The sequence below is a fragment of the Pseudomonas sp. LF020 genome (assembly GCF_053456425.1).
The window spans coordinates 1-53,780 of sequence record NZ_JBRFIX010000013.1 but is presented as its reverse complement, the minus strand read 5'-3'; the positions used below and the strand labels follow the sequence as shown (position 1 = coordinate 53,780).

At 59.3% G+C, this 53,780-nt stretch carries 64 protein-coding genes (1 of these 64 running past the window's edge); 29 read left to right on the top strand and 35 right to left on the bottom strand.

The annotated features are described in order from the left end of the window. On the top strand, positions 1–626 hold the 3' portion of the coding sequence (locus ACU680_RS24680) for a paraquat-inducible protein A (protein WP_448180763.1). The gene continues 64 nt to the left of window position 1, outside the view; only the last 626 of its 690 coding nucleotides appear in the window; its start codon lies off the left edge, out of view; the stop codon is at positions 624–626. On the opposite strand, the gene ydiJ is transcribed toward ACU680_RS24680, so the two are convergent. Continuing rightward, entirely contained in the window at positions 559–3,585 is a 3,027-nt protein-coding gene (gene ydiJ, locus ACU680_RS24675) for a D-2-hydroxyglutarate dehydrogenase YdiJ (RefSeq protein WP_448180817.1), read from the bottom strand. The two genes, ACU680_RS24680 and ydiJ, sit on opposite strands and share 68 nt — an antisense overlap. Positions 3,586–3,744: 159 nt before the next feature. Between ydiJ and ACU680_RS24670 the strand changes: the two genes are divergently transcribed. Further along, a complete protein-coding gene (locus ACU680_RS24670) occupies positions 3,745–4,629 on the top strand; it encodes a LysR substrate-binding domain-containing protein (RefSeq protein ID WP_448180762.1) in 885 nt (294 codons plus the stop codon). Between the two features lie 137 nt (positions 4,630–4,766). Here the strand turns inward: ACU680_RS24670 and ACU680_RS24665 are convergent, their stop codons facing one another. Together ACU680_RS24665 and ACU680_RS24660 are read right to left on the bottom strand one after the other, a co-directional pair. Further along, on the bottom strand, positions 4,767–5,366 hold the full coding sequence (locus tag ACU680_RS24665; RefSeq protein ID WP_448180761.1) for a DUF6338 family protein: 600 nt from the start codon (positions 5,364–5,366) through the stop codon (positions 4,767–4,769). Between the two features lie 183 nt (positions 5,367–5,549). Further along, a complete protein-coding gene (locus ACU680_RS24660) occupies positions 5,550–5,885 on the bottom strand; it encodes a hypothetical protein (RefSeq protein ID WP_003225912.1) in 336 nt (111 codons plus the stop codon). Positions 5,886–6,068: 183 nt separating this feature from the next. Between ACU680_RS24660 and ACU680_RS24655 the strand changes: the two genes are divergently transcribed. Continuing rightward, positions 6,069–6,308, top strand: a complete 240-nt coding sequence (locus ACU680_RS24655) for a hypothetical protein (RefSeq protein ID WP_007966805.1) — start codon at positions 6,069–6,071, stop codon at positions 6,306–6,308. Between the two features lie 61 nt (positions 6,309–6,369). Here the strand turns inward: ACU680_RS24655 and ACU680_RS24650 are convergent, their stop codons facing one another. Beyond that, a complete protein-coding gene (locus tag ACU680_RS24650; RefSeq protein ID WP_367084187.1) occupies positions 6,370–6,567 on the bottom strand; it encodes a DUF2188 domain-containing protein in 198 nt (65 codons plus the stop codon). A gap of 224 nt (positions 6,568–6,791) precedes the next feature. Between ACU680_RS24650 and ACU680_RS24645 the strand changes: the two genes are divergently transcribed. Next, positions 6,792–7,154 (top strand): NUDIX hydrolase, encoded by a 363-nt coding sequence (locus ACU680_RS24645; RefSeq protein WP_007966809.1) that lies wholly within the window; start codon positions 6,792–6,794, stop codon positions 7,152–7,154. Positions 7,155–7,158: 4 nt separating this feature from the next. Here the strand turns inward: ACU680_RS24645 and ACU680_RS24640 are convergent, their stop codons facing one another. The 3 genes from ACU680_RS24640 to ACU680_RS24630 form a co-directional block, all read right to left on the bottom strand. Beyond that, complete coding sequence (locus ACU680_RS24640; protein WP_003225919.1) at positions 7,159–7,401, bottom strand: DUF1652 domain-containing protein; 243 nt, start codon at positions 7,399–7,401, stop codon at positions 7,159–7,161. 109 nt (positions 7,402–7,510) lie between these two features. Then, positions 7,511–8,410, bottom strand: coding sequence for a polysaccharide deacetylase family protein (locus ACU680_RS24635; RefSeq protein WP_448180760.1), 900 nt, complete (start codon positions 8,408–8,410; stop codon positions 7,511–7,513). 131 nt (positions 8,411–8,541) lie between these two features. Further along, positions 8,542–9,489 carry an ABC transporter substrate-binding protein gene (locus ACU680_RS24630; RefSeq protein ID WP_448180759.1) on the bottom strand — a complete coding sequence of 316 codons (948 nt, stop codon included), beginning with the start codon at positions 9,487–9,489 and terminating at the stop codon, positions 8,542–8,544. A gap of 293 nt (positions 9,490–9,782) precedes the next feature. Here ACU680_RS24630 and ACU680_RS24625 point away from each other — a divergent pair, with 293 nt between their 5' ends. From ACU680_RS24625 to ACU680_RS24610, 4 genes are all read left to right on the top strand, one after another. After that, positions 9,783–10,769 carry an aliphatic sulfonate ABC transporter substrate-binding protein gene (locus ACU680_RS24625; RefSeq protein WP_448180758.1) on the top strand — a complete coding sequence of 329 codons (987 nt, stop codon included), beginning with the start codon at positions 9,783–9,785 and terminating at the stop codon, positions 10,767–10,769. A 60-nt stretch (positions 10,770–10,829) separates the two neighbouring features. Beyond that, entirely contained in the window at positions 10,830–11,675 is an 846-nt protein-coding gene (locus ACU680_RS24620) for an ABC transporter permease (RefSeq protein ID WP_448180757.1), read from the top strand. Positions 11,676–11,723: 48 nt separating this feature from the next. Next, the gene (locus tag ACU680_RS24615) at positions 11,724–12,404 is read left to right on the top strand and encodes an SOS response-associated peptidase (RefSeq protein ID WP_448180756.1); all 681 of its coding nucleotides are present in this window, start codon (positions 11,724–11,726) and stop codon (positions 12,402–12,404) included. Positions 12,405–12,765: 361 nt separating this feature from the next. Then, positions 12,766–13,038 carry a hypothetical protein gene (locus ACU680_RS24610; RefSeq protein ID WP_047294946.1) on the top strand — a complete coding sequence of 91 codons (273 nt, stop codon included), beginning with the start codon at positions 12,766–12,768 and terminating at the stop codon, positions 13,036–13,038. A 45-nt stretch (positions 13,039–13,083) separates the two neighbouring features. Here the strand turns inward: ACU680_RS24610 and ACU680_RS24605 are convergent, their stop codons facing one another. The 3 genes from ACU680_RS24605 to ACU680_RS24595 form a co-directional block, all read right to left on the bottom strand. Beyond that, positions 13,084–13,227, bottom strand: a complete 144-nt coding sequence (locus ACU680_RS24605; RefSeq protein WP_448180755.1) for a hypothetical protein — start codon at positions 13,225–13,227, stop codon at positions 13,084–13,086. A 62-nt stretch (positions 13,228–13,289) separates the two neighbouring features. Then, on the bottom strand, positions 13,290–13,601 hold the full coding sequence (locus ACU680_RS24600; protein ID WP_177325723.1) for an AzlD domain-containing protein: 312 nt from the start codon (positions 13,599–13,601) through the stop codon (positions 13,290–13,292). Continuing rightward, entirely contained in the window at positions 13,601–14,299 is a 699-nt protein-coding gene (locus ACU680_RS24595) for an AzlC family ABC transporter permease (RefSeq protein WP_448180754.1), read from the bottom strand. The genes ACU680_RS24600 and ACU680_RS24595 overlap by 1 nt, the downstream gene beginning before the upstream one ends. Positions 14,300–14,451: 152 nt before the next feature. Between ACU680_RS24595 and ACU680_RS24590 the strand changes: the two genes are divergently transcribed. Further along, positions 14,452–14,838: a DUF2784 domain-containing protein gene (locus tag ACU680_RS24590; protein ID WP_448180753.1), complete on the top strand. Its 387-nt coding sequence runs from the start codon at positions 14,452–14,454 to the stop codon at positions 14,836–14,838. On the opposite strand, the gene ACU680_RS24585 is transcribed toward ACU680_RS24590, so the two are convergent. After that, a complete protein-coding gene (locus tag ACU680_RS24585; RefSeq protein ID WP_448180752.1) occupies positions 14,835–15,362 on the bottom strand; it encodes a DUF3087 domain-containing protein in 528 nt (175 codons plus the stop codon). The genes ACU680_RS24590 and ACU680_RS24585 overlap by 4 nt on opposite strands. A 223-nt stretch (positions 15,363–15,585) precedes the next feature. Here ACU680_RS24585 and ppnN point away from each other — a divergent pair, with 223 nt between their 5' ends. Then, positions 15,586–16,959 (top strand): nucleotide 5'-monophosphate nucleosidase PpnN, encoded by a 1,374-nt coding sequence (gene ppnN, locus ACU680_RS24580; RefSeq protein WP_108591941.1) that lies wholly within the window; start codon positions 15,586–15,588, stop codon positions 16,957–16,959. A 251-nt stretch (positions 16,960–17,210) separates the two neighbouring features. Then, entirely contained in the window at positions 17,211–17,945 is a 735-nt protein-coding gene (locus tag ACU680_RS24575) for a substrate-binding periplasmic protein (protein ID WP_400758984.1), read from the top strand. 272 nt (positions 17,946–18,217) lie between these two features. On the opposite strand, the gene ACU680_RS24570 is transcribed toward ACU680_RS24575, so the two are convergent. Further along, complete coding sequence (locus ACU680_RS24570) at positions 18,218–19,612, bottom strand: FAD/NAD(P)-binding protein (protein WP_448180751.1); 1,395 nt, start codon at positions 19,610–19,612, stop codon at positions 18,218–18,220. Between the two features lies 1 nt (position 19,613). Further along, positions 19,614–20,177 carry a helix-turn-helix domain-containing protein gene (locus tag ACU680_RS24565; RefSeq protein ID WP_367084175.1) on the bottom strand — a complete coding sequence of 188 codons (564 nt, stop codon included), beginning with the start codon at positions 20,175–20,177 and terminating at the stop codon, positions 19,614–19,616. Between the two features lie 85 nt (positions 20,178–20,262). Between ACU680_RS24565 and ACU680_RS24560 the strand changes: the two genes are divergently transcribed. From ACU680_RS24560 to ACU680_RS24530, 7 genes are all read left to right on the top strand, one after another. Next, on the top strand, positions 20,263–21,201 hold the full coding sequence (locus ACU680_RS24560; RefSeq protein WP_367084174.1) for a DMT family transporter: 939 nt from the start codon (positions 20,263–20,265) through the stop codon (positions 21,199–21,201). A gap of 214 nt (positions 21,202–21,415) precedes the next feature. Continuing rightward, positions 21,416–24,334 (top strand): monovalent cation/H+ antiporter subunit A, encoded by a 2,919-nt coding sequence (locus tag ACU680_RS24555; RefSeq protein WP_448180750.1) that lies wholly within the window; start codon positions 21,416–21,418, stop codon positions 24,332–24,334. Next, positions 24,334–24,678 (top strand): Na+/H+ antiporter subunit C, encoded by a 345-nt coding sequence (locus tag ACU680_RS24550; protein WP_003225953.1) that lies wholly within the window; start codon positions 24,334–24,336, stop codon positions 24,676–24,678. The genes ACU680_RS24555 and ACU680_RS24550 overlap by 1 nt, the downstream gene beginning before the upstream one ends. Next, entirely contained in the window at positions 24,675–26,354 is a 1,680-nt protein-coding gene (locus ACU680_RS24545; RefSeq protein WP_448180749.1) for a monovalent cation/H+ antiporter subunit D, read from the top strand. Before ACU680_RS24550 ends, ACU680_RS24545 begins: the two co-directional genes overlap by 4 nt. Next, positions 26,351–26,839 carry a Na+/H+ antiporter subunit E gene (locus tag ACU680_RS24540; RefSeq protein ID WP_007966918.1) on the top strand — a complete coding sequence of 163 codons (489 nt, stop codon included), beginning with the start codon at positions 26,351–26,353 and terminating at the stop codon, positions 26,837–26,839. The genes ACU680_RS24545 and ACU680_RS24540 overlap by 4 nt, the downstream gene beginning before the upstream one ends. After that, positions 26,836–27,114, top strand: coding sequence for a K+/H+ antiporter subunit F (locus tag ACU680_RS24535; protein ID WP_367084171.1), 279 nt, complete (start codon positions 26,836–26,838; stop codon positions 27,112–27,114). Before ACU680_RS24540 ends, ACU680_RS24535 begins: the two co-directional genes overlap by 4 nt. Then, entirely contained in the window at positions 27,111–27,473 is a 363-nt protein-coding gene (locus tag ACU680_RS24530; RefSeq protein ID WP_007966916.1) for a Na+/H+ antiporter subunit G, read from the top strand. Before ACU680_RS24535 ends, ACU680_RS24530 begins: the two co-directional genes overlap by 4 nt. 145 nt (positions 27,474–27,618) lie before the next feature. Here the strand turns inward: ACU680_RS24530 and ACU680_RS24525 are convergent, their stop codons facing one another. Beyond that, the gene (locus ACU680_RS24525) at positions 27,619–28,059 is read right to left on the bottom strand and encodes a DUF3995 domain-containing protein (RefSeq protein ID WP_007966915.1); all 441 of its coding nucleotides are present in this window, start codon (positions 28,057–28,059) and stop codon (positions 27,619–27,621) included. Between the two features lie 94 nt (positions 28,060–28,153). On the opposite strand from ACU680_RS24525, the gene ACU680_RS24520 reads away from it, so the two are divergent. Both ACU680_RS24520 and ACU680_RS24515 read left to right on the top strand, forming a co-directional pair. Then, positions 28,154–28,543: a DUF2946 domain-containing protein gene (locus ACU680_RS24520; RefSeq protein WP_047598254.1), complete on the top strand. Its 390-nt coding sequence runs from the start codon at positions 28,154–28,156 to the stop codon at positions 28,541–28,543. A 92-nt stretch (positions 28,544–28,635) separates the two neighbouring features. Continuing rightward, positions 28,636–30,768, top strand: coding sequence for a TonB-dependent receptor (locus ACU680_RS24515; RefSeq protein WP_448180748.1), 2,133 nt, complete (start codon positions 28,636–28,638; stop codon positions 30,766–30,768). A gap of 157 nt (positions 30,769–30,925) precedes the next feature. Here ACU680_RS24515 and ACU680_RS24510 read toward each other — a convergent pair whose 3' ends face one another. The 3 genes from ACU680_RS24510 to ACU680_RS24500 all read right to left on the bottom strand — a co-directional run bounded on the left by ACU680_RS24510 (position 30,926) and on the right by ACU680_RS24500 (position 32,747). Further along, entirely contained in the window at positions 30,926–31,942 is a 1,017-nt protein-coding gene (locus ACU680_RS24510; protein ID WP_448180747.1) for an ABC transporter substrate-binding protein, read from the bottom strand. Between the two features lie 128 nt (positions 31,943–32,070). After that, positions 32,071–32,268 carry a hypothetical protein gene (locus ACU680_RS24505; protein ID WP_027612962.1) on the bottom strand — a complete coding sequence of 66 codons (198 nt, stop codon included), beginning with the start codon at positions 32,266–32,268 and terminating at the stop codon, positions 32,071–32,073. A gap of 8 nt (positions 32,269–32,276) precedes the next feature. Beyond that, positions 32,277–32,747, bottom strand: a complete 471-nt coding sequence (locus ACU680_RS24500) for a hypothetical protein (protein ID WP_007966910.1) — start codon at positions 32,745–32,747, stop codon at positions 32,277–32,279. A 402-nt stretch (positions 32,748–33,149) separates the two neighbouring features. Between ACU680_RS24500 and ACU680_RS24495 the strand changes: the two genes are divergently transcribed. Next, on the top strand, positions 33,150–33,425 hold the full coding sequence (locus ACU680_RS24495; RefSeq protein ID WP_448180746.1) for a hypothetical protein: 276 nt from the start codon (positions 33,150–33,152) through the stop codon (positions 33,423–33,425). Between the two features lie 46 nt (positions 33,426–33,471). Continuing rightward, the gene (locus ACU680_RS24490) at positions 33,472–33,708 is read left to right on the top strand and encodes a DUF2789 family protein (RefSeq protein ID WP_095666879.1); all 237 of its coding nucleotides are present in this window, start codon (positions 33,472–33,474) and stop codon (positions 33,706–33,708) included. 6 nt (positions 33,709–33,714) lie between these two features. Here the strand turns inward: ACU680_RS24490 and ACU680_RS24485 are convergent, their stop codons facing one another. The 3 genes from ACU680_RS24485 to ACU680_RS24475 form a co-directional block, all read right to left on the bottom strand. Beyond that, a complete protein-coding gene (locus ACU680_RS24485) occupies positions 33,715–33,915 on the bottom strand; it encodes a hypothetical protein (protein ID WP_007966907.1) in 201 nt (66 codons plus the stop codon). A 112-nt stretch (positions 33,916–34,027) separates the two neighbouring features. After that, the gene (locus tag ACU680_RS24480) at positions 34,028–35,251 is read right to left on the bottom strand and encodes a methyl-accepting chemotaxis protein (protein WP_448180816.1); all 1,224 of its coding nucleotides are present in this window, start codon (positions 35,249–35,251) and stop codon (positions 34,028–34,030) included. A gap of 606 nt (positions 35,252–35,857) precedes the next feature. Continuing rightward, the gene (locus ACU680_RS24475; protein ID WP_003225981.1) at positions 35,858–36,262 is read right to left on the bottom strand and encodes a TraR/DksA family transcriptional regulator; all 405 of its coding nucleotides are present in this window, start codon (positions 36,260–36,262) and stop codon (positions 35,858–35,860) included. A gap of 523 nt (positions 36,263–36,785) precedes the next feature. Between ACU680_RS24475 and ACU680_RS24470 the strand changes: the two genes are divergently transcribed. From ACU680_RS24470 to ACU680_RS24450, 5 genes are all read left to right on the top strand, one after another. Next, positions 36,786–37,694 carry a MurR/RpiR family transcriptional regulator gene (locus ACU680_RS24470; RefSeq protein WP_448180745.1) on the top strand — a complete coding sequence of 303 codons (909 nt, stop codon included), beginning with the start codon at positions 36,786–36,788 and terminating at the stop codon, positions 37,692–37,694. 61 nt (positions 37,695–37,755) lie between these two features. Beyond that, positions 37,756–38,361, top strand: coding sequence for a glutathione S-transferase (locus tag ACU680_RS24465; protein ID WP_098964391.1), 606 nt, complete (start codon positions 37,756–37,758; stop codon positions 38,359–38,361). Between the two features lie 2 nt (positions 38,362–38,363). Then, positions 38,364–39,470, top strand: coding sequence for a DNA alkylation repair protein (locus tag ACU680_RS24460; protein WP_448180744.1), 1,107 nt, complete (start codon positions 38,364–38,366; stop codon positions 39,468–39,470). Positions 39,471–40,144: 674 nt separating this feature from the next. Then, positions 40,145–40,723 carry a hypothetical protein gene (locus tag ACU680_RS24455; protein ID WP_448180743.1) on the top strand — a complete coding sequence of 193 codons (579 nt, stop codon included), beginning with the start codon at positions 40,145–40,147 and terminating at the stop codon, positions 40,721–40,723. Continuing rightward, on the top strand, positions 40,701–41,171 hold the full coding sequence (locus ACU680_RS24450; protein ID WP_367084164.1) for a hypothetical protein: 471 nt from the start codon (positions 40,701–40,703) through the stop codon (positions 41,169–41,171). The genes ACU680_RS24455 and ACU680_RS24450 overlap by 23 nt, the downstream gene beginning before the upstream one ends. Before the next feature lie 267 nt (positions 41,172–41,438). Here the strand turns inward: ACU680_RS24450 and ACU680_RS24445 are convergent, their stop codons facing one another. From ACU680_RS24445 to ACU680_RS24415, 7 genes are all read right to left on the bottom strand, one after another. After that, a complete protein-coding gene (locus tag ACU680_RS24445) occupies positions 41,439–42,251 on the bottom strand; it encodes a hypothetical protein (RefSeq protein ID WP_367084163.1) in 813 nt (270 codons plus the stop codon). Continuing rightward, a complete protein-coding gene (locus ACU680_RS24440; protein WP_367084162.1) occupies positions 42,232–42,507 on the bottom strand; it encodes a hypothetical protein in 276 nt (91 codons plus the stop codon). Before ACU680_RS24440 ends, ACU680_RS24445 begins: the two co-directional genes overlap by 20 nt. Before the next feature lie 442 nt (positions 42,508–42,949). Further along, positions 42,950–43,606, bottom strand: coding sequence for a DUF2931 family protein (locus ACU680_RS24435; RefSeq protein ID WP_448180742.1), 657 nt, complete (start codon positions 43,604–43,606; stop codon positions 42,950–42,952). An 11-nt stretch (positions 43,607–43,617) separates the two neighbouring features. Further along, entirely contained in the window at positions 43,618–44,274 is a 657-nt protein-coding gene (locus tag ACU680_RS24430) for a DUF2931 family protein (RefSeq protein WP_448180741.1), read from the bottom strand. Between the two features lie 10 nt (positions 44,275–44,284). After that, positions 44,285–44,941: a DUF2931 family protein gene (locus ACU680_RS24425; protein WP_448180740.1), complete on the bottom strand. Its 657-nt coding sequence runs from the start codon at positions 44,939–44,941 to the stop codon at positions 44,285–44,287. Continuing rightward, positions 44,941–46,482, bottom strand: a complete 1,542-nt coding sequence (locus tag ACU680_RS24420) for a phospholipase effector Tle1 domain-containing protein (protein ID WP_448180739.1) — start codon at positions 46,480–46,482, stop codon at positions 44,941–44,943. The genes ACU680_RS24425 and ACU680_RS24420 overlap by 1 nt, the downstream gene beginning before the upstream one ends. A 139-nt stretch (positions 46,483–46,621) precedes the next feature. After that, a complete protein-coding gene (locus ACU680_RS24415; RefSeq protein ID WP_098964401.1) occupies positions 46,622–46,984 on the bottom strand; it encodes a DUF6124 family protein in 363 nt (120 codons plus the stop codon). Positions 46,985–47,491: 507 nt separating this feature from the next. On the opposite strand from ACU680_RS24415, the gene ACU680_RS24410 reads away from it, so the two are divergent. Next, entirely contained in the window at positions 47,492–48,031 is a 540-nt protein-coding gene (locus ACU680_RS24410) for a thioesterase family protein (RefSeq protein WP_448180815.1), read from the top strand. A gap of 255 nt (positions 48,032–48,286) precedes the next feature. Further along, positions 48,287–48,685, top strand: a complete 399-nt coding sequence (locus ACU680_RS24405) for a carbohydrate-binding module family 20 domain-containing protein (protein WP_448180738.1) — start codon at positions 48,287–48,289, stop codon at positions 48,683–48,685. 21 nt (positions 48,686–48,706) lie between these two features. On the opposite strand, the gene ACU680_RS24400 is transcribed toward ACU680_RS24405, so the two are convergent. From ACU680_RS24400 to ACU680_RS24365, 8 genes are all read right to left on the bottom strand, one after another. After that, complete coding sequence (locus ACU680_RS24400; RefSeq protein WP_448180737.1) at positions 48,707–49,201, bottom strand: GNAT family N-acetyltransferase; 495 nt, start codon at positions 49,199–49,201, stop codon at positions 48,707–48,709. Between the two features lie 13 nt (positions 49,202–49,214). Beyond that, positions 49,215–49,430, bottom strand: coding sequence for a DUF4287 domain-containing protein (locus ACU680_RS24395; protein WP_448180736.1), 216 nt, complete (start codon positions 49,428–49,430; stop codon positions 49,215–49,217). Positions 49,431–49,665: 235 nt separating this feature from the next. Then, entirely contained in the window at positions 49,666–50,214 is a 549-nt protein-coding gene (locus ACU680_RS24390) for a cytochrome b (RefSeq protein WP_448180735.1), read from the bottom strand. A 173-nt stretch (positions 50,215–50,387) separates the two neighbouring features. Beyond that, positions 50,388–50,966, bottom strand: coding sequence for a LysE family translocator (locus ACU680_RS24385; protein WP_448180734.1), 579 nt, complete (start codon positions 50,964–50,966; stop codon positions 50,388–50,390). A gap of 68 nt (positions 50,967–51,034) precedes the next feature. After that, positions 51,035–51,874, bottom strand: coding sequence for an AraC family ligand binding domain-containing protein (locus ACU680_RS24380; protein WP_448180733.1), 840 nt, complete (start codon positions 51,872–51,874; stop codon positions 51,035–51,037). Between the two features lie 72 nt (positions 51,875–51,946). Further along, on the bottom strand, positions 51,947–52,645 hold the full coding sequence (arsH, locus tag ACU680_RS24375) for an arsenical resistance protein ArsH (RefSeq protein ID WP_448180732.1): 699 nt from the start codon (positions 52,643–52,645) through the stop codon (positions 51,947–51,949). 12 nt (positions 52,646–52,657) lie between these two features. Then, positions 52,658–53,128: an arsenate reductase ArsC gene (locus ACU680_RS24370; RefSeq protein ID WP_258679434.1), complete on the bottom strand. Its 471-nt coding sequence runs from the start codon at positions 53,126–53,128 to the stop codon at positions 52,658–52,660. A 25-nt stretch (positions 53,129–53,153) separates the two neighbouring features. Then, positions 53,154–53,501 carry a metalloregulator ArsR/SmtB family transcription factor gene (locus ACU680_RS24365; RefSeq protein ID WP_448180731.1) on the bottom strand — a complete coding sequence of 116 codons (348 nt, stop codon included), beginning with the start codon at positions 53,499–53,501 and terminating at the stop codon, positions 53,154–53,156. Positions 53,502–53,780: the final 279 nt, after the last annotated feature.

Here is a 53,780-nt window from a genome sequence, read left to right as displayed (position 1 = left end):
GCGACATGACCGACGAGCCGCACCAGTGCCCGCGCTGCGATGCGCCGCTGCATCGGCGCAAGACCAATTCCCTGACGCGCACCTGGGCCTATCTGTTCGCCGCGCTGGCGTTCTACGTGCCGGCCAATCTGCTGCCGGTGATGAACACCATGATGCTCGGCAACGGCGCCGACAGCACGATCATGAGCGGCGTGCTGGAGTTCTGGGAGGGCGGCGCGTGGGACATCGCACTGATCATTTTCATCGCCAGCATCGCGGTGCCAGGGATCAAATTCGTCGCCCTGTCGCTGCTGCTGATCACCGTGCAGCGCGACAGCGGTTGGGCGCGCCGTGAGCGTTCGAAGCTGTACCGTTTCGTCGAGCTGATCGGTTACTGGTCGATGCTCGACGTACTGGTGGTCGCCCTGGTCGCGGCGCTGGTGAAGTTCCAGGCGCTGGGCGACATCGAACCACGCCCGGGCATCCTGTTCTTCGGCATGGTGGTGGTGTTCACCATGTTCTCGGCGATGAGTTTCGATCCACGGCTGATCTGGGACAACGCCGCGGACGACGAAGCGCTCAGCGACGTACCACCTCAAGCAGCACCTGCAACGGATGGCGCAGCGCCCGATCCGACTGGCGCTTGACCTGGCTGCGGCACGAATAGCCGGTGGCCAGTGCTTCGCCCTGCTCCGCCGGTGCCTCGACCTGCCGCGCCCAGGATTGCTCGTAGATCACCACCGAGGTTTCGCGGTTGCGCGCTTCATGGCCGTAGGTACCGGACATGCCGCAGCAACCGGTGGCCTGCGTCGCCAGTTTCAGACCGACCCGCTCGAACACCTGCTCCCACTGCCGGGTGGCGGCCGGCGCGTTGGTTTTCTCGGTGCAATGCGCCAGGAGCCTGAATGCATTTGCCGATTGGTTATTCACCTGCTCCGGCATCACCTTGAGCAACCATTCCTGCACCAGCGCCACTTCCGGGCATTGGTCCATGCCGGGCACTTTCAGGTATTCCTGGCGATAGACCAGCGTCATCGCCGGATCCAGCCCCAGCAGCGGCACGCCAACGTCGGCCAGCTCGCGCAGTTGCCGGGCATTGCGCAACGCCGCGCGGTTGAACGCTGACAGAAAGCCCTGTACATGCAACGGCTTGCCGTTGGCACTGAATGGCGCCAGATACACCTGATAGCCCAGCCGCGAAATCAGCTCGGCCAGATCCGCCAGCAGCGGCGCTTCGAAATAACGGGTGAACGCATCCTGCACCAGCACCACACTGCGCTCGCGCTGGGCCTGAGTCAGCGCCGACAGCGTGGAAACCGTCGCCGGCCGCACATTCCAGCGGCGCATGGCGGCATGGAAATCGAAGCGGCTGAGCAACGGCACATCGACCATTCCACCGAGACGCTCCAACTGTTTGCGCACGAATGTTGCGCCCATCAAACCGTTGTACAGCGCCGGAATTCGCGCCATGTACGGGATGCTGTACTCCAGCGAAGCAATCAGATAATCCCGCGCCGGGCGCAGATAACGGCTGTGATACAGCTCAAGGAAGCGCGATCGGAATTCCGGCACGTTGACCTTGACCGGGCACTGCCCCGCGCAGGACTTGCACGCCAGACAGCCGGCCATGGCGTCATACACCTCGTGGGAAAAGTCTGCGCCCTGCGCGCGGCTGTTGCGCCAGCGCGTCCACAGGTTGCGGAAAAACGCCGGACGGCGGATCGCATCGGACAGCACATCCACCCCCGCCTCGCCCTGCAAACGCAGCCATTCACGGATCAGTGAGGCGCGGCCCTTAGGCGATTGCGCACGCTCGCGGGTGGCTTTCCACGACGGACACATGGCGTCGTCGGGATCGAAGTTGTAGCAGGCGCCGTTGCCGTTGCAATGCATGGCTGCGCCGTAGCTCTGCCAGACCTTTTCGTCGATCTGCCGATCAAGTTCGCCGCGCAGGGTCACTTCGTCGATTTTCAGCAACGCCGCACCGGTATTGGCCGGGGTGGCGATCTTGCCCGGGTTGAACTGGTTGAACGGGTCGAACGCGGCTTTCAGCGCTTGCAACGCCGGGTACAGCTCACCGAAAAACGCCGGCGCGTATTCCGAGCGCAGGCCTTTGCCGTGTTCGCCCCACAACAGGCCGCCGTAGCGCTGGGTCAGCGCCGCCACGCCATCAGACACCGGACGCACCAGCGCCGCTTGCTGCGGATCCTTCATGTCGAGAATCGGCCGTACGTGCAACACGCCGGCATCGACGTGGCCGAACATGCCGTACTGCAAACCGTGGCTGTCGAGCAGTTCGCGCAGTTCGGCGATGTACTCGGCCAGGTGCTGCGGCGGCACTGCGGTGTCTTCGACAAACGGCTGCGGCCGCGCTTCGCCGGCAACGTTACCGAGCAGGCCGACTGCGCGTTTGCGCATGCCATAGACCTTGTTCACCGCTGCTTGGCCGACCGCCAGCGTATGGCCCAGGCGTTCGACCGTGGTGTCGCTGCTCAAGTGTTCGAGGAAGGCTTCGACTCGGCGTTGCAGGTCTTCAGGATCGTCGCCGCAGAACTCCACCAGGTTGATCCCCAGTGTCGGGCGCTCGGCACTTTCCGGGAAGTACTCGGCGACGCCATGCCAGACGATGTCCTGCATCGCCAGCAGCAATACTTTCGAGTCGACGGTTTCTATCGACAACGGCTTGAGCGCCATCAGCGCCCGGGCATCGCGCAACGCATCCATGAACCCGGCGTAGCGAATGTTCACCAGCATCGTGTGCTTGGGAATCGGCAGTACGTTGAGTTTCGCCTCAACCACAAACCCCAACGAGCCTTCAGCGCCGCAGAGCACGCTGTTGAGGTTGAAACGCTTGTCCGCCTCGCGCAGGTGCGCCAGGTCATAGCCGGTCAGGCAGCGGTTGAGGTCAGGGAAGCGTTGCTTGATCAGTTCGCCCTGCTCATCAATGATCTGCCGCGCACAGCGATAGACTTCACCGACCCGATCTTCACGAGCACACAGCGCTGTCAGATCTTCTTCCGCCAGCGCTGCGCCGTGCAGGCGTTCGCCGCCGCGCAGAACCATGTCGAGTTCCAGCACATGGTCGCGGGTCTTGCCGTAGGTGCAACTGCCCTGGCCGCTGGCATCGGTGTTGATCATCCCGCCGACAGTGGCGCGGTTGGAGGTCGACAGCTCCGGGGCGAAGAACAGCCCGGCGGACTTCAGTGCGGCGTTGAGCTGATCCTTGACCACCCCGGCCTGCACCCGCACCCAGCGCTGCTCGACGTTGATTTCCAGAATGCGGTTCATGTGCCGCGACAGGTCGACAACGATGCCGTCAGTCAGTGACTGGCCGTTGGTGCCGGTGCCGCCGCCACGCGGGGTGATCACTACTTGCCGATAGGCCGGCTCGGCAATCAGTCGTGCGACTCGCGCCACATCCTCGGCATCCACCGGAAACACCGCCGCTTGCGGCAGGCGCTGGTAGATCGAGTTGTCGGTGGCAAGCACTACACGGCTGGCGTAATCGGCGCTGATCTCGCCACGAAAACCGCTGGCCTTCAAGGCTTTGAGGAATTGCTGGTAATCGGCGGTCAATGCCGGGGCGGGTTTCAGCTGGGCAATCATCGGTGAGGAAATCTCGGTCAAAATCGGGTCGTGTGGCGGTGAACAGTTGTGCGCAATGAATGATTGCGTCACGCTCCCGCCATCTCATGGTGCTTATGTTCATTGCTTGGCGCCGTCGGGACAAACGTAAAATCGACCCGCAATCCATGACTAAAACGAATGAATCCGCGAACCCTCACCCCTTCCATGTCGTTATTGCTGGCCTTCGAGGCCGCCGCACGCCATGAAAGCTACACCCGCGCCGCCCACGAACTGTCGCTGACGCAGAGCGCGGTCAGCCGTCAGGTGCAGATTCTGGAAAAGATGCTTGGCATGCGCCTGTTCAGCCGCGAAGGCCGGCAAGTGGTGCTCACCGATGTCGGGCGCATGTATCAGCGCGAACTGGCCGAAGCCCTCGGGCAGATCCGCAGCGCGACCCTGCAGGCCATGGCGTTCGGTTCCGGCATTCACAGTTTGCGTCTGGCGACGCTGCCAACTTTCGGCTCGAAATGGCTGCTGCCGCGACTCAAGGACTTCTACACCGCGCACCCGGGCATGACCGTGCACTTGCATTCGCGCATCGAAGCGATCGACTTCGACACCAGCGAAATCGATGCGGCGATCTGCGTCGGTGCGGGGGACTGGCCGGGCTTGAGCGCCCTGCCCCTGCACACTGAAGAACTGGTGGTGATTGCCAGTGCGCAGTTGTCATTGGCCGAACGCGACGAAGCCGAACAGCACATCGCCGGGCAGTTACTGCTCAATGTCAGCAGCAATGCCCAGGCCTGGGCGGAATGGTTCACCCATCATGGTTTGCCACACCGCAGCATGCGCATCGGGCCGAGCTTTGAAATGACCTCGCACCTGATCCAAGCGGTGCGGGCGAATATTGGCGTGGGGCTGGTGCCGCGGATTCTGGTGGAGGATGAATTGCTTAACGGCGAGCTGCTGCAACTGGGGAAGCCGATCACCAGCCGGCGTAGGTATTACCTGGTGTATCCGCCGCGCAATGAGGCGTTGCCGTCACTGAAAGCGTTCAGGGACTGGTTGGTGCATACGCTCTGAACAGCAGCACTGCTTTTTCAAAGGTGGAGGCGCACTCGGCCCTCTCAACAGTGGACTATCCAACGGTTTTCCGTCTGGCCCAAAGAACAGGTGTTCATATTTCTTGGGCATTGGTTGTGGTGCTCGGGCGCTCATAATCAATCCTCTGATGCCGGGCTGAACTCAACCCATTTAACCTTCGCGGAATCTATCAACAAATATTCGGCGCCAAAAGGCGCCACTTTGCCATCTTCATGCAGCCAATGTGGCTTATGGATCACGAACTGGCCGTTGGCTGATTCCGGCGGCCACTCGGCCGGCCAGCCAAGAACGCGCCTTTCGTCATGCAAATGCAGGGTGATGAGCCGATCAAATTGCGCGAATGCGCAGAACCATTCGCTTGGGTAAGAAGATTGTTTCGTTACGTTTCTGCGACGCAGCCAACCATGTAGCTTGTCATTGGTCGCCAGACTACAGGATAGCAATCCAAGTACCAGCGAACAAAAGAATGCCCATGACGTCTGCGCCTTGCCATCCCATATTCCTACAGAAAACCCCTTCGTCCCCACAAACAAAAAGATCACGCCAATACCTGTTACCACCCCATGAATAACAAACGTAAAGATCAACGCCTGCACAATTTGCCCAAACGTATCAGGCCGTTTGAACGCGGTGAGCGTGTAGAAAATCCAGGTAGAAACAAATCCGGGAATCAGATACTGCAACAACGGAATAACTTCTTTGACCAGATCATCCATGATCCATGGCTCCTTGAAAGGCATGCCCCGCCGGTTACCGGGTGGCACTCGAAAGCCTAGCGCACACTGGAATACGCCTCGTGCCGATCTGTCACAGTGCATTTCGCAAAGCAAAAAAAAGCAGAAACCATTGATCCGGTTTCTGCTTTTTATGCAGCTGGCTTTTGCATCTGAGGCTGGGCTTTACAGGCAGTCACGCACCGATTTGCGCAACGACCCGGACTTGGCCCATGGCGGTCCCTGATACAGGGAAACGCGGCTGCCGTCCTTGTATTTGATGATGTCGAGAATTTCGTCAGCGGTGACGAGGCTCGGTGCCTTGATCCGGTAGCCGTTGGAAATGGAGGTCTGCGTGGTCTTCGGAATGTCCTGCTGCCACAACGGCAACAAGCACGCGGCATAGTCTTTAGGCGCTTTGGTGGTGGTCTTGCTGAGGTTTGGCTCGCCCGGTACCAGCGATGCTGGCAATGAGCAACCCGCCAGCAATGCCAACGCCAAACTCCCGATCCATATCCGCATGGTGTTTCCCTGATCTGAAAAAAAGCGAATGTAACGTGTAACCGGTTGTACATCCATCCCGACGCCCCGCTACAAGGGCATTTGGACAAATATTTACATCCATTCACCCGGTGACAGACGAGTTGCACATCGGCGATGAAAAATGCGGCTACTCTGTTTTACCGAGAATGACCGGAGGTGATCATGCGGCTCAATGAATACGAACACGAACTTCAGCGCGACCTGCAAGCCGTTGCATCGGATTTGAGATGGTCGGCGGTCGACCTCAAGCGCATCGCCGAACAACTGCGCAAAAGCGGCAATGAAGCGGATGCCCAGGCGGTACTCAGGTCCTGCGAGGTGCTGCAAAGTGATGAAGAACGATTGCAGTCCTATGCCAAGGAAGTGAAAACGCGCTCCATCAGCCGAAGCAAGGTTCACTGATAGCGACCCTGCCCTCAACAAGAGCCCCGGCAATTACCGGGGCTCATTCGTTACATCTGCTTCAACTCGCAGTGTGACTTCGAGCCCGCGCCGAGCGTTGTCTGTAACTTGGCAACGCAGCGGCATAGGCCAGCGCTTCTTCTCTGCTACCAAACGACGCAAGCCGATCGCCTTGGGTACAAACCCGCCATGGGCCGTTGTTTACACTGAGTACGTCGTAGCCGTTCATGTGCATCTTGTTCAGGACAGGAATGCTCATGGGGACCTCCTTTTTGCTGACAGTGGATTCAGCTCTGCTTTTTTACCTTACACCCTGTTGCCGGAGATGTGGCCGACCGGATGTCGCGGATAGCCATGTGCCAAGGCTCTGGCACTTTCAACCTTGCCAAACACTCAAAACCCCAACGGAACCTCTGAATCCGGGCCCGGCTCGAATATTGCAGTTTTATTTCATTTATGTGACACGCGATAAACAGGTAACAGATGAAAGTACGCGCAACCGTTATTTGCGAGCAGGATCGACACGTTCTCCTGGTGCGCAAACCTCGCTGTCGCTGGACCTTGCCCGGCGGCAAGGTCGAGCCTGGGGAAACCAAAGCAGGGGCGGCGACGCGCGAGCTGCAGGAAGAAACGGCACTGGATGCCGAGCAGATGTTGTATCTGATGGAACTGCACAGCGGCAGCACCCAGCATCATGTCTACGAGGCGTCGGTGCTGGATCTTGAGCAGTTACGCCCGCAAAACGAGATCATCGAATGCATCTGGCATCCGCTGGACGCGGTGCAGAATCTGCCCACCAGCGACGCGACATTACGCATCGTGCAGGCGTTTCAGCGGCGTTTGTGAGGTATCAGCCGGCGAATGCCCGGCGCCCGGCGCTCATTTCCGTGCGCAATTCACCGATGAAATTAGAAATATCGCGGATGGTCACCAGGTGTTCCGGTGAGACGCCATTGAGCAACAACTCGACTCGCCCGGAGTCAGGCTCATAAACCTTGATCCGCAGCAGTCCCTGCTCCACTTGTGTGCATTCGCATTCAAGCGACGGAAAGCCGGATTCGACAATCCGGCAGATGTCGGCAATGGCTAGCATGGGCGCACGCCTCGCAGGCGATGAGTCGGTCGACCGATTCAGCATAGATGAGCGATCAATAATCTGCCGCCCCGACGACTGCCAACCCGATCACATTTCCAGCGCGGCCTCAGTGCGCGTCATGATCCCAGATCCAGTTCCACATCCCCGGTAATTGCACCGGCTGCGAACTCTGCTGAACGCTGCGCGCCAGTGCTGCTTTCTGCAGTGCCGCTTGATCATCGTAAAACGGCTTGTCCGCCAGCCTCACGCCCGTGGCGGCAGCACTGTCGAGGAGAATCTGCAGGTATTCGCGGGTATGCCGCGCGGTATAGCGATTGAGGTCATGAAACGTCACCACCACCGGAATCACCCCGTCCACGGTGGGAAATTCGCCGAGGGCAATGCGCTCGCGCACCTCCGATAGCTGGCGCAGCATGTTCGCCCGACGTCGTGGACTGGCGTTGAAGCCCCAGATCTTGCCGTCGTTGGCGCTCAGATCGGTCAACAACACATGCAAGCCATGTTGCTGATAGGCGGCGAAGGTGCGCTTGTCGTAATTCCAGAATGGCGGACGCAGCAGGATCGGCGCAGCTCCGGTGATCGCGGCGATATCCGCGGTGCCGTTGCGCAACGACTGCTCCAGTTCTTGCGGATCGAGCGAGCGATGGTTGGTGTGCCAATGGGTGGCGGTGTGGAACCCGAGGATGTGCCCTTCGGCGTGCTCACGCCGCATGATCCCGCGACCGATTTCACTGTTGCCGGCGCGAGGTGCGCGGGTCTGGACGAAGAACACCGCTTTGATGGCCGGTTGCACCGGGTTGACCTTGAGGCTGTCGAGGACCGTCGCCGAAGGGTTCCACAAACTCGAGGCGCTGGGGCCATCATCGAAGGTCAGCAGAAAGCGCACCGGCGCCTGGGCCTTGAGCCGGGTTTCGGTTTGCGCAGTCATCTCGATGGGCGCGGCAATGCAGCCGGCCAGCCCGATCGCGATGGCTGCTGCACAGAGAAGCTGGAAAGCGTATTTCATGTTTTGCCTTGCGCCTGACCCTTACGGCCCTGTTGTCGTCTGGCAAAACTCCCTCGCCCTGATCCATCCCTGCGCCCGGCTACGCGAGCCAGGTCTGGATAGGGTACACAGGCTTTGGTTCCGGCGCTCGCTCAGTCAGCCAGTGCCTGTTGAAACGAGGTATCGATAACCCCGGCGGTGGCCAGCGGCGCCGGCAAGGCCTTGACCTTGAACAGGAAGTCCGCGGTGCCTTGCAGGTCGGCTGCCGCCTGTTGGTCCACCGGCCCAACGGTCATGTGCGCCTGGCGCAACCAGTGCCGTGAAACCTGCTGATCGAGATTGGCTTTCTTCGCCCACAGGTCCGCGTATTCGTCGGTGTGGCTGTCGACCCAGGCCCGCGCCAGTTTCAACCGCCCGAGAAAATCGGCAATCGCCTCACGCTTGCTGTCGATCGACGGCGCCGACGCGGCAATCGCGCTGAGGCCCGGCATCAGGTTTTTCGCGGTGAGAATCGGCCGCGCACCGGAGAACACGATTTGCTGGGAGATGTACGGTTCCCATACCGGGAAAGCGTCGATGCTGCCCTGCGGCAATGCCGCCGCCGCATCAATCGGCATCAACTTGACGAAGTCGACGTAGTTTTCCGGCAGACCGCCCTGCTCCAGGGCGCGCAAGGTCAGCTGCTGGCTCCAGGCGCCGGGCCAGTAGGCGACTTTCTTGCCCTTCAGATCAGCGATGGTTTTCACCGGCGAATCTTTCGGCACCAGCAAGGCGATGGTGTCCGGGTTCTGCCGCGACACCCCGATCAGCTTCACCGGTGCCTGTTTGGCGGCGAGAAACAGAAAACCCGAATCGCCGAGAAAGCCCAGATCCAGCGAACCGGTCTGCAACGCCTCGGCCAGTGGCGCGGCGGCCTGGAAGTGCTTCCAGTCGACGCTGTAAGGCGCGTCTTTCAGCACGCCAGAGGCTTCGACCGAGGCGCGGATGTTGTAGTAGTTCTGGTCACCGACATGCAGGACCAACGGCTCGGTAGCGTAGGCAAACGGAGCGGCGAACAAGGCGGTGATCAGTGTGCTGCGGAGCAAACGGGAGAGCTTCATGGCGGGTCCTGCGAAGGGATTTTGCATAGACCATAACGCTGTTGATTGGCGGTTTTTAAATTCGATTAATGCATAAGCTCAGCACCCTGAATGTTCACTGTTCGCTGCGCAACAGTGCCATGCCACAGTGTTGTCCAAGCAACAGTTGAGAGACGCGATAATCGGTGAAAACCCCGTAAACATTGGTCGACACGCGCATGGCACAGAGCCTGCAATATTCCAATCATGCAGGATGCAGTCGTTAAAAATATATTTTTGGACATAAAAAACAGTGCCACTGCCGGAGCGTCGCCATGACATCGTTTTCACCCTTATCCCGCCTCAAAACACTGCTGGTCGCCAGCGCCATGGCGCTGAGTCTGCAACCACTGGCCCACGCCGCCGAAGCTGTGCCCGCCGAGGTTCATCTGGATTACGCCTACTACTCACCCGTGAGCCTGGTACTCAAGCATTTCGGCTTCCTCGAAAAAGCCCTGCCGCAGACCAAAGTCAGTTGGGTACTCAGCCAGGGCAGTAACCGTTCGCTGGAATACCTGAACAGCGGCGGCGTCGATTTCGCCTCCAGCGCCAGCCTCGCTGCAGTGCTGAGCCGGGCCAACGGCAGCCCGATCAAATCGGTCTACGTCTACAGCCGCGCCGAATGGACTGCGTTGGTGGTGCGCAAGGACTCGCCGTACCAGAGCGTCGCCGACCTCAAGGGCAAGAAAATCGCCGCCACCAAAGGCACCGATCCGTACCTGTTCACCCTGCGCAGCCTGCAACAGGCCGGGTTGAAGAAAGACGACGTGGAACTGGTGCACCTGCAACACCCGGACGGCCGCACCGCGCTGGAAAAAGGCGATGTCGACGCCTGGGCCGGACTCGACCCGCACATGGCCGCCAGTGAGGTTCAGGCCGGTTCGCGTCTGCTGTATCGCAACCCGGCATTCAACAGCTATGGCGTGGTCAGCGTCACCGAGCAGTACGCCAAGGAGCATCCGCAAACCATAGACACGGTGATCAAAGCCTACGAGCAGGCGCGGCAATGGGCGCTGAAAAATCCCGACGAGTTCGCCACGTTGCTCGCCAAGGAATCCGGTCTGCCGCTAGACGTGGCCAAGCTGCAGTTGTCGCGCACCGATCTGAGCAGCCCGCAACTGACCGCCAACGACGTGCAGGCGTCCAAGGCTGCGGCACCGATTCTGGTGTCTGAGGAACTGGTGCGGCGTGGAGTGAATGTCGATCAAGTCATCGATCAGTTGCTCGACAGCGGTGTACAGCAAGCCGTTGCCCGCCAGTAACCGACCAGACTCACAGCCCATCCGCGCCAGTTGCGGATGGACTGTGAGTGGAGCCAACGTATGACCACTCGCAGTAACGAACTGCCCTCGCCGTCTCGCAGCTTGTCGAGGCCGCGTCCTTCAACCCTCAATCCGACATGGCGACGGCGCCTAAAAGGCCTGGCGCTGCCACTGCTGATCGTGGTCGCCCTGGAATGCATCGTGCGCCTCGGCTGGCTGCCGTCCTATCAGATGCCGGCCCCGAGCGAGATCGCCCTGACCCTCACCGACCTCGCCGAAGGCGCCCTGTGGAAACACATCGGCGCCAGCCTGCTGCGGGTGTTGCTCGGATTTGCCATCGGCGCGAGCCTGGCGCTGGTGTTCGCTGCCTGGGTCGGTTTGAGCCGCGAGGCCGAGGCGTATCTGGAGCCGACGTTCGCCGCACTGCGTTCAATTCCGAGCCTGGCCTGGGTGCCGCTGTTGCTGCTGTGGCTGGGCATCGATGAAACCTCGAAGATCGTGCTGATCGCCATCGGCGCGTTTTTTCCGGTGTACGTCAACGTGGTCGCGGCGATTCGCAATATCGACCGCAAACTGGTCGAAGTCGGGCACATCTATGGCTTCAGCCGCTGGCAACTGGTGCGGCGGATTCTGCTGCCCGCCGCCCTGCCCGGCCTGTTCACCGGACTGCGCAGCGGCATGAGTCTGGCGTGGATGTTTCTGGTGGCCGCCGAGCTGATCGCCGCGACCAAGGGCCTCGGTTATCTGCTCAGCGACGGCCGCGAAACCTCGCGACCGGACATCGTGCTGGCGGCGATTATCGTGCTCGCCGTGCTCGGTAAACTCAGCGACGGCCTGCTCGCGGTGCTTGAGCGCCGCTGGCTGGCCTGGCGCGACACGTTCACCGGTCAGGAGGCGCAGGATTGATTGGCCGCAGCCGACTAAGCTGAAAGCGTCCAACCGGAGATTCGGCGCATGTGCGGAAGACTCTCGCAGTACCGCGGCATTCACGACTTCGTCACGGTGCTGAGCATTCCCGATGCGCTGATCAATCACGTCGGCGACGCCGCGCTGGAGCGCTACAACGCGGCGCCGACCACCTCACTCGCGGTGCTCCATCAACATGATCAACAGCTGTATGCCGACAACCTGCGCTGGGGCTGGCGCCCACACTGGGCCAAGGACCGCGCGGCGCCGATCAACGCCCGCGTGGAAAAGGTCGCCCATGGCCCATTCTTCCGGGCGATCTGGCGTCATCGGCTGATCGTACCGGTCGACAACTGGTTCGAATGGGTCGGCGGCCCGGACAAAATCCGACAGCCGTGGCTGATCCGTCGCGCCGATCACGGGCCGGTTTTCTGTGCGGCCATCGGGCAATTTCCGACACCCGGCACACAGCCCCGGGAAGACGATGGTTTTGTGATCATCACTGCCGACAGCGTCGGCGGCATGCTCGATATCCATGATCGCCGACCCGTGGTTTTTCGCGCGGAGCTGGCTGCCGAGTGGCTTGATCCGGCAACGGCTGCGGAGCGTGCCGAACAAATGCTGATGTTCGAAGGTGAAGCCAGCGAGGTATTTGCCTGGCACAGAGTCGGTAAAGCCGTCGGCAACTCTCGTAATCAGGGTGCCGGGCTGATTCAGCCAATCACCTAAAAATCCCGCGCCCTCACCCGTTAACCCCTGTAGGAGCTGCCGCAGGCTGCGATCTTTTGATTTTTAATTTTTTAAAAGCAAGATCAAAAGATCGCAGCCTTCGGCAGCTCCTACAGGTGATTTCAGGTGAATACAGGTGACACTCGATCTTTACAGGTGGTGTTTCATTGTTGAGACAGCCCGAAAAAAACAGTCGTTTGAGCGAACTAACCGCCTGTCTGACATTTCAATCGTCATACATACATTTAGATGCGCTACGGATAGCATGCGCGCCGCATTTCCAATTGGCATACCAGTTGACCAAAGAGTCAGCAAAACCAGGAATCCCCTACAACTTTAACAAGCCTTGCAGAGAACTAAGTTGCGCGACGATTTTGCAATCAAACAGGCCAACGGCCTGGAGTGTATCTATCTGTCCATGACAGAACGCTTTCAACTCGACTGTTTTATCGGCCACTACATCAAGACCCGAAACCTGCGTTCAGTGCCGGACATCGAACGCATTCTGCGCACCACCCTCGAAGGCTATCCCGGGCACCCGCCGGTGATGGTCAACGAGCTCAATGCATGGATCGACAAGACTCTGGGCTATCGGGCGTCACACCCGGACTTCCCGCACCTGGAAGACCTCTGAAACAACAAAAAGCCCCGCAGTCGCGGGGCTTTTTGCATGTCGCCATCAGAATTTCACATCCGGCCCGGTGAGCTCCTTGTCATCGTCGTGCTTCCACGTCTGTTCCTTGCGTTTCTCGCGCTCGATTTCTTCTTCGCTGGGTTCGTCTGAATCTTCGTCTTCATCCGGACGCTTTTGCTCGGTCGTCATGTGCACCTCGCCTTGTCGAAAATAGTCATCAAACCAGCTTAGAACAGTTTTTCCCCGGCAACTTACAGCCACCAACGCAACAAAAAGAAAAACGCCATGCTCAAGAGCATGCTGAGCAAGGTATTGCGGGTGTACAGCACCAGCCCGATCGCCACCAGCGAACTCAGTAAATACGGATTATCCCACTGCAGATTCAACTGTTTATCCGGCATGAACACGATCGGTCCGCAGATCGCGGTCAACATGCCCGGCACGGCAAAACCGAGAAACTGTCGTGCGTTGCTGCTCAAGCGCAGCGGCAGGCGCGGTTCGAGAAACACGTAGCGGTTGAGAAACACCAGAAGCCCCATGCCGAAAATCACTGCCCAGACCATCATGTGCGCCCCCGATACAGCTTGTTGCAGACAAATCCTGCGGTCATCCCGGCCAGCCCCGACAACACCAGTGCCGAGCCCCACTGCCAATAACTGAACAGCACCGAGCAGAACAGCGACACCGCCACGCACACCACGGTCGGTACGTCACGCACCACCGGGGTGATCAACGCGATGAAAGTGGCGGCAATCGAGAAGTCCAGCCCCAAGTGCTCAAGCCCCGGAATGCTGCTGCCCAAGACAATGCCGGCCAAGGTGAACAGGTTCCAGGCGATATAGAACGTCAGACCAACGCCCAAGGCGTACCAGCGATTGAACTGCTGGCGATCATGCTGACTGGTCAGGGCGAACAGTTCATCGGTGAGCAAAAAGCCCAGGCCGATACGCCAGCGCCCGGGCAACGGTGAAATCACTGAACGCATGCTCATGCCGTACAACAAGTGCTGCGAAGTCAGCAGCAGCGTGGTCAACAGGATCGAGAAAATCCCGGCACCGCCCTTGAGCATGCCGATCGCCACCAGTTGCGCGGCCCCTGCAAACACAATGCTCGACAGGCCCTGCCCCTGTAACGGCGTGAGATTGGCTTCGATGGCCATGGAGCCGGCCAGCAGCCCCCACGGCGCGGTGGCCAGCGATAACGGCATGATCGCCGCAGCGCCGCGAAGAAACGCACTGCGCGGCATAATTGAGTCAGACATAACGCTCTTCAACCGAGGAAACGGTCGCAGACTCTGCCAGCAAGTGCCCCTTCGTGGCTTGAACAATCTTGCGCACTTGCGCCAAATCACCGCGCCCTGGCGTTGCTGTCGGCGTACCATGGAGGCCTTCACAACCGCGTCAGGGAGACGACATGCTGTACCGAATCGCAGCCGACGGGCTGGTGCTGTTCCACCTGTCATTCATTCTGTTCGTGCTGTTCGGCGGGCTGCTGGTACTCAGGTGGCCACGCCTGATGTGGCTGCACTTGCCAGCGGCTGCCTGGGGCGTGGCGGTCGAGGTGTTGCACCTGACTTGTCCGCTGACCTACTGGGAAAACCTGATGCGCCACGCCGCCGGGCAGACCGAATACGCCGGCGGCTTCATCGAGCACTACATCTGGCCGATCATCTATCCCGCCGGGCTGACGCCGCAGATCCAGTTGGCGCTGGGCAGTGTGGTGCTGGTGATCAACCTGCTGGTCTACGGGCGCCTGGCCCGTGCGTGGAAACTGCGCCGCGCCAGCCGTATTCCGTTTTAACGCGCGGTGGGTTTCAAGGCTTGCAACCAGGCCGGATCCAGGCGCTTCTGGTCGATTTCCAGACCCAGTGCCAGCATCCGCTCCTTGTGCGCTTCGACTTCACGGTGCAATTGCGCGTGATCGCTGGAATTACCGTCCAGTTCATGCATCTGCGTCAGCCCCAGATGATAGAAGCGCAGCACCTTCATCGCGGTCGGATCGCTTTGTTCCACCGCAGCGGTCACCTGATGCATCACGTTGGTCACGCTCATCAGGCTGCGCTTGAGCCGCCAGCTATAGACCGCCGGGGCCATCCACGGCTGCTGCCAGAACTGCCCGCGCATCAGCGCTGCCGTCAGCAGAAACGCGACAAACACTCCGCCGACGTTGAAGCGCAGATTATCCCCGCCGGGTTCGCCGAACAGCGCCACCGCCGCCGTCGAAAGCGCCATCGCCAGCACCAGGAACAGCACGGCAATGATCAGCGTGCTGCGCCGGGTCTGCTGGCGAAACGTTGCTGGGTCCATCGGCTGGATCTCGAACATCAGGCATGACTTCCTTGAGCGATAAAAAGGGCAACGGAAAAAACTCGCTGCGCATTATCGCCTCTCTCCGCGATTTAGCTATGCTGGGGGCCCTTTTCATCTCTTCAGCGTCCAACTGGGACATGGCGGTACAGCGCAGATCGTGCCATCTTCATTCATGGATACACACTATTCGGATGCCATTTGCCTGCCATTGGAATGACATCGTTTTAAGGATCATTGCATGACCCAACGACACGTAATCAACGCCTCGGTCAGCCCGAAAGGCAGCCTGGAAACCCTTTCTCAACGTGAAGTTCAGCAACTGAGCGAAGCCGGATCCGGCAGCACCTACACCCTGTTCCGCCAGTGCGCCCTGGCCATCCTCAATACCGGCGCCCATGTCGACAACGCGAAAACCATTCTGGAAGCCTACAAGGACTTCGAAATCCGCATTCACCAGCAGGATCGCGGCGTGCGCCTCGAACTGCTGAACGCCCCGGCTGACGCCTTCGTCGACGGCGAAATGATCGCCAGCACCCGCGAGATGCTGTTCAGCGCCCTGCGTGACATCGTCTACACCGAAAACGAACTCGACAGCCAACGCATCGACCTCAGCACCTCGCAAGGCATCAGCGACTACGTGTTCCACCTGTTGCGCAACGCGCGCACCCTGCGCCCCGGTGTGGAGCCGAAAATCGTCGTGTGCTGGGGCGGTCACTCGATCAACACCGAAGAATACAAATACACCAAGAAAGTCGGCCACGAACTGGGCCTGCGCAGCCTAGACATCTGCACCGGTTGCGGCCCCGGTGTGATGAAAGGCCCGATGAAGGGCGCAACCATCGCCCACGCCAAGCAGCGCATCCACGGTGGGCGCTACCTCGGCCTGACCGAGCCGGGGATCATCGCCGCCGAAGCGCCGAACCCGATCGTCAATGAGCTGGTGATCCTGCCGGACATCGAAAAACGCCTGGAAGCGTTCGTCCGGGTCGGCCACGGCATCATCATCTTCCCGGGCGGCGCCGGTACCGCCGAAGAGTTCCTGTACCTGCTGGGCATCCTGATGCACCCGGACAACGAAGGCCTGCCGTTCCCGGTGATTCTCACGGGGCCGAAACATGCCGCGCCGTATCTGGAACAGCTCGACGCCTTCGTCACCGCCACCCTCGGCGATGCGGCAAAGCAGCACTACCAGATCATCATCGACGACCCGGCCGAAGTCGCCCGGCAGATGACCGCCGGCCTCAAAGCGGTGAAGCAGTTCCGCCGCGAGCGCAACGACGCGTTCCACTTCAACTGGCTGCTGAAGATCGACGAAAGCTTCCAGCGCCCGTTCGATCCGACCCACGAAAACATGGCCAACCTCAAGCTGCACCGCGACCAGCCGCCCCACGAACTGGCGGCCAACCTGCGCCGCGCGTTCTCCGGGATCGTCGCCGGCAACGTCAAGGACAAGGGCATTCGTCTGATCGAAGAACACGGGCCGTATCAGATCCGCGGTGACGCGGCGATCATGCAGCCGCTCGACGCACTGCTCAAAGCCTTCGTCGCCCAACACCGAATGAAACTGCCGGGCGGCGCGGCGTATGTGCCGTGCTATCGCGTAGTGGCATAACCCTCAAGCCACCCCCCCCCCACACCACAAACCAATGTGGGAGCGAGCTTGCTCGCGAAGGCATTCGGTCAGTGACATCAATGCTGACTGACACTGCGCTTTCGCGAGCAGGCTCGCCCCCACAATTGTTTTGAGGTCAACCCGATGCTGCCGTTCAGCCTTGGTTTCTGACACAAAAGCCCCTCACATTCCTCACGACAGCCACCCCCGGCCCGTACTAAGCTTCGCGCTCAATTTTTCAGGGACGATTCATGAAACGGATTGCCGCGTGTCTGCTGTCACTCCTGGCCCTGGCGGCCAATGCGGCGGACCTGCAACTGCTCACCGACAATCACCCGCCCCTGCATTTTCAACAAGGCGATCAACTGGTGGGTTATGGCGTGGATGTGGTGCGCGCGCTGGCCGAACAGACCGGTGACCGGATCGTGCTGCAACAAGTACCGTTGCTGCGTGCCCTGCGCACCGCCAGCGAGACCCCGAATACGGGCGTTTTCACGGTTTTGCGCACCGACGAGCGCGATGATCGTTACCAATGGGTCGGGCCGCTGATCGAAGTCGAAACCGCCCTCTACGGCCACGCATACAGCCAGCCACCGGTACGTTCGCTGCAAGAGGCGGATCAGGCCGGGCGCATCAGCGTGCCGCGCAAATGGCTGGTCTACAGCTACCTTCAGCAGCAAAACCTGAAAAACCTCGACGGTGTCGAAACCCCTGAGCAGATGATGCGCCTGTTCAGTCTGGGCCGAACCGACTTCGTGGTCTCCGACACCCTGTCCACCGCCGCCCTGGCCCGTACCCAGGGCATGGAACCGGGACGCTTGCAGTATCAGATGTCGTTGATGAAACAGGACACCTACATTGCTTTTTCGCTGCAGACCGATCCGGTTCAGGTCAAACGCTGGCAACAGGCGCTGGAAACCTTGCGCGCCGACGGGCGCCTGGAGCAGATTCGCCAGCGCTGGCTGATGAATGCACTGCCGAGATAATCATAGGCTGAACTGGCCCCATCGCTGGCAAGCCAGCTCCCACAGTGGTTTGTGTTGTTCACGGATTTTGTGATCCATGCAAACCCCTATTGAGGCTGGCTTGCCAGCTACCCCAGTTTTCTGTGTTGTTCACAGATTTTGTGATCCATGCAAAACCCTATTGGGGCTGGCTTGCCAGCTAACACAGCTTTCTGTGTTGTTCGCAGATTTTGTGATCCATGCAAAACCCTGTGGGAGCTGGCTTGCCAGCGATGGGGCCAGTCACAACAACATCAATCAAACAGACGCGCCGCCAGCATCTTCGCCTGCAACGCCACATCGGTCACCGCCGTGCTCTCCCACCACATCCCGCGCAACGGTGGCCCCATCGCGAACAGTCGGCTACCGGCCTGCCCTTCAGCGTCCAGCACCGCACCGTCCACCGCCGCCGCAATCCCCAGCGCCAACGGCCCCGGACGCACCAGCCCACGCGCCAGCAACTGCTGCGGCAGCGGGCGCGCGACGCGGCGCCAGTCGTACTCGATGCCACTGGAATTGATCAGCGCTGCACCTTGCACCACACAGGTTTGCGCCTCGCCGCGACGCCGAATTCGAATGCTCACACCCTCGCCCGTCATCGGCTCAAGCCCTTTGAACGACGCCGCCTGAATCCGCAACCGTCCTTCGTTGTGCAAGCGCTCAACCAATGCTGCACTCAGCGGCGGCGACCGGTGATGGTGACTCTCCCACCACGGCCGCACATGCCGTACGAATTGTCGACGCTGCACGTCAGTCGCCTGACTCCACAACCGTCCGATATGCGCCCGCACGGTGTCCAGCGGCGCTTGCCAATCGATGCCCTGAGCGATCGCCTCGCGGCAATGCCTGCGCAGTTCGCGCAACAATTGTCGCGGTGTGCGGATGCTCTGATTCTCGGCGAGGAAATCCACCCATGCCGGCGGTTGGCGCCGCACATGGGGCAACAGCCCATGACGGGAAAACACTTCGATCGCCCCGCGATGCCCTGCCTGCTCCAGCGAAACCACCGCATCGACCATGGTCAGGCCGGAGCCGATGATCAGCACGGTCGATTGCGGATCGAGCTGGCGCATGGCAGCGACATCCCACGGGTCGAGCGCTGCGGCGTTCAGGCCGCTGGACTCTTTCTGCGGCGTGCGGGCGGCGGGGAACATGCCCGTGGCGAGCACGGCGTAGGCACCGCGCAGAGTCTGCCCATTACTCAAACTCAGTTGCACCGAATCGGCCTCGCTTTGCAGATCGACGACTTCGGCGCAGATATGCTCGACGCTCGACCCCCGCTGCGCACCGACGATTCGCGCCTCGGCCAGACGCTGCTGCACATACACGCCGAACAGCCCGCGTGGCGGGAACAGTTCGCTGACCGGCACATTCTGCTCGGCAGATTCCGGCCAGCCACCGGCGGCAATGTGCGCGGTCAGCCATTGAGTCAGGTCATCGGGGTTGTCCGGGTCGACACTCATGCGCGCCGCATTGCCGTTGAGCGTGTGGCCAAGCTCGACGGCGCTGTAGGCTTCACCGCGACCGAGCTCGGCGCGCGGTTCGATGATCTGGATCCGGCGCTGGCCGGGCAGTCGCAGCAATTGCACGGCCAGCATCGTGCCACTGAGGCCACCGCCGATGATCAGGATGTCTGCGTTCTGATTCATTTCAAATCACCACATTACGCACAAACCGCACCGCGACCGTTCCGTCGTTGCGATAGCCGTGCGGCTGGTTGCTGGCAAACATGAAAAACTCGCCAGTGGAAATGGTATTGGTCACATCGCCGACCGTCAGCGTCAGGCAACCTTCGAACACATAAATCTGTTCACTCCAGCCATCGGCATCCGGTTGTGAGGGATAGATTTCGCCCGGCTGCAGGCACCATTCCCATTGCTCGACCTCGCGGGTGGCGGTGGCCTTGGACAACAGCACCGCTTTACTCCCCGGAATGACGCCGGCCCAGGCCACCTCGTTGATGCGGCTGGTATCGCGTGCGTCGGGGGCCTGGATCAGGTCGCTGAAGGCCACGTCGAGCGCTTCGGCAACGCGATCAAGGGTGGTCAGGCTGACATTCTTTTCCCCAGCCTCGATCGCCACCAGCATGCGCCGACTGACGCCGGACTTTTCCGCCAGCGCGGTCTGGCTCATGTCGGCAGCGTGGCGCAGGCGCCGGACGTTGTGGCTGACGTGTTGCAGGACGGACGCCCGTTGGCTGGAATCTTTGTGCACTATATTGCTCACTCGGTGGGGTTGGGCAGTATACTGCGCAACGTTGGGCGCATTGTGCGTCCTGCCTTTTATAGTGCGCAAGGTCATGACGTCAGTGAACGAATCTTCCACCTCTCTCCGCTTTTCCCGCTTCAGCAAGGCCGAGTGCGTGCTGGTGCTGATCACCATGGTCTGGGGCGGCACGTTCCTGCTGGTGCAACACGCGATGACCGTCAGCGGCCCGATGTTTTTTGTCGGCCTGCGCTTTGCCGCTGCGGCGTGCATCGTCGCGCTGTTCTCCTGGCGTCACTTGCGTGAACTCACGTTATTTGAACTCAAGGCCGGATCCTTCATCGGTGTGGCAATCATGCTCGGTTACGGCCTGCAGACGGTGGGCCTGCAAACGATCCCGAGCAGCCAGTCGGCATTCATCACCGCGCTGTACGTGCCCTTCGTGCCGTTGCTGCAATGGCTGGTGCTGGGCCGTCGCCCGGGACTGATGCCGAGCATTGGCATCATGCTGGCGTTTACCGGGTTGATGCTGTTGTCCGGGCCTTCCGGGGCTTCGCTGAATTTCAGCCCCGGAGAAATCGCCACGCTGATCAGCGCCATCGCGATTGCCGCCGAGATCATTCTGATCAGCACCTACGCCGGTCAGGTCGATGTGCGTCGGGTGACCGTGGTGCAACTGGCGGCGACCTCGGTGCTGTCGTTCCTGCTGGTGGTGCCGACAGGTGAAGCACTCCCGGATTTTTCCTGGACCTTGCTGGTGACTGCTCTGGGCCTCGGCGCGGCGAGTGCGGCGATTCAGGTGGCGATGAACTGGGCGCAGAAAAGTGTTTCGCCGACCCGGGCAACCTTGATCTATGCCGGTGAACCGGTGTGGGCCGGGATCGTCGGGCGGATCGCCGGGGAGCGTCTGCCGGCGATTGCCTTGGTTGGCGCGGGGTTGATTGTGGCGGCGGTGATTGTCAGTGAGTTGAAGACCAAGGGTAAGGTTGACGTCGAAGTTGAGGGTGCCTTGGAGAACGACAGCGGCAATTGAGCGCGAAGATCAAAAGATCGCAGCCTGCGGCAGCTCCTACATGGAATGCATATCCCTGTAGGAGCTGCCGCAGGCTGCGATCTTTTTTCGCCCTTGAAACAAGGCCAAACCAAATTTTTCAGACTACTTTGTAGGATTCTGAGACATCCTCGGGTTTGGTAATCAGGGAGCTGGCACGTATGATGCTTCACAAACTTCCGCAGATTAGAAGCCTATGTCCCTGATAGTTCTACTGCTTCTGCCATTCATTGGCAGCTGTCTGGCAGCGGTGCTGCCACACAACGCGCGTAATACCGAATCCCTGTTGGCAGGTCTGGTCGCTCTGATCGGCACCGTGCAGGTCGCGCTGTTGTACCCGCAAATCGCCCACGGCGGGGTGATCCGCGAAGAATTCATGTGGCTGCCCAGCCTCGGTTTGAACTTCGTCCTGCGCATGGACGGCTTCGCCTGGCTGTTCTCGCTGCTGGTGCTGGGCATCGGCGCGCTGGTCTCTTTGTATGCGCGTTATTACATGTCGCCGGACGATCCGGTGCCGCGCTTCTTCGCCTTTTTCCTGGCGTTCATGGGCGCCATGCTCGGGTTGGTGATCTCCGGCAACCTGATCCAGATCGTGTTCTTCTGGGAGCTGACCAGCCTCTTCTCGTTCCTGCTCATCGGCTATTGGCACCACCGCGCCGATGCCCGGCGTGGCGCTTATATGGCGCTGATGGTCACCGGTGCCGGGGGACTATGCCTGCTGGCGGGGGTCATGATCCTCGGCCATGTCGTCGGCAGCTATGACCTGGACAAGGTCCTGGCCGCCGGCGATCAGATTCGCGCACATGCCCTCTACCCTATTCTGCTTCCCCTCATCCTCATCGGCGCCCTCAGCAAAAGCGCCCAGTTCCCTTTCCACTTCTGGCTGCCGCACGCGATGGCGGCGCCCACCCCGGTTTCGGCTTATCTGCACTCGGCGACCATGGTCAAGGCTGGAGTGTTCCTGCTCGCGCGTCTGTGGCCGTCACTGTCCGGCAGTGAAGAATGGTTCTACATCGTCAGCGGCGCCGGTGCGTGTACGTTGTTGCTCGGCGCCTATTGCGCAATGTTCCAGAACGACCTCAAGGGCCTGCTGGCCTACTCGACCATCAGCCATCTGGGCCTGATCACCTTGCTGCTGGGCCTGAACAGCCCGCTGGCGGCGGTCGCGGCGGTGTTCCACATCCTCAATCATGCGACCTTCAAGGCTTCGCTGTTCATGGCCGCCGGGATCATCGACCACGAAAGCGGCACCCGCGACATCCGCAAGCTCAGCGGCCTGATCAAACTGATTCCGTTCACCGCCACATTGGCGATGGTTGCCAGTGCGTCGATGGCTGGCGTGCCGTTGCTCAACGGCTTCCTGTCGAAAGAAATGTTTTTCGCCGAAACCGTGTTCATCAACGCCACCGCGTGGGTTGAAGCGGCGTTGCCGATTGTCGCGACCATCGCCGGGACCTTCAGCGTCGCCTACTCGCTGCGCTTCACCGTCGACGTGTTCTTCGGCCCGACCGCTACCGATCTGCCGCACACCCCGCACGAACCACCGCGCTGGATGCGTGCGCCGGTCGAACTGCTGGTGTTCACCTGCCTGATCGTCGGGATCTTCCCGGCGCAAGTGGTCGGCCCGCTGCTCGCGGCCGCCGCACTGCCAGTGGTGGGTGGAACGCTGCCTGAGTACAGTCTGGCGATCTGGCACGGTCTGAACGCGCCGATGATCATGAGCCTGATCGCCATGTCCGGCGGCATCGTGGTCTATCTGCTGCTGCGCAACCAGCTCAAGCGTGGCCGCTTCAAATACCCGCCGCTGGTGGGCCGCTTCAACGGCAAGCGCCTGTTCGAGCGCAGTCTGGTCCTGATGATGCGCATGGCCCGCCGGGTCGAACGCCGACTCGGCACCCGCCGCCTGCAAATGCAACTGTTCCTGATGGTATTGGCGGCGGTACTCGCCGGCCTGATCCCGATGCTGCACAGCAGCCTGAGCTGGGGCGATCGGCCGAAGATTCCGGGTTCCATCGTGTTCGTCACCCTGTGGCTGCTGGCGATTGCCTGCGCCCTTGGCGCCGCATGGCAGGCCAAGTATCACCGTCTCGCCGCCCTGACCATGGTCAGCGTCTGCGGGCTGATGACCTGCGTGACCTTCGTCTGGTTCTCGGCACCGGATCTGGCGCTGACGCAACTGGCGGTCGAAGTGGTGACCACGGTGCTGATCCTGCTCGGTCTGCGCTGGCTGCCGCGACGCATCGAAGAAGTCTCGCCACTGCCATCGAGCCTGCGCAAGGCGCGCATTCGCCGCTTGCGCGACTTGCTGCTGTCGATTGCCGTCGGCGCCGGCATGGCGCTGCTGTCCTACGCGATGCTGACGCGGCAGACCCCCAACGACATTTCCTCGTTCTACCTCAGTCGCGCCATGCCCGAGGGCGGGGGCAGCAACGTGGTCAACGTGATGCTGGTGGACTTCCGTGGCTTCGACACCCTCGGTGAAATCACCGTGCTGGTGGCCGTGGCGCTGACCGTGTTCGCCCTGCTGCGCCGCTTCCGCCCGCCGAAAGAAAGCCTGCAACTGCCCGCTCAGCAACGCCTGCTCGCGCCGGACGTGGTCACCGACCTGGTCAACCCGCGCAGCGCCAGCGACACCGCGCTCGGCTTCATGATGGTGCCCGCGGTGCTGGTGCGCCTGTTGCTGCCGATTGCGCTGGTGGTGTCGTTCTACCTGTTCATGCGCGGCCACAACCAGCCGGGCGGCGGTTTCGTCGCCGGACTGGTGATGTCGGTGGCGTTCATCCTGCAATACATGGTTGCCGGTACGCAGTGGGTCGAGGCGCAAATGAGCCTGCGACCGCTGCGCTGGATGGGCACTGGCCTGCTGTTCGCCACCGCCACCGGTCTTGGGGCGATGGCGGTCGGTTATCCGTTCCTGACCACCCACACCTGGCATTTCGCCTTGCCGCTGCTGGGCGAGATCCATATCGCCAGCGCACTGTTCTTCGACATCGGCGTGTACGCCGTGGTGGTCGGTTCGACGTTGCTGATCCTGACCGCCCTCGCCCACCAATCGGTGCGGGGTCACAAGACCGCGTCACTGCCCAAGTCCGTCGCCAGCAAAGGAGCCGTCTGATGGAAGAAGTCATCGCAATCGCCATCGGCGTGCTCGCCGCATCCGGTGTGTGGCTGGTGTTGCGGCCACGGACATTTCAGGTGGTCATGGGCCTGTGCCTGCTGTCTTACGCGGTCAACCTGTTCATCTTCAGCATGGGCAGCCTGTTCATCGGTAAAGAGCCGGTGATCAAGGACGGCGTGACCCAGGACTTGCTGCATTACACCGATCCTCTGCCGCAGGCGCTGGTGCTGACTGCAATCGTCATCAGCTTCGCCATGACCGCGTTGTTCCTGGTGGTGTTGCTCGCGTCGCGGGGCCTTACCGGCACCGACCACGTCGACGGCCGGGAGCCCAAGGAATGATGGCGATGACCCACCTGATCGCCGCACCGATCCTGCTGCCGCTGCTGACCGCCGCAATCATGTTGATGCTCGGCGAGAAGCACCGGCCACTGAAGGCGAAAATCAACCTGTTCTCGAGCCTCGTCGGCCTGTTCATTTCGGTGATGCTGCTGCAGTGGACGCAAACCACCGGCGTGCCCGGCTCCATTGGCGTGTACCTACCGGGCAACTGGCAGGCGCCGTTCGGCATCGTGCTGGTGGTCGATCGCCTGTCGGCCTTGATGCTGGTACTGACCGGGATCATCGGTGTCAGCGCCCTGCTGTTCGCCATGGCACGCTGGGACGGCGCGGGATCGAGCTTCCACGCGTTGTTCCAGATTCAACTGATGGGCCTGTACGGCGCCTTCCTCACCGCCGACCTGTTCAACCTGTTCGTGTTCTTCGAAGTGCTGCTCGCCGCCTCTTATGGTCTGTTGCTGCACGGTTCGGGTCGGGCGCGGGTGTCGTCGGGGCTGCATTACATCTCGATCAACCTGCTGGCCTCGTCACTGTTCCTTATTGGCGCTGCGCTGATCTACGGCGTCACCGGCACCCTGAACATGGCCGATCTGGCGCTGAAGATTCCGCTGGTGCCGGAAGCCGATCGTGGCTTGCTGCACGCCGGTGCGGGGATTCTTGCGGTGGCATTCCTGGCCAAGGCCGGCATGTGGCCGCTGAACTTCTGGCTGGTGCCGGCCTACTCCTCGGCCAGTGCGCCGGTGGCGGCGATGTTCGCGATCATGACCAAGGTCGGCGTCTACACCCTGCTGCGTCTGTGGACGCTGCTGTTCTCCGGGCAGGCCGGGGCTTCGGCGTTCTTCGGTGGCGACTGGCTGATCTACGGCGGCATGGCGACCATCGCCTGCGCGGCGCTGGCGATTCTGGCGGCGCAACGCCTGGAGCGCATGGCCAGCCTGAGCATTCTGGTGTCGGCCGGGATTCTGTTGTCGGCGGTGGGTTTCGCCCAGCCGAACCTGATCGGCGCGGCGCTGTTCTATCTGGTCAGCTCGACCCTGGCGCTGAGCGCGCTGTTCCTGCTGGCGGAGCTGATCGAGCGTTCACGTTCGGCCAACGAAATCCCGCTGGAGGATGAAAGCGAGTTGCTGCCGCGTCCGCAGGAGTCCCTGCAACCGCCCAAGGGCATCAACCTCGACGACGAACAGAAAGCCGTGGTCGGCCAGGTCATCCCGTGGACCATGGCATTTCTTGGCCTGAGCTTCATCGCCTGCGCGCTGCTGATCATCGGCATGCCGCCGCTGTCCGGGTTCATCGGCAAGCTCAGCCTGATCGGCGCCCTGCTCAATCCGCTGGGGCTGGGCAGCGAAGCGCCAATCTCCAACGCGGCCTGGGCGTTGCTGGCGTTGTTGATCCTCTCCGGACTGGCTTCGCTGATGGCATTTGCGCGCATGGGCGTCCAGCGTTTCTGGACGCCCGAGGAACGCCCGTCGCCGCTGCTGCGCAAGCTTGAATGCGCGCCGATCTTCCTGTTGCTGGGGCTGAGCATCGCGCTGACCTTCAAGGCCGAACCGCTGCTGCGTTACACCCAGGCCACCGCCGACGCGCTGAACAACCCGCAGCAATACGTGATGGCGGTGCTCGGCACCCGCGCCGTGCCAAGCCCTGAAGCCAAGGCGGCGATGCTGGAGGTGCAGCCATGAAGCGCGTGTTTCCGGCACCGTTGCTGTCACTGGCGTTGTGGGTTTTGTGGCTGACGCTGAACCTGTCCGTCAGCCCGGGCAACCTGCTGCTCGGCGCGATACTCGGCTTCGCCGCACCATTGATGATGCGCAAGCTGCGCCCGAAACAGGTGCGCATCCGCCGCCCGCTGACGATTTTGCGCCTGTTCGTAATGGTGGGCCGTGATGTGGTGATGTCCAATCTGATCGTCGCCTGGGGAGTGCTCAATGCCGGTCGCCGGCCGCCGCGCTCAGGCTTCGTCAAAGTGCCGCTGGACCTGCGCGACGCCAACGGTCTGGCCGCGCTGGCGATGATCTGCACCGTGGTGCCCGGCACCGTGTGGTCGGAGCTGGCGCTGGATCGCAGCATTCTGCTGCTGCACGTTTGGGATCTGGATGACGAGGCGCACTTCATCCACCACTTCAAGACTGCCTACGAGCAGCCGTTGATGGAGATTTTCGAATGAGCCCGCTGCTGTCGAACGCGATTCTGCTGACGCTGTTCCTGTTCTCGCTGGCAATGATCCTGACCCTGATTCGCCTGTTCAAGGGGCCGTCGGCACAGGATCGAGTGCTGGCGCTGGATTACCTGTACATCGTCGCCATGCTGATGATGCTGACCCTGGGCATTCGCTATTCCAGTGACACTTATTTCGAGGCGGCACTGCTGATCGCGCTGTTCGGCTTCGTCGGCTCGTTTGCCCTGGCGAAATTCCTGCTGCGTGGCGAGGTGATCGAATGAATGCGCAATTGTCGCTGTGGGTGGAGATTCCGGTGGCGATCCTTCTGGTGCTCAGCGGGGTGTTTGCGCTGATTGGCGCGACCGGATTGCTGCGCATGAAGGATTACTTCCAGCGCATGCACCCGCCGGCGCTGGCCTCGACAATCGGCGCGTGGTGCGTGGCACTGGCGTCGATCATCTGTTTCTCGGCACTCAAGTCGGGGCCGGTGATGCATGCCTGGCTGATTCCGATCCTGTTGGCGATCACCGTACCGGTGACCACGTTACTGCTGGCGCGGGCAGCGCTATTCCGCAAGCGCATGGCCGGGGATGATGTGCCGGCTGAGGTGAGCAGTCGCAGGACCGAGAGCGGTAGTTAATTCGGCGGTGTCTGGGCAGGCCTCTTCGCGGGCAAGCCCGCTCCCACAGGGTTTTGGATGGAGCCCATTACTTGTGAACACCCACAATCACTGTGGGAGCGGGCTTGCCCGCGAAGAGGCCGGTATTGCCAACACATGAATCGGGTCAGACCCAAGCTACCGCCAACAACCCGGCCCCCAACACCAGACACAGCGGCGAATACACCCAGGTATCCAGCCGCGCAAACCGCGACCCTTTTACTTCCTTGAAAAACCCCACCAGATTCGAATCGCCGATCGCCCGGGCAAACATCAGCAACGCAATCGCGCTGATCACCCATTGCAATGCCTTGTGATGCACCGCCGGCATGCCCCAGCCGACGCGCATGCACACCAGCGCGGCGATCACCAATAATGCTGCCGCCACCAACAAAGTGATCCAGCCTGACGGTTTGAACGCCGGTCGCACCGTCACCACCAGTCCTTGCACCGGCACTTGCGGTACCGCCGCCACCGCCGCCCATTGCCCACCCAGCGCCCAGTACACGTGTACCAGGGCGATTGCCGCAAATATCGTCACCAGCCATTGAGCCAGCACAAAGGTCATGGTCGAGAATCCTTTCGAGGGATTTGAACAAAACATCCTAGTTGGCATTTTTTGAAGTGCACGACCGATCAGCGGTACGGTAAAGTGCCGCCCCATGAAATTCACCCGTTCCGATCGCTCACTGCTGGCCTGGATGCTTTATTGCTGCGTCCTGTTCAACGTGTTCGCCTGCAGCATCGGTCACGGACAAATGGTCGGGATGCAGCTCAACGGTATCGGCGGCCAGTTCTGTACAGTCGACCCGGCCACGCAAGCGCCGCTGACCAGCAATCCCAGTGAAGAACAATTGCCGACCCTGTCCAAGGCGTTCGGCTGCCCGTTGTGCTCGGTCGGCGGCGGCATGGGCCCGGCGTTCAACTCCAGCCTGACCCTCGCGGTTCTGCCCGAGCAACACAGCCCGCCGCTGGCACCCATCGTCAGCGCCGACCTCCCTGCCCGCTTCACCTGGCCTTCGGCCAACCCTCGCGCCCCACCGCTCGCCTGAGTGTCTTTGCCTTTTTGATTTTTCAGCTCACTGCGCCAACGCGCGGCGTTTGCCTGTGCGCTGATTCCTAGACAAGCATTCAGGATTCAACGATGAAACATATTCCTCTGCTGGCGAGCCTGTGCGGCTGCCTGTCCCTTAACGCCTGGGCGCAATCCACCGTGGATCTGGCGCCAATCACCATCGACGGCGAATCCACCAGCGAACCGGGCCTGAGCCTCGATCAATCCAGCGGCATGGCCTCACGCCTCGGCCTCAGCGTGCGCGACACACCGGCCTCGGTGGCCGTCGCCAATCGCAACGACATCGAACGCCACGGCGCACAGAACTTCCAGGACGCCGCCAACACCCTGCCCGGGGTCAATGCCAGCGCACCGCCAGGCTTTGGCGGATTCGTCTCCTATCGCGGTTTCACCAGCAGCCAGATCACCCAGATGTTCAACGGCGTCACCGTCTCCGGCGGCCTCGCCCGACCGGTGGATTCATGGATCTATGATCGAGTCGAACTGGTGGGCGGCCCGTCGTCGCTGATCAACGGCGCCGGCTCGGTCGGCGGCTCGTTGAACTACGTGACCAAACTGGCGACCCGCGACGAACAAGCCGCCGAAGGTCGCGTCAGCTACGGCAGCTACGACACCACGGAAACCGCGTTCGGCCTCAACCACGCGCTGACCGACCCGAGCGCCGACGTGCAGCACTACGCGCGGCTCGACGTCAGTCACAACACCAGCAACGGCTACATCGACCGGCAGGAGCGCGATGCCTGGAGCGTGGCGTTCTCGTTGCTCAGCGACCTCACGCCGGACCTGTCGCACACCCTGGCCCTGGAATATCAGGACGAACACGAAGACAGCCCGTACTGGGGCACGCCGGTGCTCAACCCCAAGGCCGGCGAGTTGAAGATCGACAAACACAATCGCTTCAACAACTACAACGTCGAGGACGGGCGCTACGAACAGCGCACGATCTGGGTGCGTTCGATCATCGATTACCGGATCAACGACAGCACCACCTTGCGCAACACGCTGTATCACCTCGACAGCCAGCGCGACTACCGCAACCTCGAGACTTATCAGTACAACGCTGACAACACCGCGGTGAACCGCTCCACCGCCTATCAAGTGCGGCATCAGGGCGAGCAGAACGGCAACCAGTTCGAACTGCGCCACGACAATACCCTGTTCGGCCTCGACACCACCTGGTCCGGCGGTTTCGAGTACAAGGTCAACCAGACCACCAACTCGCCGTTGAACATCAAAGGCGCGAGCACGGTCGACCCGAACAACTACCGTCCGGGGCATTTCTACGATATTCCCGGCACCAACCCTACACTGATCAGCGACAAGACTAACGAGGTCACGACCAAGGCGCTGTTCGTGGAAAACCGCCTGGCACTGACCGACAAACTGGCGCTGCTCACTGGCCTGCGGTACGACGACATCGACCTCGACGTGACCAACCATCGCACCGTGACGGCCGCCAATCCCAAGCACCTCAAACGCAGCTGGGAGCCGGTCACCGGGCGCGTCGGCCTGACTTACCAGTTCATCCCATCGGCCAACGTCTACCTGCAATACAGCACCGCCGCCGAGCAACCGAATGGTACGCAGGACTTCGATGTATCAACCGGCAAGCAGTGGGAAATCGGCAGCAAGTTCGACTACCTGAATGGCCGTGGCTCGGCGACAGTTGCCGCCTACACCATCGAGCGCAAGGACTTCGCCGTGACTGATCCGCTGGATCCGACCAGCAGCATCCCGGTGGGTCAACAAACCTCGAAAGGCATCGAGATCGCCAGCTCCCTGCGCATCACCGACAAACTGATGGCCGAAGGCAACTTCGCCTGGGTCGATGCGCAATACGACGACTTCACCGAAAAGAACGCCGCCGGCGCGGTGGTTTCACGCAAGGGCAACACACCGACCAACGTTCCGGACCGGGTGGGCAACCTGTGGCTGACTTACGACTTCTCCCCGCAGTGGCAAGGCGGGGTCGATGCGCGGTATGTGGCGTCGGTGTACGCAGATACGGCGAACACCATGACCGTGCCGTCGTACACGCTGTTCGGCAGCTTCCTCAGCTACAAGGTCGACTCGCACACCACCGTCACCGGCCGGGTGCGTAACATGACCAACGAGGTGTATGCCGAGTTTGCGCATGTTTCGCCGGCTTACTATCTGGGTACGCCGCGCACATTTGAATTGGCGGTGCAAACTCGATTCTGAGTCGACACATAACCTGTGGCGAGGGAGCTTGCTCCCGCTCGACTGTGGAGCAGTCGCTATCTCGGAAAATGCGGTTTTACTTATTAACCGCGTCAGCCGATTTCAGGGCTGCTTCGCAACCCAGCGGGAGCAAGCTCCCTCGCCACAGAAGCCCATCTCATTTCAGATCAGCCGCCACCTTCTCCGCCACATCCTTCGGCACCCACGCCTGCCACACCTCCGGATGCGCCTTCATGAACGCCTCAGCCGCTTGCCGTGGCGCGGTGTGCTTCTCGCTCATCTCGGCCAACGCCTTGTTCAGCGGCTCGATCGGGAAATCCACCTTGCTGAAGAAATCCGCGATCTGCGGATACTGCTTCTGGAACGGTGTAGACACGCCAATCGACAGCTTCGACGCCAGCGAACGGGTCGGTTTCGGATTAGGGTTATCGGCATCGGTCAGGGTCTTCCACGCCTCGGCATCGAACGGTGGCTCTTCCAGCTGCACCAGTTTGAATTTGCCCAGCAATGGCGTCGGCGACCAGTAATAGAACAGCACCGGTTTGCCCCGACGGATCGAAGAGCTGATCTCGGCATCCAGCGCCGCGCCCGAGCCACTGCGGAAATTGGTGTAATCGTCCTGCAGGCCGTAAGCGGTCAGCTTCTGCTTGTTCACCACTTCCGAGGTCCAGCCGATCGGGCTGTTGAGGAACCGACCCTTGCTCGGATTTTCCGGGTCCTTGAACACATCCTTGTATTTCTTCAGATCACTGACACTGCGCAGGTCCGGCGCCAGCGGCTTGATGCCCTTGGCCGGGTCACCCTTGATCACGTATTCCGGCACCCACCAGCCTTCAGTCGCGCCCTTGACCGTATCGCCGAGACTGACGACCTTGCCCTCCGCTTCAGCCTTGACCCACACCGGACTGCGCCCGGCCCACTCTTCGCCAATGACCTGAATGTCATTGTTGGCCAGCGCGGTTTCCAGGGTGATGGTAGTGCCGGGCAACGTATCGGTCGGCAGGCCATAGCCCTTCTCGACGATGATCCGCAGGACATCGGTGATCAGGCTGCCGCTTTCCCAGTTCAGGTCGGCAAAATGGATGGGCGCTTGCGCCGCCGTTACCGGTTGCGCTGATGTCAGCACACCGAACGTGACCACGCTGGCGGCCAGTAACCGTCGAAATCCTTTCATGCTTTTGCACCTCGTGCTGTTCACAGCAATAGCAGGATGGCCTGGCAGAAGACCGCAAGCCTCTGAATACTCAGTCAACTGACTGTAGCCGAGGTTCCTGCTTTTTCCGGGGGCCAATCCCGGCGAGGTTATGTTTCAGACTTTTCCTGCAAGCTTTGCAGCTCGCGTCTGACCATGCTGGCGTATTCCGCAGGCCGCAAGGTGTAGATCTGCGCTGCCACCCAGTTCAGCCACGCGCCCTGCAATTCGGCTTTGGCGTTGAACAGGCGCAAGGCCTCTTCACGTGCGCGGTCCAGGTTCTGCGAATGGAAGTCGGCGCGACTCAAACCACCGATCACTCGCTGGCCTTGAACGTGATCAGTTCACCCTTGCGCCACTTCGCCGCTTTACCGGTAACGGCTTTCAGGGTCTTGGTCAGGCCTTCCTGCAGTTGCTGGTGTGCGGCAAAAACCGTTACCACGCTGTGGCCTTCCTTGAACAGAATCGCGTGGCCGTCCGCTGTATCGACAAAGGCGTAATCGCCCAGGCCGTACACCGTCAGCTTGATTTCGCGAAAGCGGATGTCCATCTTGCCGCCTTCGCGGCTGGGCAGCACGGCCGCGCTGAAATGATCGCCGACCTTGAGCTTGAGTCCCGGTTTATCATCGACCACCAATGCACTTTCGGTGTCGATCTCGGCCACGTAAATACCTTCGGCATTCTGTTCGGTGATGTAAACAAAACGCGATTGAAACAGCTTGACCAGCTTTGCACGCAAATCACCCAACACGAACAAAGCATGCATATCGAGATTACTGACTGCCAAAGAAACATCCCCACATCTGAAAAGTACCTTGCGCCAAAACGCGCACGGCAAAAAAACGGCCAGGCCGATGCTGTTACCGAATGACTTCAGTAAACCTGAGACAAGCAGAACGCCCATTCATCAATGGGTTCGCAAGACTACTGGAAAGTCAGGCGAGAAACTTGCCTCGACGTTCGCCAAACCTTGAAGGAAAAATCTTCATTGAAGCGCAACGAAGACGGACTACAAACTTTAGGGAAAAAACTGACGAAAAAAAGCCCTTTTCCGACATATCGCCGGTAAAAAATTGCTTTAGATAGGCACCTGTCGTCAACAGACGCTGGCGATTCTAGAGCAGCGATGCTGCTTCCGACTACCTGAACCGACCTGTAACCGTCGGCTATCTCATGAAAAGGACTTCATATGTGCACTCTGACTCACTTTGTCCAGCCTTCCAAACCCGTCATCGACTCGCCGTTCGTACTGCAAGGCACCGATCTGGCTGAACTTGCGGAGCACGGAGCAGGCAGTCACAGACCGCGATTTCAAGTAGTTCCGGCGGGTAACGCGTTCTTTCATATCAAGGAATCTTCCACCGGTCGTGTAAGAGGTTTCCGCGAAGACCATAACGAGGCGTGCGCCCTCGCCCGCTCGCTTGAATCACGAATCGAACTCTTGTCCAACGGCTGCCTCAGATAAAGAGCGAGCGACAGCGCCATTCCGGCACACGCAAAAGGAGTACACGATGGAACTGCCTGCATATGATCTGAAAACCCTGTTCGACCAACTGGGCCTGCCATCGGAAAACGGGGCAATCGACGATTTCATCGAAGCGCATCCGCTGGATGCCAACACCAAGTTGATCGACGCCGAGTTCTGGACGCCGCAACAGGCGCAATTGCTGAAGGAGTGGCTGCGCGCCGACGGCGAAGAAGCGGTGATGGTCGATGAGTTGAACGTACGCCTGCACGACGGACGTTAATAAATGTCAGTGCAGGCTGTCGCCAGGCTCGGCCATCAGTTGCGCGAGCCAGGCAGCCTTGCACTCCTCCGCCTCGTCGCGGCTGGCGAACGCGGTGCCGCGCCGCTCACCATTGAGCAACACCACCCAGCAGACGCTTTGGCCCATCGCGCGCAATCCGGCGGGCACACCACTGCCAATCATCACCGCGACATCGACTCTGCACATACTGACCTCTCGATTTCATTAGCTACCTAACTAATAGCCATGTTAATGACTTCGTCACAGAGGAAACAGCAACCCACGTGCACAGATTCATTGCGCGAGCGGTAACAATCGATCAGCGCGGATTCTCCGGTTTATAACCCAGGCGCAGTCCGCCCCAATGCCGGCCCTTGACCATGATCGGCACTGACAAGTCGTGCATCAGCTCCCCGGTATCGCGGGTGTAAGTCTGCAATAGCACCGCCTGTTGATGGCTGCCGCAGCGAATCCCGGTGCGGTCGGCGAACTTGCGTTTGGTGCGGTTACCCACCGCGTCGACCTGCGCGTCACCGGTCAACGGCTGACTGAACGCCAGGTTGTGCGTCGGCACATAACCCTGCGGCGTGCACGCGATGGCGAACACCAACCCCTCATGGCGCGGCAGCAGGGGCTCCTGAATCGCCGGCAATACCTGATCGGTGTAGCGGTCGAAACGGGTCTGAAACTTCGCCGGTTGCGTGCCGGGAATCGGTTGATATTGACGGTCGAACAAATCCTCAAGACTGATCCGCCCCTGCTCGACATCCGCCTCGAACCGCGCCGCAATCTGACTCGCGCCCTCACGCGCCAGGTCATAGACGCGCTGGTGATAGTCATCCAGACCGACTTCGGCCAGACGCTCGCTGATGGTTTCCGCCTGCCCTTCCATCTGCACAGCGGCCTCGGCCAGGCGTCGGGTTTGCTGATCGCTGATCGCCAGATCACTGCGCATCTGCTCGATGGCCTTGAACAGACTGTCGAGCTGCTCGCGATTGGTTTCCGCGCCACGGGCGATTTCACCGACCTGGGTTTCTACGCCTGCCGCCAACCGCGCGATGTTTTGCAGATGCTGGCCGGTGTTTTCAACTTGTTCGACACCGATCTGCAGATCGCTGGACAGCTCGCGGATCTGCTCCACCACTTGCGCCGTGCGTTGCTGAATATCGGCGACCATCTCGCCCACCTCGCCGGTCGCCGAGGCCGTCCGCGCTGCCAGACCGCGCACCTCATCCGCCACCACCGCAAAACCACGGCCATGCTCGCCAGCCCGCGCCGCTTCAATCGCCGCGTTCAGGGCGAGCAGATTGGTCTGGCTGGCGATGGACTGAATCACCAGCGTCACCCGTTGAATGTCATCGCTGCGCAGGCTCAGGGCTTCGATCAATTCACGGCTGGCGTTGGCGCGTTGACTGAGTTGATGCATGCGCGCAATCGAGTCCACCAGTTCGGTGCGCCCCGCCGCGCTGCTGTGATGCGCCTCGCTGGCGGCGTCCAGCGCTTCACGGCTGAGCTGCGAAGTGGCGTGTTCGGTGGCGATCATCACTTCGGCGTTGCTGACAATCTGCGCCGCCGCATCGAGTTGCGATTCCAGTTTGCTCGCCAGTTGCTTGACGGAAAACGCCACACCGGCAGCTGACAGTGCGTTATGACTGGTGGTGTAGGAAAGATCGCGGGTGAGTTCGGAAATCGCGCTGCCGGCATCGACAGGCGCAGCATCAGGGATGGCCCGCGAGCGCAGGCGTGGCAGCCAGACAATCAGCACAGCCAGCGGCAGGCCGATGTACAGCGACCATCCACCCAGCGTCATGCCGGCGAGCAACAGCATCAGGGCGATGCTTTGCAGGGTCGGAGCGATCCAGCGGTTTTTCGGCAACAGCACTGGTGCGGGCAAAGCCCCAACCAGAGATCCATCTCTCGTCATATCAACACCCCACGCTTGTTCTCATTGTTGTGACTGCATTAAACGCCACTAGAACGCCATTATCCATGGTCCGTTAGTCGTGGAGTCTGCAGCAGGTCAATGGAACGACGCGCAAAATATCGCGGACGAGCAAAAGCAAAGATCGCAGCCCCGTCAGCTCGTATAGGAGCTGCCGAAGGCTGCGATCTTTTGCAGGCGCCCCCGATTCAGGGGGCAGCCATGGAATCAGGCCTGACGCTGGTGCTTGTCGATCTGCTCGTGACGCTCTTGAGCTTCGATGCAGTACTTGGTGGTCGGGCTGATCAGCAGGCGTTTCAGGCCGATGGCCTCGCCGCTGTCGTCGCACCAGCCAAAACTGTCTTCCTTGATGCGCTCAAGGGCTTGTTCCAGTTGCGGCAGCATGCGCTGGTCGCGATCGATCGCGTTCACCAGCCAGGTGCGCTCTTCTTCAACCGAAGCCGCGTCCGCCGGGTCGGCCGGAGTGTCCAGGCTTTCGATGGCGATACGGTTTTGCTCAATGCGCTCGTGGGTTTCGACTTTCATGTTCTGCAACAGCTCAGTAAAGAAAGCGTGTTGCTCGGCATTCATGTAGTCATCTGCCGGCATGGCCAGCAACTTGTCCTTTGTCATTGATATCTCTATAAAAAAACGTGCATTAAGGCGAAATAGGGAGCGTTCCGGCGAACCGTGTCCGGTCGACGAAAAGGCATCGTTTATTGCAAACGCCACCCGGCACTCAATTTACGAAGGGGCGGCAGTCTAAGGCCCGTTTGAGGCCTCAGCAACTCTAAATACCGGGAATTTGTCCGACAACAGCCGTAAACGGGTCTGACACAGGCTTCGTGGCGGTCATCGGAGTGCGTTTATAGCAAGAAATTCAGTCGAGCGGCTGTATATAGAAGACAAACGGCTAACCGCTGGTGCCTCATCGCGAATTTTTCTTCGCCCGGTGCATCGTTTCAGCCAAGCAGAACCCCAAAAGCCCTCCTAACATCAGCCACAACCCAGCACTTTGTGGCGAGGGAGCTTGCTCCCGCTGGGTCGCGAAGCGGCCCTTGCTCTTCAACTTTAAAAAGCAGTGGGCCTGCTTCGCAGTCCAGCGGGAGCGAGCTCCCTCGCCACAGTGTGATTTGATCAGCCTAAAGGAAGACTTATGCCCCGCCCCGATCTGCCGGCCAACGACGAGCACCCCCTCGCCAGCCCCCCGATCAATGCCGAGCGTCTGCTGCAACTGATCACCGACGAATACGACACCCTGCCGCGCCAACTCAAGCGCATCGCCAGCTACATGAGCCAGCAAAGCGACCGGATCATGGTCGATCGCATCAGCGACATCGCCCGGGAATGCGAGGTGCATCCGTCCGCCATCGTGCGTTTCTCGCAGCGCTTCGGCTTCAGCGGCTTCAGCGAGATGCAGGCGCTGTTCCGCGCCGCCTACACCCACAAAGCCTCGCCGGTACACAACTACCAGCAACGCATCCGCAGCATGATCGCCAACCAGTCGCAGCAAGCCAGCGACGGCGACCTCGCCCGCGAATGCATCGACGCCACCCGCTCCGGCATCGAACGCCTGGGCCGCGAACTCGACGACGTCGCCTTCGAAAAAGCCGTCGACCTGATCGTCAACGCCGACAACATCTATGTCGTCGGCGTACGTCGCTCCTTTGCCGTCGCCGACTACCTCGTTTACAACTTGCAACACACTCACAAGCGCATTCACCTGGTTTCCGGACTGGGCGGCAGTTATCGCGAGCAGATGCGCAGCGTGCGTAGCGGTGATTTAGTCATCGCCATCAGCTTCACCCCCTACGCCAAGGAAACCCAGCACTGCCTGCGCTACGCCCGGCAACAACAGGCCAACACCCTGATCCTCACCGACAGCCACCTCTCACCTTTGGCCAAAAACGCCAACAGTCTGCTGCTGGTGAATGAGGGCAGCGCATTGGCGTTCCGTTCGCTGAGCGCGACCTTGTGTTTGTGTCAGGCGTTGTTCGTGGCGGTGGCGTATCGGCTGGAATTGAATGTGGATGAGATTCACGAGCAGGCCGGGTTTGACGACTGACATTTGCCTCAGGCTCGGCTAGGTTATGCCTTCCCACCGGTTCGACTTGAAGGAACGCGTCATGAAACTGATCGGCATGCTGGACTCCCCCTACGTGCGCCGCGTGGCGATCTCCGCCAAACGCTTGGGCATCGACCTCGAACATGAATCGGTCTCGGTGTTCCGCCACTTCGAGCAATTCCAGCAGATCAACCCGGTGGTCAAGGCGCCCACGCTGATCCTCGACGACGGCGTGGTCCTGATGGATTCCACCCTCATCCTCGACTACCTCGAAGCCGCCAGCGGCAAAAGCCTGCTGCCGAGCGACCTCCAACAACGCGCCCACGCCCTGCGCCTGATCGGCCTCAGCCTCGCCGCCTGCGAAAAAGCCGTGCAGCTCTACTACGAACGCAACCTGCGCCCGGCCGACATTCAATACCAGCCGTGGGTCGAACGCGTCGAAGGCCAACTCGCCGCCGCCTTCACCGCCCTCGAACAGGAACTGGAAAAAACCGGCCTGCCCACCGACGGCACCCTCACCCAGGCCGGCATCAGCCTCGCCGTCGCCTGGAGCTTCACCGACCTCGTCGTCCCCGACCAGATCGACACCCGCCGCTACCCGCACATCGCCCAATACACCGCGTACGCCGAAACCCTCGAAGCGTTCGTCAGCACCCCGATGACCTGACCATGAGCAGCACCGACACCGCCGCCCCGGCGTTAAAGGAAATCTTCAACACCGAACGCCTGCAACACATCGCCAGCGAAATGAGCGCGGTGTACCCGGCGTTCAAGGCCAAGGCGTTTCTCAAGCACGCCAACCAAGGGCTGGCGGAATTGTCGGTGATGCAACGCATGGCCCGCGTCAGCGAAAGCCTGCACGCCGTGCTGCCACTGGACTACGAAGATTCCCTCGAAGTCCTGCGCGAACTCGCCCCCCGCCTCAACAGCGGATTCGTCAGCATGTGCCTGCCGCACTACGTCGCCAGCTACGGCGGCCACGCCTTCGATACCTCGATGCAAGCACTCAAATACTTCACCACCTTCGGCTCCTCCGAATTCGCCATCCGCCACTTCCTGCGCAGCGACCTCGAACGCTCGCTGGAACTCATGCACGACTGGACCCAAGACCAAAACCACCACATCCGCCGCCTCGCCAGCGAAGGCACCCGCCCTCGCCTGCCCTGGTCATTCCGCCTCGAAGCCGTGCAAGCCAACCCGCAATTGACCGCCGGAATCCTCGATCGGTTGAAAGCCGATGAGAGTTTGTACGTACGCAAGTCCGTGGCGAACCATCTGAATGACGTGACCAAAGAGCATCCGGAATGGGTGCTGGACACAATTGAAGGCTGGCCAACGGAGAATAAACACACGGCATGGATTGCCAAGCATGCGTTGCGCAGCTTGATCAAACAGGGAGATCTGCGCGCGCTGACGGTGATTGGTGCGGGGGCCAAGGCTGAGGTTGAGTTGCTGGATGTGCGGGTTGAGCCAGCGGTGGTGAGGTTGGGTGAGGCGATTACGTTGTCGTTTACGGTGAAGTCGACGGTGGCGCATGAACAGCGGTTGGTGATTGATTATGCGATTGACTATGTGAAGGCGAATGGCGGGGTTTCGGGGAAGGTATTCAAGTTGAAGACGGTGGAGTTGGCGGGGTTTGGGGAAGTGGTTGTGGGGAGGCGGCAGGTGATTCGGGATTTTACGACGCGGAAGCATTTTTTGGGGCGGCATGGGGTTAGGGTTTTGGTTAATGGGGCGGTTTTGGGGAGTGCTGCGTTTGAGATCGTCGCTGATTGATACTGCTAATAGATTCCGTTGATCTGGCGGGACTCGGACTGATAGGGAATTACGGATGGGGCTGCTTTCGGCCAAAAGCAGACGCTCAAAAGCATCAAAGAAAGCAGGGACGACTCCCTTCCCTCTCATTGCCTGAGTATCCGGGCCAGCGATTTCGATACTTTTCGACGCGGAAGCTGACTCATTGTCTAGCTCCAGCCTGCAAGCTAATCTCGGATCAGGCCAGCATGCTGGCAACTATAGTTAGGCCTCACAGGGGAATATTCATGCAAGGGGAAGATTTGAGAGCCATGCTGGATGCAGATCCGCATGCCGTCCGCTTGGAACAGGACAATAACGAATACCTAGTGAGCTACCGCTTTGACACAGGCGCCGAGGTGGCGTTTGACCCTCGTACCACCACGAAGTGCTCTGTTTTCGTCAGCAAACTCCCCGAGCGTATGAAGGCCCGCCTCGGCAAAGTCACGTGCTATCCACCTGAAAACCCCTCGACTGCACTTGCCCGGGTCTCTTCTCAACTCGCAGGCGAACGACAACTGTTTAAGATAGACCTACCCTCATCTGATTCCGCTCGTGACCTACTGACGTGGATCAGGTGGGCTTGAGACCTAACAATTCATTCAAGCCGACGCCGCTTCGCGGCGCGGCTTAATTCAGATATTAGGCCGCTCCCCATGCCAAATACTCCACCAGGCCCCAAGGCAATTCTTCTAAACGGCATCGTCGTCGGTGAGGTGCGATCAACTGGCAACACAGATCAAGACGCGGAGGCTGTACGTGCTTTCCTTAAAGAAAAAGGGCTGCACAAGGAAGTCACTCCCTTTCAAGCTGTTTTTAACCAAGCAATAGCCTTCGCCAACACTTCAGCGCATGTATACGAGAAAAACCTTCGTAGAACGCCTAGGAATGGCTTTTCCCCAGTGCCTTTCGTCGTCAATGCGGCTTTTAGCATCGAGCTGTACCTCAAGGCCCTTGCGCAGAAACACGGAAAAGCGCTCCGAGGGCACGAACTAGTCAAATTGCATCTCTCATTGCCAACCAAGGCGCATCTCGAAATCAATCAAGTGATACCCAAGTGCGCAGCGAATAGGGTTTTGGGCGAGCAGCCAAATTTCACTGGCTATCTTCAGCATCTGAATGACGCTTTTGTTAAATGGCGCTACTCGTACGAACTTGAAAGGACCGACACTGTTCACATTGAACCCACAATTTTTGTCATGGAGGTACTGCATGAAGCTTGCCGCCTGCCGTAGCGGTCCAACTGGCTGGTCAAGCAGCCACAAGCTCCGCTTGTGGGTGCCCCCCGTGCTTAGTACTCCCCCGCCGCTAACCGCGCCGGTCTATGCCTATGGAGCGAATGAAATGAAGTCCTTCTTAGCTTGTTGTTATGCAGCCTTCTTTATTACTGTATCGCTCCCAGCATCTGCTGGAGACATAGCAAGTAAACTTCAGGGAATGGTTGGCTGGACGGTAGTTGCGGTTACTCAGGTGGAAGATGAATTTGAAGGCTGCGATTTCGACAAGGTAATTAAATTCATGAACGGTATAGCGCTCACTTGCTCAAGCTATGGATACTCATATGCGTTCATGCCCTCTGCCGTCATTTTCACAAAATCGGGGAAGTATGAAGGTCGAAATTTTCATAACGTAAAGGTGCTTATTGATGATGATTTTTATGATATGCAGCCGGTGCTTGAGTAAATTGGGATTTAACTGGTTGCTCTAATACGCATCGGCCGCAAAAAAATGGCCTCCTCCGGATAGCCTTCGCTGCGCTTCGGCAGCCGTTTAGCAAGGCGTTAGATATCTAGGTAGGCCGACTCGAAGGGCAGCTATTTAGAAAAGGGGACAGAAAAAGGGACTGATTTATTTTCTGAGAAATAAATCAGTCCCTTTTTGCTTTTTATTTATAGAGAAGAGCGATGGCAGGGGCAAATTCTAGTGCGGCTGCCCCATAAGAATATGGTTTCAGTGACCTATTTCAGAGGGCGGAGCTGACGGAGGGGTAGATTGAGTCGCTTGGGCTGCTTTAGAGTCTGGGGTGTAAGCAGGGGGCGGGGCGGGATTAAAAAAATAAAGAATAAGGAGGATGGCAATTGCGCCGGATGCGGTTATTGTAGTCCCATTGATATTTAACTTTGTCTTTATGTAGTCCTTGGTGAGCCCGGTGATTAAAAAGCCGACGCCAAGAGCGATTGATATCCTAGATATATAGTATTGAGGTCCGGTTTCCAATCCGATGAAAAAAGTCAGGAGTATGCCGATGGATAGTAATATTGAGCCAGCTATGGTTTGAGGTAAGTGTATTTTCATCTGATTGAACTTCAATGATTTCTTGTGGTTAAAGCCATTGATTGGCAGGTTCAGGGTTGTGTATATCGATTTTATTTCTTTTGCTTTCTGTTTTTTGTAAGTTTTAAATATGGCCTGTGAGGTGAATAAGTAGCTGCCAGTAGGCAAAGTAATAGACGTGTCAAGGTGTTCTGATGCAGCCTTAAAGGCCTCCCATGAATTGGCACATAAAAATAATATGTTTTCGATGCTCGCAAGTATGTCCTCAGTTTGTGTTTTGGAAATATCTATTGTGTCTGATGAAGCTTTTGTCAGGTAATTTTCGAATGCAGTGATTAAGGCCGATAGAGACGATAGTGCGTGGTTATACGTTTTGTGAGTTAGTGATTGCTCCTGTATCTCAGTCAGCAGGTCTGATAGGGAGGAGTTAAATTTCCCTTTAAGCTCTAAGGTAGCAGCGTATTGAGCGTCAAGGCTTTGGTTTGGCATTGTTCTTTGCGGCTGCAATGATTTGCTGTAGTAGATTTGTTGTATCCGTTGTGTCGATGCTGCTGAGGGAAAATACGGTTCGCCCATTTAATACTTCGTAAATTACCGCTTCCGCTTCTTTTTCTGATATCTGCCCTTTGTTCTTGACTTGTATTAGTCTTATTTTTTCTAAAATCTCATCTATTTCTTCGGTGGTTATTGGCTCTACATATTTGTATTCGATGGCGATGCGTTCTGCTAGTTGTTTTTTTGTCATCTTTTAAATTTCCATTGTGTGTATTTATTGAAATAAATAGGTTGCATGGCGTGGCAATTTAGCGGCTTCAAGAACATTAGTGGCATACGGCCAAATATGTTATGTCGGTGGTAGACCCGTGGGGTCAGTTCCTACAACGCCTCGATTAAATGAGGTTTGTTAGGGGGCTAGAGAAATGAGGGCAAAACCCATTGAGTGGCCTTAAGGTGACACTTCTCCGAAGCAAGGGTGACGCTATCAAAATGACAGCATTGATTCAAGGCCGGCATTCTAGGGCCTTCGTATTAGAGCATCACAGCGAGGCGATGCTGCTTATCTATCAAAATGGGATGGGCGGGAAGCGATTTTTCGCAAAGGTCTGCTTTTGGCCGAAAGCGGACAGTCGTCGCGCGCAGCATTGACTCGACATAGGACAGGCAAGGCGGTGTCTTCTTACTGCCTCCTACCAACTCTCGTACGGAATGCCGTACTTGTCGATGTAGCGCTTGGCCTTCTCACTCACCGGATAGGCATAGCGCCCGCCATGCTTCCCCTGCTCCGGGCCTAGCGGTTCAAGTTCGCCCTGGGCATGAGCTACTTGGATCGGTCGGTGGCATGAATCTCTGACCCATGCTTGAAGTACCCCGCCCGGGGCCAGCCCCACGTAAAGCGAAGCCATGTATCGAGCGGTCCTTTCAGGAGTTTCCGGGCAACGCTGGTGCGTTGAATCCACCATCAATTGCCTCGCCGACTCTGGAATTTCAATGAAACCCTTGTAGGTTTTCTGCTCTGATATGGACTGCCAACGAACAAAGATGAGTTTGGGAAGATCGGCACCGGTTACCGGAATACCGGAACCACTGACCGTGCCCCAACCACGGGCTGACTCTGTGCCATCTTCTGGTTCACCTCCGGCGGCGGTGCTTCCGCCCGCCTTGAAAAACGTTATGTTTTTGATGTCCAGGACTGAGCTGTCTTCTACCCAGACCTTCATGTAATCAGGCTCAGTGAAAGCCAGCCCCCACCAATCGGATCTCGGATCATTCTCGGCTGAACGTGGGTCCGTAGTCTGGCATCCAGCTACCAGTAGAACGCTCAAAATTAATATGAATTGCTTCATTGGCGGACGGGTTACCAACTCCCGTACGGAATGCCGAATTTCTCGATATACCGCTTGGACTTTTCGCTGACGGGATACGCATAGCGCCCTTGGTTCTTACCTTGACTAGGGCCTAGTGGCTCAACCTCTGCTTGTGCTCTGGCGACTTTGACAGGATGGTGGCATGAGTCTCGAACCCAGACTTTCACGATACCACCGGGCGCCAAGCCCAAGTAGAGAGACGCGTTATAGCGCCCCTTTTGTTCAGGTGTTTTAGCGCAGCGCTGATTGACGGACTCAAGCATGAGTTGTCTGGCTTCCTCTGGGATATCTACCCAAGCCTTGTACGTTTGCGGTTCAACAATGGACTGCCAACGGACATAGATCCTTTTGGGAAGATCAGCACCTACAACAGCTTTTCCGTTGCTTCCCACGCCGTGCCAACCTTGAGCAGATGCTGTTCCATCCTCTGGCTGGCCGCCTGAGGCGGATCCACCTCCGGTACGCAGAAATACTCTGCCTTTAATGTCTTCGACCGAAGTGTCCTCAACCCAGACTTTCATGTAGTTGGGCTCGGTAAAGCCTAGTTCCCACCAAGGAGATTTGGGGTCGTTTTTGGCTGATAGCGGATCACTTGAATCACAGCCGCTAATCAACAGGGCAAAAAGTATCGTTGGAAATCTTTTCATCGGACGACGGTTACCAACTCCCGTACGGAATGCCGTACTTATCGATATACCGCTTAGCCTTTTCGCTCACAGGATAAGCATATTGACCGCCGTTCTTGCCCAACTCAGGCCCCAGCGGCTCCAACTCAGCCTGAGCGCGAGCGACTTTAACTGGGCGCCGACAAAGGTCTCTTACCCACACCTGCACCACTCCACCCGGTGCGAGTCCCAAATAGACCGAGGCCATGAAACGTGCCGTTTTCTCGGGAGTCTCCGGGCAACGCTGGTGGGTAGACGTCACCATCACCTGTCTGGCCTCCTCAGGAATATCTACCCAAGCCCGGTAGGTTTTTTGCTCCGGGATTGATTGCCAACGGACAAAGATGCGTTTGGGTAGTCCTGCCCCAATAACCGGTTTGCCTGTACCTCCGACACCAATCCAACCGCGAGCAGACTCCTTGTCATCATTCGGTTCTGCACCGCTGGCGTTCCCTCCCCCGGCACGTAGAAAAGTTTTACCGTCGATGTCCTCCACGGAGCTGTCTTCAACCCACACGTTCATAAAATTGGGTTTGATAAACGCCAGTTCCCACCAAGGGTACTTAGGATCGTTTTCTCCGGAGTTGGAGCTTGTTGCGTTACATCCGGTGAAGGCCAAAATGCTCAACAGAGCTAAGAGTATTCTCATTACCAAAGCTTCCAATCAGCTACGTGAGGATGCTGCACGCGAATGCCATCCTCCGTGGGTGCGTTGATGTAAACAGCTCGCAAACCGCTGCCGTCCCGCCTGCCTTGGGGGTGGTTCCAGTTGGCAGAGGTGTGGATGTATTTCAGTTTCAGCAATTGCTCGTCATCGGGAGAGGTGGTGTAGTCGCCGGCGACGAATCTGTCACAGATCGATTGCAGCTCTTGGGGAACGGCATACTCCGTACGCCCAGGTATATCGGTGAAAGGAACGCCTTTCTCCTTGGCCAACTGATACATCACTCTCAAATAAACCGTGGAAAGTTTACCGCTGACCGGGCGTTTGAGTTGCAATCCCGCGTACACGCGTTTTTGCTTGGGTCCGAACCGATCTTGCGGGTCGGGCGGCAATGCGAGCGCCGCTGGCGTTACGACTTCCAGCATGTGTGCAGGCCAGCCCTTGGCTATCCACTGACTTTTTACTTGAACGGCATCTTGGTAGATCGAAGTCGTTTTGACGTCCGTGTTGCTCCATACATCAAGTGTTTGCATGGGGCTGATCAAAACACATTCTTCGACCTCATCGAGGTAGCTGCCTCCGATGTCCGAGTGGACGCCAGGACATGTGTATTCGGGATAGTCAGGTTTGACTCTGCTGAGTGCGAAGTTAGCCCGACATTCGTCACGGGCCACCAAATGAACGACATCTTTGAAGAAACGTCGATCAAGGTACAGTTTTACGCCAGGAGCGATTGGGCTCGATACCCTGCCAAAATTCGTGAAGCCAGCGATTGACGCTACCGTATCGAACAGGCCGATAAACCCCATGTTGATGCTACTACCGTATTGATCAACAAATGTACGACTGAAGTTGTTGGCGTAAGTCGTCAATGAGTCCCTTAACGGCCCCTGCTTGCCTCTTACAATTTCATTTGCAAAATGGCGAGCGGCGGCTGCACCTCGGCTGAAACCGAAAGTGTCAAAGGTGATTGACGCAATTTCACTATTCGGATTTTCCTGAAGGGCATCCTCGATGATTTGCTTGATGAAAGTAAACGAAGTCTGAACACGCCCCACAACCCCCGTCTCTCCGCGCCCAGTGCCTTGGCTGACGACGCTGTCCTTCTCGCTGGATCGAGTACCAATGCCTTCAATATAAACGGGGCGGGAGACCTGTTTCATCGAACCCTCTCCTTCTGCAATCGGAGCTTCGTAATACAGGTCGGCAAGTTTTTTTATATTGGTCGCGCCAGCGCCATAGCTACTGTCCGGATCCCTCATATAGGGCTGACAGCTAGCAGGAATATCCTGCGGCGCAATCGGATGCTGCGCACCGCACAGCAACCCTGCCGCCGTGTTGTTCGCATTGTTACCAGTACCATCAAAGAAAACCCCAATCCTCAACGCAATGCCGATTTTCTCAGGCTCGCGCGCAGGTTCTTTCCCATGCTTCTCATACTCAGCCCAACGCTGGGCATGAATATCGACGGGTTTGGCTTCTTCGTAGCGGTAGTTTTTCGGGGGGTTGGGAACGTAGCCACTCAATCCTTGATTCCTTGTTCTGATCCTTGAAGAACGGGCCGAAGGGTGACAGCCGAGGCTTGGGGGCGCAAGGCGTGGCTCTGTGCCAGCTCGGTTGAAATTGCTAGGTGCGACGAGGGTTTGGCTCGTCGCACGGGCATGACTAGTGGGCGATTTCGACGTTGTCGAGGGCCTGGTTTACGGCGAGTTCGCCGAGCATGACGACCTGGGCGATGCCCAGTGCGGTTTTGCGGTGGGAGGTGTCGAGCATGGCGGCGAAGTTGTTGAGCATTTCGCTGGCGGAGCCGAGGGTTTCGCTGGCGTTGGCGAGCAGGGATTCGGTGTCGCACTTCGGGTTGGCGAGGTACATGGGTTCGGGTTTATGGGGGCTGGCCATGATTTGGCTGGCCGGGGACAGGTAGTGGTCGAGGGCGCGTTCGGCGGCTTCGTGGAGCTTTTTGGAATCGAGGGATTCGTAGGGGGATGCGAGGTCGGTTTCTGGCGGGTTGGGTGTTGGTTTGATCATGGTGAAACTCCTACGTCAAAAAAGGGAGCCATCACTCTCGCTACCAAACGAGGGTGGCGGCCATGCGCAGGTTGGTAGACCGGGACGTAGAAAACCGGCGCGCCCGAAGACGCCCTGTGCATGACCACCATGAAGCCGTGTCGAACAGACACTGCAAATCATGATGCTTATGCAATCTACGAGAACTCAGGGCTACCAAACCCGATCACTGTTTTTCAGCGACCGACAGACGATAGAACCCGCGCTCTAGACGCACAAGCCGGCGGATTCTGGCGTACTCGTAGGCGATGGCGCAAGGCGTTGTAGGGTTTCGGTGGTAATGGCAGGCTTCATATAAACATCCCGATTATTTTCTGTTTATACACCGGATCAACGGGCTACCGATCCAGCACCCACCCCGCAATGATCGGAATGCACTGTTCAGCCCAAAACAGTCATTTACGCACCTACCTCGCCATCGCCCGGCTCGCTAGAGTGCAGCGCTCTTTTCAACTGGCTGACGTACTGATGAATCTGTGGTTTCGATTGCTCTGCATGCTTTTTCGTCGACCGTGGCGCAAGCCGGTCAATGCGCTGGAATCCACCGTGATCCGCATGCGCGTGTGGCCGCTGGATCTCGATTTGAATCGGCATGTCACCAATGGTCGCTACTTCACCCTGGCTGACGTCGGGCGCATGGATTTTGTGTTGCGCAGTGGAGCGTTTCGGGTGGCGCTGCGTGCTAAAGCGTTGCCGATCGTTGGCGATACGTGGGGCAAATTTCGGCGTGAGTTGAAGCTGTTTGAAACGTTTGAAATTCACAGCCGGATGCTTGGCTGGGACGACAAATGGAGCTTCATGGAGCATCGCTTCGTGAGCAAGGGACGGGTGATCGGCGTGGTGGTGATGCGTGGGCTGTTTCGGTCGGCGCAAGGCACGATTGCGCCGGGTGAGTTTGTCAGGGAGTTGGGGTTGCCTGAACAGTCACCCGAGATGCCGGAGTGGCTGACGTCGTGGTCGGCGAGTTGTGATCTGATGAGTCGTCAGCTTAGGGGTGAGGAGGTTTGAGTGATTGGGTGGTTGGGCGGGCGCCATCGCTAGCAGGCTAGCTCCCACAGGGAATTTGGCTGGTTTGGGAGTGGGGTTGACTGGGCTGGCGTCTTCGCGAGCAGGCTCGCTTGTATGTTTAGACTTGAAGGGGTGGGAATAAGGCGCTAGTGCAGGTATCGCAAAGGAGTCTGACGGACTGTCAGTTCTTACAGGTCTCTTCCAGTTTGCGCAGGGCTAAGCTGGCCCGACTGAAGGAAAACTGAGGAACCGATCATGGGCCGCATCCGATACTTGTTGCCACTGAGTGCTCTGCTGCTGGCCTTGCAGCCAATAATTGGCTATGCCGGTGCCACCTGGACGTATATTTCGCTCGAGGCGAATTTCCGCTGTGATAACGGCGTCACGACACAAGGCTATAGCGTCTATGCGGTGGGTGATCGGCCGGAGTTAGGGAATTGGGACCCGGCCAAAGCGGTTCGACTCACGCCGTCCCCCTACCCCTCATGGTCCGGAAAGATAAAATTCAGTAACGCAAAACCCGGTGATGTCGTGGAGTGGAAATGTATCGTCCGCAGTGACAGTAACCCCAGCGACGCGACCTGGCAAACAGCCCCCAACAATCAAGTAACCATGGCTTTTAGTCCCACACCTCTGGCGACGGGAAGCTTCTGAATCGACCGTATGGTGCCGTGGTTACAAGCTTGAAGGTTGGCCTCGACCGCGCGTCATATTGATCAGCGCCACACGCCTGCCGCCCGGCGCCGCGCGTTCTTCTATGGAGAACGGCACGAAGCCAAGCTTCGGGTAGAGCAACAACCCCGCCGTGTTTTCGTTGAAGCACGAAAGCTGCACTTCCCTTGCCCCGTACTTTTCAAAGCCGACCGCAGTCATGGTTTCGACGATGTAGCGAGCGACGCCCTGGCCACGGGCGTAAGGCGCGACGATGACGTTGCCGATGCAGCAGACGCCGTCGTGCTCGGCACGGTAGAAGTTGGCGAAACCGACGAACTCGCCGTTGGCCAGAAATGCCGTGGAATCGAAGCGCTGGCTGATCGCGGTGTGCATTTGCTCTTCCGTCAGCGGGTACTGCGCTTTCGGGAACATGAAGTACAACTCTTGAACGCCCTGCGGAAAGCCGCACAGGGTTTTGACGTCGTCGGCCGTCACTGGCCGGTGGGTGAAGTTCATGGCTGCCCTGCCCTCACTTTTTGCCTGCGGCCAAATGGTGCGCGACCAGCGCGTTGGCATGGCCGTGGCCCATGCCGTGTTCATCCTTGAGCCACGCCACCAGTTCCATGTGTTTCTTGTCGGGGATGCCGGCGAGCAGGTTCAGCCAGTGATCGATGGGCTGGCCGTACTTTTTTTCGATGGAGGGAAAGTACGATGCCGGGCCTTTTACCTTGTTGTCTTCGCTCATGCTGCAAGCTCCCATGGGTCACGACGGAGGGTCGGCGACGCTCCTTGTCGGCATGCCATAGAGTGGACGCGAAGTACGATTGCGGCAACTGCCCGCTCTGCCAGACGCCACAAAAACCTGTGGGAGCGAGCTTGCTCGCGAAGGCGTCGTGTCAGCCGACATCATCAGTAGCTGACACACCGCTTTCGCGAGCAAGCTCGCTCCCACAGGGATTGGGGGTTGAAGGAGGTCAGGGTTATTCCGTGCGGCCCGGCAACATCCGCACCAGCGTGTTATCCCGCACCCAGTAGTGGTGAAACAGCCCCGCCGCCGCGTGCAAGCCGATCAGCCAGTAGCCGGCGCTGCCCAGCGTTTCATGCCAGTACTTGAGCTGTTTGGCGAAGTCCGGGTCGATGGCGACCGGTGCCGGGACGTGGAAGCCGAAGTACGGGAACGGTTTGTCAGCGGCGGCGAGCATCAGCCAGGCGAGGATCGGCGTGGCGATCATCAGCACGTACAGCGCCAGGTGCATCAGGTGCGAGATACCGGTCTGCCAGGCTGGCGGCTTCGGAGTGATCGGCGGGCGTGGGCTCAAGCGGCCGAGCAGACGCACCCAGACGAGGATGAAGATACTCGTGCCGAACAGGCCATGGAAGCCCATCAGCAGGCCGTGCGCTTCGCTGCCCTTGGGCATGAAGCCTTTGATTTCGACACAGGCGTAGACGCCGACGAACAGCGCCAGCATCAGCCAGTGCAGGGTGATTGAGAGTTTTCCATAACGGGTGACGGCGGTGTCGCGAGTCATAACGTGCCTCGTGATTGTCGTGAGCGACGGTCTCGTCGCAATGGCAGGGCGAATCGATTGCACCACCCTGCCCTCGCAGCCTCAAGCCCCCCTGCAGATTGCCCGCTGATTATCCTCACTTCACCTGCAAATTTTGTGAAAAAAACCTCTGCTATCTCACTCACACCATCGCCTCAGTTGTGCAGCAACGCAGCGGCGGATGACACCACCAGCAACACCGCCAGAATCCGGTTCAGCCACTGCAACTGGGCCGGATTACTCAACCAGCGCGCAGCGCCGCGACCGAGCAGCGCCCACAGCGCCAGACACGGCAACGACACCAGAAAGAACGCCAGGCACAACGCATTCAAGCCCTGCCCTTGCGCGGTGAACACGCTGATCACGGCAATCGCCATCATCCACGACTTGGGATTGACCCATTGCAGCAGCGCAGCGCCAAGCAGGCCCAGTTCGGGTTTTTCCTCGCCGGCGGCGGGATCGATGGCAGTGGCCGGAGCCGTGAAAATCTGCCACGCCAGCCACAGCATCCAGCCCATCCCCAGCGCACTGATCACCGGGCGCACGCCGGGTAGCATCAGCGTACTGGCGCCAGCCCCGGCGACCCAAACCAGCGACGCGGCGCCCCCCCCCGCGCCGAGAATGATCGGCAGGCACGGTCGCCAGCCGCGTCGGGCGCTGGTGCTGAGGACGATGAGGTTGGTCGGCCCCGGGGTGATCGAGGCAACGAAGGCAAAGAGGATGAACGCAAGCATGGCACGGCCCTGTAGAAAGTCAGGGCCTACTGTGATGGCTGAGCAGCGTGGTGGTCTTGAACGTTTGTTCAGCGGCGCAAGGTGCCGATGGCGCGCTGCTGATAGGCGCCCGGGGTGATGCCGTAGGCACGCACGAACCATCGGCCCAAATGGCTCTGGTCGGCGAAGCCGAGGCGGCTGGCGACTTCCACTGGCTGCATGCCGGCGGCGAGCATCTGCCGGCCACGGCTGAGGCGCAGCTGGATCAGCCACGCGTGCGGCGCGAGTCCATAGGCCGCCTTGAACGCGCGGGTCAGGCGGAAACGGTCGGTGCCGCAGACGTCGGCCAGGGTTTGCAGGCTGATGTCCTGCTCGTGGTAGGCCACCAGGTAATCGCGTGCCTGCCGGGCGATCAATGGCGCGCGTGATACGGCGGTTGGTTGCGGTCGCCGGTACAGGTGAGTCGCCAGTCGCTCCAGCAACGCATCCAGCGCCACATCGCGCACCATGCGCACGTCCTGCTTATGCAGCGCATTGAAGGCAAACAAGGTGGCCCGAGCCAGTTCGGGATCATCGTTGAGCACACTGCCGATCCCCGGCAAGCCGCTGCCGTAACTGCCCAGATGCAGACCGTCCAACGCTTGCTCCAGCCACGAAGGTTGCAGATAGAGCATGCGATAGGTGAAACCGTCCGGGCTCGGCGCATCGCCGTCATGGATGTCGCCGGGTTCCAGCATGAAGACCTTGCCCGGCGTGCTGTCATGCCGCGCCCGACGGCTGTTGAAGCGCTGCACGCCTTGCTCGGTGAAGCCGATCAGGTAGGTTTCGTGCCAGTGCGGATCGTAGGCATGCGCGTGCCCGGCGAAATGCGCGTGCAGGGTTTCGATGCCGGTTTCCCGGTCGCGGGCAAGGTCGATCCAGTTGCTCATGGCGTGCGTACAGTGGTGGGCTGGGACCAGTAATCCACAATTGGCGGGTTGAGGCTAGAAGGTTTGTGCAATTCAGATAGAGCGCTGATTGACCCGCGCCATCAACTGCTCGGCGCTTTCCTTGCGTTCGGAATAACGATCCACCAGAAAATCCTGACGGTCGCGCAGCAGCACGGTGAACTTCACCAGCTCTTCCATCACATCAACCACGCGGTCATAAAACGCTGACGGTTTCATCCGCCCTGCCTCATCGAATTCCGTGAACGCCTTGGGCACCGAAGACTGATTGGGGATGGTGAACATGCGCATCCAGCGCCCCAGCACGCGCAGTTGATTGACCACGTTGAACGACTGCGAACCGCCGCAGACCTGCATCACCGCGAGGGTTTTGCCCTGAGTCGGACGCACCGCACCGAGCTCAAGGGGAATCCAGTCGATCTGCGCCTTGAACACCGCCGACATCGCGCCGTGGCGTTCCGGCGAACACCAGACCTGACCTTCCGACCACAGCACCAGCTCGCGCAGCTCCTGGACTTTGGGATGATCGACCGGGGCGTCGTCCGGCAACGGCAAACCGGACGGATTGAAGATGCGCGTTTCGGCGCCGAAGTGCTCCAGCAAGCGTGCGGCCTCCTCCACCAGCAGACGGCTGAAGGAACGTTCGCGGGTCGAACCATAGAGCAGCAGGATGCGTGGTTTGTGTTCGTGCGAAGGTGATGTGATCGGGCCTTCGAACAGCGTGTGATCAAGATTGGGCAGATGTTCTGACATACGTCCTCCGGCTCAAAGGGAGCCGATGCGATCCAGTTCGCGCTGAAGCTCAACGCGGCTGAGTGTTTTGAAAGGAAGACCGAGGAAGGTTGCGCAGCGGCGCTCGATGATCGCCAGCGTGGCACGGAACGCCGCATCCACTGCGGCCTCGTCACCCGTCACATCGGAGGGATCTTCCAGCCCCCAATGGCATTTGATCGCCGGGCCGAAGTACACCGGGCAGGTTTCGCCTGCCGCCTTGTCGCAGACGGTGATGACGATGTCCGGCGGGTTGCCTTCAAAGGCGTCGTTGCCTTTGCTGTACAAACCGTCGATAGCGATACCGGCCTGTTGCAGCGTCGTCAGGCTGCGTGGCAAGACCTGGCCCTTGGGGAAACTGCCGGCGCTCACCGCCTCGAAACCCTCGCGCGCCAGATGATTGAACATGGCTTCGGAAAGGATGCTGCGGCAACTGTTGGCCGTGCACATGAACAGGACACGCATGGATAGCTCCGGGGATATTAGAAGTTCAGCAGCACGCGGTTTCGCGGGCAGGACGGCCGTCCATGTTGTGCAAGCGACAGGCATTGTCCTTGAGCCAGTCGGCGTTGGCCGTCGCGGTGACTTTGAGGATCTGGTGAACCCAATCCGGCAGCTCCGGGTTGAGCCGGTAATAGACCCACTGACCCTGACGGCGATCGAGCAACAACCCGTTTCTGCGCAGTTGCGCGAGGTGGCGGCTGATTTTCGGCTGGCTGTCGTCGAGGGCGCACATCAACTCGCAGACACACAGCTCACCCTGCTCGGCAATCAGCAAGGTGGCGCGGGCACGGGTTTCGTCGGCCAGGCTTTTGAACAGTTCGGTGGGGGTGAGCATGGGGTGCGGGCTCGAACATATGGAAAACCGAATATACGGATATCCATATATTATTCAACTCCAGTAACGGCATAGAACCTGTGGGAGCTGGCTTGCCAGCGATGACGGATTGACATTCAACATCACCATTGGCTGATTCACCGCCATCGCGGGCAAGCCCGCTTGTATGTTTAGACTTGAAGGGGTGGGCGGGACTACAGACTCGATTCTGACTCTGACCAGTACAGACCGTGGGAGACTTCTCGTCCCGCCCCTTCTACCCAAAGCGCCAATAAGGAA

Bases quoted from the DNA above. Each gene is read 5' to 3' on its own strand.
- ydiJ (WP_448180817.1), bottom strand. From the start codon at position 3,585: ATGATTGCCCAGCTGAAACCCGCCCCGGCATTGACCGCCGATTACCAG.
- ACU680_RS24670 (WP_448180762.1), top strand. From the start codon at position 3,745: ATGAATCCGCGAACCCTCACCCCTTCCATGTCGTTATTGCTGGCCTTC.
- ACU680_RS24665 (WP_448180761.1), bottom strand. From the start codon at position 5,366: ATGGATGATCTGGTCAAAGAAGTTATTCCGTTGTTGCAGTATCTGATT.
- ACU680_RS24660 (WP_003225912.1), bottom strand. From the start codon at position 5,885: ATGCGGATATGGATCGGGAGTTTGGCGTTGGCATTGCTGGCGGGTTGC.
- ACU680_RS24655 (WP_007966805.1), top strand. From the start codon at position 6,069: ATGCGGCTCAATGAATACGAACACGAACTTCAGCGCGACCTGCAAGCC.
- ACU680_RS24650 (WP_367084187.1), bottom strand. From the start codon at position 6,567: ATGAGCATTCCTGTCCTGAACAAGATGCACATGAACGGCTACGACGTA.
- ACU680_RS24645 (WP_007966809.1), top strand. From the start codon at position 6,792: ATGAAAGTACGCGCAACCGTTATTTGCGAGCAGGATCGACACGTTCTC.
- ACU680_RS24640 (WP_003225919.1), bottom strand. From the start codon at position 7,401: ATGCTAGCCATTGCCGACATCTGCCGGATTGTCGAATCCGGCTTTCCG.
- ACU680_RS24635 (WP_448180760.1), bottom strand. From the start codon at position 8,410: ATGAAATACGCTTTCCAGCTTCTCTGTGCAGCAGCCATCGCGATCGGG.
- ACU680_RS24630 (WP_448180759.1), bottom strand. From the start codon at position 9,489: ATGAAGCTCTCCCGTTTGCTCCGCAGCACACTGATCACCGCCTTGTTC.
- ACU680_RS24625 (WP_448180758.1), top strand. From the start codon at position 9,783: ATGACATCGTTTTCACCCTTATCCCGCCTCAAAACACTGCTGGTCGCC.
- ACU680_RS24620 (WP_448180757.1), top strand. From the start codon at position 10,830: ATGACCACTCGCAGTAACGAACTGCCCTCGCCGTCTCGCAGCTTGTCG.
- ACU680_RS24615 (WP_448180756.1), top strand. From the start codon at position 11,724: ATGTGCGGAAGACTCTCGCAGTACCGCGGCATTCACGACTTCGTCACG.
- ACU680_RS24605 (WP_448180755.1), bottom strand. From the start codon at position 13,227: ATGACGACCGAGCAAAAGCGTCCGGATGAAGACGAAGATTCAGACGAA.
- ACU680_RS24600 (WP_177325723.1), bottom strand. From the start codon at position 13,601: ATGGTCTGGGCAGTGATTTTCGGCATGGGGCTTCTGGTGTTTCTCAAC.
- ACU680_RS24595 (WP_448180754.1), bottom strand. From the start codon at position 14,299: ATGTCTGACTCAATTATGCCGCGCAGTGCGTTTCTTCGCGGCGCTGCG.
- ACU680_RS24590 (WP_448180753.1), top strand. From the start codon at position 14,452: ATGCTGTACCGAATCGCAGCCGACGGGCTGGTGCTGTTCCACCTGTCA.
- ACU680_RS24585 (WP_448180752.1), bottom strand. From the start codon at position 15,362: ATGTTCGAGATCCAGCCGATGGACCCAGCAACGTTTCGCCAGCAGACC.
- ppnN (WP_108591941.1), top strand. From the start codon at position 15,586: ATGACCCAACGACACGTAATCAACGCCTCGGTCAGCCCGAAAGGCAGC.
- ACU680_RS24575 (WP_400758984.1), top strand. From the start codon at position 17,211: ATGAAACGGATTGCCGCGTGTCTGCTGTCACTCCTGGCCCTGGCGGCC.
- ACU680_RS24570 (WP_448180751.1), bottom strand. From the start codon at position 19,612: ATGAATCAGAACGCAGACATCCTGATCATCGGCGGTGGCCTCAGTGGC.
- ACU680_RS24560 (WP_367084174.1), top strand. From the start codon at position 20,263: ATGACGTCAGTGAACGAATCTTCCACCTCTCTCCGCTTTTCCCGCTTC.
- ACU680_RS24555 (WP_448180750.1), top strand. From the start codon at position 21,416: ATGTCCCTGATAGTTCTACTGCTTCTGCCATTCATTGGCAGCTGTCTG.
- ACU680_RS24550 (WP_003225953.1), top strand. From the start codon at position 24,334: ATGGAAGAAGTCATCGCAATCGCCATCGGCGTGCTCGCCGCATCCGGT.
- ACU680_RS24545 (WP_448180749.1), top strand. From the start codon at position 24,675: ATGATGGCGATGACCCACCTGATCGCCGCACCGATCCTGCTGCCGCTG.
- ACU680_RS24540 (WP_007966918.1), top strand. From the start codon at position 26,351: ATGAAGCGCGTGTTTCCGGCACCGTTGCTGTCACTGGCGTTGTGGGTT.
- ACU680_RS24535 (WP_367084171.1), top strand. From the start codon at position 26,836: ATGAGCCCGCTGCTGTCGAACGCGATTCTGCTGACGCTGTTCCTGTTC.
- ACU680_RS24530 (WP_007966916.1), top strand. From the start codon at position 27,111: ATGAATGCGCAATTGTCGCTGTGGGTGGAGATTCCGGTGGCGATCCTT.
- ACU680_RS24525 (WP_007966915.1), bottom strand. From the start codon at position 28,059: ATGACCTTTGTGCTGGCTCAATGGCTGGTGACGATATTTGCGGCAATC.
- ACU680_RS24520 (WP_047598254.1), top strand. From the start codon at position 28,154: ATGAAATTCACCCGTTCCGATCGCTCACTGCTGGCCTGGATGCTTTAT.
- ACU680_RS24515 (WP_448180748.1), top strand. From the start codon at position 28,636: ATGAAACATATTCCTCTGCTGGCGAGCCTGTGCGGCTGCCTGTCCCTT.
- ACU680_RS24510 (WP_448180747.1), bottom strand. From the start codon at position 31,942: ATGAAAGGATTTCGACGGTTACTGGCCGCCAGCGTGGTCACGTTCGGT.
- ACU680_RS24495 (WP_448180746.1), top strand. From the start codon at position 33,150: ATGTGCACTCTGACTCACTTTGTCCAGCCTTCCAAACCCGTCATCGAC.
- ACU680_RS24490 (WP_095666879.1), top strand. From the start codon at position 33,472: ATGGAACTGCCTGCATATGATCTGAAAACCCTGTTCGACCAACTGGGC.
- ACU680_RS24485 (WP_007966907.1), bottom strand. From the start codon at position 33,915: ATGTGCAGAGTCGATGTCGCGGTGATGATTGGCAGTGGTGTGCCCGCC.
- ACU680_RS24480 (WP_448180816.1), bottom strand. From the start codon at position 35,251: ATGATCGCCACCGAACACGCCACTTCGCAGCTCAGCCGTGAAGCGCTG.
- ACU680_RS24475 (WP_003225981.1), bottom strand. From the start codon at position 36,262: ATGACAAAGGACAAGTTGCTGGCCATGCCGGCAGATGACTACATGAAT.
- ACU680_RS24470 (WP_448180745.1), top strand. From the start codon at position 36,786: ATGCCCCGCCCCGATCTGCCGGCCAACGACGAGCACCCCCTCGCCAGC.
- ACU680_RS24465 (WP_098964391.1), top strand. From the start codon at position 37,756: ATGAAACTGATCGGCATGCTGGACTCCCCCTACGTGCGCCGCGTGGCG.
- ACU680_RS24460 (WP_448180744.1), top strand. From the start codon at position 38,364: ATGAGCAGCACCGACACCGCCGCCCCGGCGTTAAAGGAAATCTTCAAC.
- ACU680_RS24455 (WP_448180743.1), top strand. From the start codon at position 40,145: ATGCCAAATACTCCACCAGGCCCCAAGGCAATTCTTCTAAACGGCATC.
- ACU680_RS24450 (WP_367084164.1), top strand. From the start codon at position 40,701: ATGAAGCTTGCCGCCTGCCGTAGCGGTCCAACTGGCTGGTCAAGCAGC.
- ACU680_RS24445 (WP_367084163.1), bottom strand. From the start codon at position 42,251: ATGCCAAACCAAAGCCTTGACGCTCAATACGCTGCTACCTTAGAGCTT.
- ACU680_RS24440 (WP_367084162.1), bottom strand. From the start codon at position 42,507: ATGACAAAAAAACAACTAGCAGAACGCATCGCCATCGAATACAAATAT.
- ACU680_RS24435 (WP_448180742.1), bottom strand. From the start codon at position 43,606: ATGAAGCAATTCATATTAATTTTGAGCGTTCTACTGGTAGCTGGATGC.
- ACU680_RS24430 (WP_448180741.1), bottom strand. From the start codon at position 44,274: ATGAAAAGATTTCCAACGATACTTTTTGCCCTGTTGATTAGCGGCTGT.
- ACU680_RS24425 (WP_448180740.1), bottom strand. From the start codon at position 44,941: ATGAGAATACTCTTAGCTCTGTTGAGCATTTTGGCCTTCACCGGATGT.
- ACU680_RS24415 (WP_098964401.1), bottom strand. From the start codon at position 46,984: ATGATCAAACCAACACCCAACCCGCCAGAAACCGACCTCGCATCCCCC.
- ACU680_RS24410 (WP_448180815.1), top strand. From the start codon at position 47,492: ATGAATCTGTGGTTTCGATTGCTCTGCATGCTTTTTCGTCGACCGTGG.
- ACU680_RS24405 (WP_448180738.1), top strand. From the start codon at position 48,287: ATGGGCCGCATCCGATACTTGTTGCCACTGAGTGCTCTGCTGCTGGCC.
- ACU680_RS24400 (WP_448180737.1), bottom strand. From the start codon at position 49,201: ATGAACTTCACCCACCGGCCAGTGACGGCCGACGACGTCAAAACCCTG.
- ACU680_RS24395 (WP_448180736.1), bottom strand. From the start codon at position 49,430: ATGAGCGAAGACAACAAGGTAAAAGGCCCGGCATCGTACTTTCCCTCC.
- ACU680_RS24390 (WP_448180735.1), bottom strand. From the start codon at position 50,214: ATGACTCGCGACACCGCCGTCACCCGTTATGGAAAACTCTCAATCACC.
- ACU680_RS24385 (WP_448180734.1), bottom strand. From the start codon at position 50,966: ATGCTTGCGTTCATCCTCTTTGCCTTCGTTGCCTCGATCACCCCGGGG.
- ACU680_RS24380 (WP_448180733.1), bottom strand. From the start codon at position 51,874: ATGAGCAACTGGATCGACCTTGCCCGCGACCGGGAAACCGGCATCGAA.
- arsH (WP_448180732.1), bottom strand. From the start codon at position 52,645: ATGTCAGAACATCTGCCCAATCTTGATCACACGCTGTTCGAAGGCCCG.
- ACU680_RS24370 (WP_258679434.1), bottom strand. From the start codon at position 53,128: ATGCGTGTCCTGTTCATGTGCACGGCCAACAGTTGCCGCAGCATCCTT.
- ACU680_RS24365 (WP_448180731.1), bottom strand. From the start codon at position 53,501: ATGCTCACCCCCACCGAACTGTTCAAAAGCCTGGCCGACGAAACCCGT.